The organism is Bacteroides muris (ex Afrizal et al. 2022) (assembly GCF_004793475.1).
In the GTDB taxonomy this organism is placed as follows: Bacteria; Bacteroidota; Bacteroidia; order Bacteroidales; family Bacteroidaceae; genus Bacteroides; species Bacteroides muris.
In genome coordinates this window covers 115,344-171,688 of sequence record NZ_SRYZ01000004.1, presented here as the reverse complement: position 1 = coordinate 171,688, position 56,345 = coordinate 115,344, and the positions used below count along the sequence as shown (strand labels likewise).

Here is a 56,345-nt window from a genome sequence, read left to right as displayed (position 1 = left end):
ATCTGTGTTTCTACATCATACAATGTATGTACCTTGATACCACCTTTCTTCTTTCTGAACTTCGCCCACCAGAAAACTTCCAAACACAAGTCTATCGTGGTTGAATCGAAAGCGTATACATTGCCATCAAGTTTGAAGATGTCAATGCTACATTTCTTTCGCACCTCGCTTACAAGATAGAAAGCATATTCCTCAAATATGCGGTAGTCTCTATCCTGATTTGCTCGTGCAAGCGATGATTTCGATACATTCTTGCCCATACCCAAGTGGTAACATTTGGAGTGATGAGCTTCGAGCGCAACAATCAAATCGCGCAGGCTTTCTCGGTTGGAGAGTTGTCCGAACATCATTGCAAGGAACTGATTCCAACAAGTCAAGTGTTTGACGTAACGGTCTCCATTATATTTTGCAACAATACGGTTAAATTTACTTCTATCGAGGAATGCGACTAACTGAGCAAATACAAACTTGTCTTGAAACATATGCGGTCATAGTAAAACTACCGCAAAGATAAAATTTCAAGTCCGTTCGCTCGAAAAATCCATGTAACTAACTATATTTCAATAATTTCAAAGAACTTTTTCAGATTTTAATGGGACAGTAGTGATTCAATTTATTAAATGAATCATTTATATCAATCCATACAGGATGTTTAAAGGCATTAACTTTCAATATATTAATTATTTCTTGCACATTCTTAGGATGAAAGATAAAATTCAAATTAACTTTCTTTTTTGAGATAGAATCTACTTCTTGCATAAAGATATTCCATCTGTTAAGTTGCAATTTACAACTTGTACACCCAATAGAATCAACATAACTAACTATTGTATAAGAATATTCTTCCAAAAATGCATTATCTAATGTATCAACACCTTGTATAGTAAATATAGTTGAATTCGGATACAATAGTTCCTTACCAATCCATTGTTCTATAGCAGAAACGACTTGTCTTTTCTTCTCTAAATTACTACAACTCGATAATAACATGAAAGGCACAAATAGGATAAAAAGAAATCTCATCATACATCAATATATCAATATGAAAATGTAAGAATATGATAATCTGGAGAATTACTGATACCATATATTTTCCTCATTTTCTCATTTACAGTAAAAGCAAGTACTCCCTTGTCTAATTTAAATATTTTCCGTGGAGTTCCATCCCAGCCAAAAACAAATATTTGTTCTGCCAAAATATTATACCCGTCTTCATCCTCTGATTTTCCACTAAATAATACCCAGAATTCATCTCCTACATGGACTGGAGAAAAATAAGCATCTCTTGTTTCACCTTTTACCCGTGAACTGGAATTCACTTTTCCATCATTGAACTCTTCAAAATGAGATGCAAAATATCGAGGCCCATGAATTCTATTGAGCAAATTTCCCTCTCTGTCATAAATATCAATCAGGTCAGTCCAATTATAACAAACAGCAATCCGATCCTGTTGATTTGTCGTAAATGAAAAAGAATACACATTCTTTTTTTCCACATCTGTTATTTCCCAATTTGCCTCTGGATAACGTCCTATTGAATCTACTACCTCTCCTTCGCTATTAAACTCATAAAATAGAAATGATGTATTCCGAGAGACATCGCCTATAAGCCTATCCTTTAATAACCTTACCTCACCGGAAATCGGTTTTTGTAATGAAATAAATTTCGTATACTGAAGTTCACCTGATTTGAAAAAATCTTCCATACTATATTCTAAAACTGTAGATTTTATCAAATCAGATATCAAGATTTTAGAATCATCATTGCCCACAATACGAGGAAGCAACATTTCTCCCGGCCCTTGCCCAACTGATATATGTTCTGCTACTTTCTTTTCTGTATTCACATTGAATACAAGTATTCTTTTATCACTCCTCTTATTTATCGTAATCAACATGCTATCATAAGCACACAAATGCGTAGGTGCTAAAAACAAACTATCAAATCCGGCAATCGTTTCCGCTTTTAACTCTATTATTTCTTTAAAATCATCATAGTCAACAAGGGTAGCATCTGAATATATTTTTTCATTTTGCTTACAAGACATTAGTAATAATCCTAAAGACAAAAGGCATAAAAAAAATTTTTTCATAACATTATATCTTTTCATAATGGAAAAGAGGCATAAATACATTCAAATAATAAATTCATGCCTCTTCACCTTCAACTCTTATTTTCCACGAGAATTATCACAAGTTATTCCTTGTACTTCTCCTGCATACCTAATAATACAAGTACATCGATCATCAGGCGTACAATAAGTATCACAATCCGAAGATCCACCCTCACCACTCGCCAACGCTTCCACATTAGCCAGCATCAAATCCGACATTGTATCAACTTTCTGATTCGTATAAATACCATATCCTGCAATCGCAGCAAATGCAGCAACAAAAGCTACTCTCATTATTTTTTTCATAATTCTTACTTTTTAGTTTTAAGTATTGTAATTCTTATCTGTTTCCGTATCTATCCTTTCAACGGAAAAGCAAACATGTTGCTTGTTCAATTTAAATCGTTATCTTTCTTTTCATATCATTTCGCATCCCCGCTAATCTTCAATGTCAACGGAGAATTGTCCGTATTGCAGTACAAGGTGATTGTCTTGTCGAAGTGTTCGGGGCGTTCGGCCTTATAAACCACCTCCAGGGTGGTTGCACCGCCCGGCTGCAAAGGCTCTTTGGAATAAGCCACGGTGGTGCAACCGCAAGAGGTGGTGACGTCCTGTATAACCAAAGGCTTGTCGCCCGTATTCTTCAAGGTGAAAGCTGACTTTTGCTCCTCCTGCCAGTCGAAGCTCCCCATCGAAACAGAACTACGGTCTATACTCACTTTGGTAATTATATGCATGCTTTTATCTTCTTGTTCCATTTGTTTACCTTGGATAATATTTAGATAGAGTTCCTTCACTTGGGGATTATGGATGGGATTGCCGATAGCAAGAACTTTATTATTTTCATCTAATAGAAAAGTTTGGAAAGTCATATCTGAAGGGAAATGGTTCAATTGATTCAACCTGTTTTTATCATCAATGCAAACAGGATGAAAGAAATTCTCAAATCTCAATGTCTCCAAAAACTTTTTTCTCTTTTCAGGAGAGAAGAAAAATAAAAATTTCACAGAACCCATACTTTCACCATCCACTTCCTCCATCCATATTTTCCATTTACCCAATTGCAATTTACAACTTATACAACCTATAGAATCAACGTAAGTAAGAATTTTATATTTCCCCGATATTGAAAAATCTACAGTATCTTTACCTTTTACACTAAATATCAATTCATCAGGAAACTTAATTTCTTTTTGGCTCCATACTTGCAATAATTCTTTTATATTCTCTTTTTTATTTCCACAAGAAAACAGAAAAAGAGGAAGAAACATACATACTAAACATCTAAAATTCATGTCAACAAATCAGGTATAAATTCCAAATTCAGCCTAATCTTTTCAATATGAATACTCCACAATATGATTGTCCGGAGAATTACCGACACCATAGATTTTATGCTTTTTCTTATCTACACAAAATGTAAATATTGCATCGTCAAGAATATACACATTTTTCGGATTCCCATCCCATGAGAACGAAAACAACTTTTTACAACACGAATCATGCCCCTTTTCGTCCACATATCTTCCATTATACAGTACAAACAACTGGCTTCCGGCACTTCTCGGTGCAAAATAAGAATCTCTATTTTTACCTTTTACCGGATAAGACGTTACCCCATCTGCATCATGTTCCTCCTTGAAATAAGAGAAAAAATGTTCAGGTCCATGCATACTATTCTTTAAAACCCCGACAGAATCATATATTTCAATCAAATCTGTCATATAATAGCAGATGGCTACCCTGTCTGACCCATTAGTAGCAAATCCCATATAATACGCATCTGTCCTTTCCATATCAGAATAATCTATAGTTGAACGCGGGAAATCTACCATTTCACCAATCTTCTTCCCTTCCTTATCAAAAACATACAATTGACGCTCCTTAAAATAAGGATATCCTATAAATTTATCACCAAGAATCTGTGCCCCCGAATTTATGCTTTCTGCCAACTTTATTTTAGATATCGGTTGAGAATTTGCATTTTCTATAAAATCAATCAGGTCATAATTATAAATTGTAGAAGTCGCCATATCAATTATCTGTATACTTTCCCCATCATTATCTATAAATGAAGGCATCAGCATTTCATTCGGTCCTTGCCCTTTCGTCAAACGCCCACCAATTTTCTTTTTTGTATTCAGATTATATATATTACATAAACTTTCGCCTCCATATTCCAATGTTATCAGAATTGAATCATAAACCTGCAATCCGATTGGATTCATAATCAAATCATCAAATTCTAATGTTTTACCTTTCAACTCTATTTCAGCCTCAAAATCATTAAAATTAAAAGATTGAGCATCCAAGTATCTTTCTTTTTGTGAACAAGAAAATAATATGCTAGTTCCCAATAATAACAATAAAATTCTATCCTTCATATTTTTACATTTTTAAAAACAAGTATTGGCAAATAAATTGCCAATACTTATTCTTCTATCTATCTTATTATTTATTTTTTCTATATTGAGTACAAACAGACGTTACTCCTCCAAGGATTCTTGTACATTGCCAATTTGTGCAGGGGTAGCATACTTCTTCACATGAACCACCTGAACTCTCACCACTCGCCAACGCTTCCACATTAGCCAGCATCAAATCCGACATTGTATCAACTTTCTGATTCGTATAAATACCATATCCTGCAATCGCAGCAAATGCAGCAACAAAAGCTACTCTCATTATTTTTTTCATAATTCTTACTTTTTAGTTTTAAGTATTGTAATTCTTATCTGTTTCCGTATCTATCCTTTCAACGGAAAAGCAAACATGTTGCTTGTTCAATTTAAATCGTTATCTTTGCCGAAACCTCCTTTCCAGGGTGGGTTACGGAACGGGCGGTACGCAATGGGCCAACAAAACGTTAGCCGTCCGCTCCTCTTCATCCCTTTTTATATTTTCTTTTATTCATTGTATCTGATATTCTATAAGCGGCTCATCCTTCGAATATTTTCCACAGAAAGCATCTCATCGGATGCCTTGCCATGCAAATCGAGCACCACCGCTCTGTCTTCCCTGCACCCGGATGTGGAAAGGATGTCGCATAGTCAACGATATTGAACTAAATAGACTTTCACATGATCTATGGGACAATCCACAGAACCACTTCCAATACAATTTATAAGTTCCGCTTCTTCACCCGATGCCAAAGCCTCTATATTCTCAAGCATCAGACTGTCCAACTTTTCATGTTCAGCACCTAATTGAAAGGAAGCGACTACAGCCGCCGAAAACAAAACTGTAAATAGAATTTTCTTTTTCATTTTTTCCATGTTTATTGATTGAATGATAGAGCAAAGTTAATGGAAAAGAAAAACTCCATCCAAATTTTCAACCTGACAAAAACTGACAATCAAACAAAAAGTTGAAAATGTCAGATTTTGTCAGATTTTGTCAGAACACCATTCAGGCAGGATATTCCTTGATGGAACGATGGATTTTTAAGTGATAGACGAACTTTTCACCTTCAACCGTACAAATGGAAATCTTTGACAAATAATTACGCAATCTTTTTATATTCTGATACAATTTATCCTGAGTACCACTACCATCCGGCCACAATAAATGCAGAATTTCATCATTAGACAACGTATAATTTTCCGCATCCAGGAAACCTTGCAGCAATCGGGCAAGCAATGGCGCCAACTTTACGACATCATCTCCCTTCTTCAACAACCGGGAATCGGCATCAAAGTACACACCTTCTTCCAACCGATAAGTATGTGGACGGCTCTCGCGACCAACAACCACAGGAACTTCCTTTTCTATCACGATGTGCTTTTCCTTAACAAAAAGACGATAATAAACCCTATACACATACCCCCGCATAAAGAACAAGAGAATACAAGAAACAATCAAGGCAACCATCAAAGCCATCTCCTTCCAGGAAAGAACCGTCCACCAAGGATGATAAAGGTATCCGGTCACCCCAACCTCACATCTGCATCCTATATAATAAACGGACAGACTATCCGATTTGGACAGATAAGAAGAATCGGCAGAATAAGTATAAGACTCGCGTTCCTGCCAGTCTGACACGGAAATGCGTACGACCGTTGTTCCGGAAAATCCCATTGCAGCCAACCGATTCTTCCAAAACATATTCAACGAATCGGCATTCGGAGGAGATACATGCAGAAGATAAGAGCATATTCCTCTTAATTCAAAAGCCTGTTCTATATTCCGAGAGTATTTCTCATACGGAATCCAATAGTCTCTTTTGCCGTATTCGCTTTCTAACGACACTTTTATCGGTTTCTTCTCCATGCCAACGGAATCATCCGGCAACCGCACATTCCCCGACATACTGCGATGCACATCAATCTCCTTCCACTTCTGCAACCCCTCTTGCAAAGCCACGGGAAAAACACTACGCGCCTGCATCTGCCAAAACTTCAGCCGGTGTTTGTACAGAAAACAACCGGCGACCCCTGCCGCCACAATACCTATGAATGCGTACATCAATAGCAGTTTCCAATCTTTCTTCATCGTCGATTTATGTGCAATTCATTATAACAGACCGAAAAGAAAATCAAAAAAAGCGGAATAGAAAAACTTTTCAAGCAAAAATTAAGAAATTGTTTTGAAGAAATCCTTGTTGTTTTATGATTCATAGGTATTTGTTGTTTGACCTACCACCTCCCCCTACGGGGACTCCTCCTTCCAGAAGGAGAAGAATCCAAACAAATTTATCGAGTAAAATCAAAACAGTTTCTAAACAAGCAGCCGATACTTATCGTTTATATACATGAAGTGTTTTCAAACTTCAATGCAGTTCTTGGGAACCATTCAAATCATTAAATAGATGTTAAATTCATTTCAGTCGCTCGAACTATCTTTTTTGACGAACTGTTTTTTTAGATGACATCGAGCAACAAAGTTATTTATCACTTTGTGTACAATCACAACTACACAAATGACAATATACCGCGTGTGACATATATTTTATTGTATTACCATTAATTTATTTTTAATTATGAAAAAATCTATCTTTGTTTTAGCACTCAGCATGGGAACCCTTGCCATGCACGCGCAAAATGACCGTACAGCCCTTGAAGGCACACGCCCTGGCGATAACTGGTCTATTGAACTGAAAACCGGTGCCGTAACACCTCTTACCCACAGCGCTTTCTTTAAAAATGCCCGACCGGCCTTCGGATTCGGGATAGGCAAACAACTTACTCCCATCTTCGGCCTAGGCATTCAAGGCATGGGATATGTAAACACCTCGGCCAGCAAAACCGCTTTCGACGCCTCCGAAGTAAGCTTGCTCGGAAAAGTCAATCTGATGAATCTGTTTGGAGGATACACCGGAGAACCACGCGTCTTCGAAATCGAAACAGTGTCGGGCATCGGCTGGCTGCATTACTACCAGAATGGCCCTGGTGATACGAACTCCTGGTCCACACGCCTCGGCCTGAACCTGAACTTCAATCTGGGTGAAGAGAAAGCATGGACACTGGGCATCAAACCGGCCATCGTATATGACATGCAGGGAGACTTCAGCAGAGCCAAAAGCCGTTTCAACGCCAACAACGCCAGCTTCGAACTGACCGCCGGACTGACCTACCACTTCATGAGCAGCAACGGCAGACACCATTTTACCAATGCACGCCCCTATGACGCCATGGAAGTAGCCGAACTGAATGATGCAGTCAACGGCCTGCGGTCACAATTGAATGACAAGGACATGCAGCTGGACAATGCCATGCAGCAAGCAAGCAACCTGCAAAAAGAGCTGGCCGACTGCAGAAGCCAAGCCGCCAACGTGGAAACCGTGGTGAAGAACAACCGCATTCCGGAATCCATCGTTACCTTCAGACAAGGGAAGTCGGCAGTCGACGCCTCTCAGCTGCCTAACGTAGAGCGCGTGGCCACTTACATGAAGAAACATCCTGAAGCCAAAGTCATCATCAAAGGGTATGCTTCTCCCGAAGGCAACCTTGCCTTCAACGAGAAACTGGCGAAAGCACGTGCCGAAGCCGTGAAGAACATACTTGTAAGAAAATACAAGATCGATGACACCCGCATTGCCTCCGAAGGCCAGGGAATCGGCGACATGTTCTCCGAACCGGACTGGAACCGCGTCAGCATCTGTACCATCGAAGAAGGCAAATAACCTCCTTTTGCAAACGGATGCCCGATTCCGAACGAGATAAATGACTTTTCTTAATCCCCCTCATTTTCTTTCCGCTTTTAGCGATAGAAAGAAAGTGAGGGGGAAATTAATAAAACAGATTACATTATGGACTTACACTCAGGATTACCCTATTGGATTATCAGAAATTCCTTATTAGACTATTTCCACCCTTTGGAGGAGGATTTTTCAACAGATGTGGCCGTCATAGGTTCCGGCATAACAGGAGCCTTGATGGCACACGAATTGTGTCGTGCCGGAATAGAATGCTGCGTGATTGACAAGCGCAGCATCGCAACCGGAAGCTCCGCAGCCAGTACCGCTTTGCTACAATATGAAATAGACGTTCCACTTTGCCGGATGGCAGCAATGATTGGCGAAAAAAATGCTGTAACAGCTTACCGGGCATGCCTGCAATCCATCACTGATATTAAAAAAGTATTGGAAGAAACGGGTGTCAATGCCGGCTATGAGCAACTTCCCAGCCTTTTTTACGCCAGTAGCCCGGCAGACAACAAGCTACTGAAACAAGAATATGAGATACGGGAAAAGCATAAATTACCGGTCACTCTACTCAAGCAAAAAGAGGTCAGAGAACAATATCACGTGGAAGTATCCGGCAATGCCCTTGTAAACGAATCTTCCGCACAGATGGATGCCTACAGAGCCGCAACCGGACTGCTGGCTCACAATATGAAGGAAAACGGACTGAATGTCTTCACCCATACCGATATCAAGGAATACAAGGAAACGCCTGACGGCTGCATCATGACAACAGACAAAGGACATAAAATCAGATGCGGATATATAATCGTAGCCGCCGGATTTGAAGCCGGGCAATTTCTTCCGCAGGAAATCATGGAACTGACTTCTACCTATGCACTCATATCACATCCGGTAGCTCCGGAACACCTATGGCCGACACATTGCCTGATTTGGGAAACGGCCGACCCGTATCTATATATCCGCACCACCGACGGAAACCGGATTATCATAGGTGGCGAAGATGAAAAGTTCAGTGCTCCGCAGCGCCGTGATTCGCTACTCAGAAAGAAAACCCGTATCCTGGAGAAGAAATTCGGAAAACTGTTACCTGACATACCTTTCAAAACGGAAATGGCATGGTGCGGCACATTCAGCACTACCAAAGACGGATTGCCTTTCATCGGCAACTGGCCCGGCAAAGAGCGACTGTTCTTCGACCTGGGATATGGTGGAAACGGAATCACTTTCAGCATGATCGGAGCACAAATAATCTGCAATCAGCTGCAAGGCATCAAGGATGAACGCAGCCGGGTCTTCGGTTACGAAAGAATCGGGAAATACTGGTAAGGGCACACCTTAACGCCCATTCTCCCATACAAATATCCCAAAACAAAAACGAATCGGCCACTACTGCCAACCAACGCATTTTTGTTTTGGGATATTCCAGTCAACATAAACGGCTATACAGCCATCAATACCTTTCGAAGCCAACGCCCAGCCACTGTGGCATACGGGGTTTGCCGTAAAAGTAATAGAACAGCAGTCCCACCCAACTGGTGAGAAGCACCAGGACAATGGCTATCAGCTTTCTTTCTGCCGGCGCATGAATACGCCATATTTCGAGAGCTGCTCTGATAGTCAGTACCAATCCTACAATCCATATTACAAATCCAACCATAATATACTTATATACAAAAAATTACTACCGACATAACAATACATTCCAAAGAATCAGTCAAGCTTCTTCTCAACTTCCTTTTTCACGTCATTATATCCTTCCTTTATCTCCTTCTTGGCCTTTTCAGCACCTTGTCTGACATCTTTCTTCGTATCTTTCCAAGCGTCCTTTACAGCATCGGCGCCATCCTGAACTTTATCAGACACCTTGTCAGCTGCATTATTGACATCACTTTTAACTTTTTCTACTTGATATTCCACTTTTTTCTGCTCTTTCTTGTCACGACAAGACGTGAAAGACACTACCAGTGTCAATACCAAAATTGCAAACAATAACTTTTTCATACTCATCAAAATTTAATTATTTTAAGACTGTCCGGGAATGTAGTTCCCGGACAGTCTGTACAAACTTTAAGGTTTCAAACTCTTACTTCTTCTCTGCCTTTTTGCATGAAGTTGAAGACTTACACTCTTTGGCCTGAACACTCTTCTTCGTGTTCTTTACCTCTTCCTGTTTCTTTTCATTTTTCTTGTTCATAATTAAATGGTTTATGGTTAATAATCACAGCGGTTATAAACCGATGTTTCTTTCAATTCACTGATATTTGCACCAAGATGCCTTCTCCTCCGGAGTAGCCGACAGAACCTGCCCACTACGCTCTTTAGACAAATGTGCTTCTTTCTTGGCAATATTCTTTTCCGAACGGTCCGTGCCTTCCGGTTTTCTGTCCAGCAATCCGTTGGTACTCCTCACTTCTTCAAGCGGCTTTTCTATATATTGCCACTGCTCTTTCAGTTGCGTACTCTCGCCCTCATTCCAAGGTCCGCGGGCGTCTTCTCCTTTCGACAAATCGAAATACAGGTTGCTATATCTGGGGGAGGTTTGAAATACTCCCGGTGGGAAATTGGGCTGGATTGTTGCCAAAGCCGCCTCAAACTGCTGGTAGTGCGTCACCTCACGGGCCATAAGGAATCCGAGCGTTTCCTTTACCAAAGGATCGTCTGTCAGCTGAAGAAGGTTTTCGTAACCTATCTTAGCACGAGCCTCTCCTGCCATATTGGAACGCAAATCCACTGTAAGTTCGGCTGTAGCAGATACGTAGGTAGCACACCAGGGGTTTCCGTTACTATCTGTCAAAGCCGGACTGCCGGGAGCACCTACCAGGAACTGCGGGTTGGTGAATGCTTGATGAATTAACTCTTCTTTGGCTGATTTACCACTCATCATTGTATGAAGCGGCGTATCTTCAAGAGCATCCTTCATTTCTCCGTTTACCTTTCCCAGAAGCATCTGGATAGTGGCTCCCACAATTTCCAGATGGCCGAATTCTTCAGTAGCGATATCCATCAGCATGTCATACTTATCCGGAAATGGATTATGGCAACTGAAAGCCTGCACGAAATACTGCAAAGCAGATTTCAATTCTCCGTTCGCTCCACCGAATGCCTCGAGCATTACACGTGCAAAACGTGGATCGGGTCTTGATACCCGGGCATTGAACTGCAAATCTTTTACATGATAAAACATAATCTTTTCAATTTGGAGTTAAAATTTAGGTTCATTCGGGTGTGCTTTCCGCACACCCGCCGAGCTTGTACAACTCAAACTCATACTTCCTTATGTAAGGACAATCCGCATCACATAGCTTCTTCCGCTTCAGACTGCTTCCGATAGACGGCATGCATCTGTTGCCAAACAGCCTGCTGCAACATAGCCGATATGCTTCGAGGGCTTTCTTTTTTTCCTCGCTACATCCTTTGAGGTATGCTAACCGGGATATCCGATACAGTTTTTCATAACTTCTCTTCCTACCGTCAGCGTACAACTGATATTTCAGACTTTCTTCCCATTTCATAAGCGTATGAGTAGTCTACAAGTTACTTGTTCAGGTTCATTTCTTTACCTCGGAAGCCATTGTATGCACTTTGCCTTTAAATTCATCCGCTTTCCCGGCAAATTCGGAAGCTTTGTCAGCCACCTTGTCCACTACGGCTTTTCCGGTATCCGCCACTTTTTCCCCGGCTTCATCCAGCATGTCCTCTGCCTGACCGGTTATCTTATGAAAGGCGTCACATACTTTTTCCTTCAACTTCTTGGCTTTCGAAGTGCGTGAGAAACGATAAGCAAGAGCACCGATGACCGAACCTACTCCCAGGCCGATCCATAAACTAGAATTTCTATTTTCCATAATTAAGTTGGTTTTAAATGGTTAAAACAATTAAATTTCAATTCTTTTTCTGTTATTAAACAACGAAACAATCCACAGCAATACAACAGCTCCTACAGTTGAAGTTATCAAGCTACCCAGCAGGCCCGTCGTTGCTATTCCCAGCAAACCGAACACCCACCCGCCTAAAACGCCACCAACGACGCCCACTAACAGATTGACAAGGAGACCGAAACCACCGCCTCGCATTAGTTTACCGGCAATGAATCCGGCAACAATTCCAATAATAATGTACCACAGAAAATACATAGGCTGATTTTTTTAAGTTACACATTCAATTTTGAGATTTACATGTAAATATGAATAGATATATCATTCCTTGACTTCAAATAGAAAGAAAAAACCTTCAGTCCTTCATATTGCTATCATTTTACCTGTCTGCAGTTACTTGAAAACAAACATGCTATTGCTCCAATAACAGAACTGATTATTAATCTGACGCGCAAATCAAAACTTAGACTTTTCATGACTATCGATTTTAATAACAAACAAACTTAACATCTTATATTTATTAAGCAACTATTCTTAAATCAGTTGGATGTAACCGATTTTATCCTTCGTTATGTACTGAAGAAACACAGCATTCAAAAAAATAGTTCGAGACATAAACATGAAATTAACATCATTTTCTTGCTTTATAAAAAAATGAAAAAGAAATCATACTTCATATCGACATTTTTCATATATGTAATAATATACAGCAAACAAATGCAGGCAGCATTTGTTGTTTACATAAAAAGAGAACTGTTCTCTTTAAAAGAAACATTTTATTAACTAAATGCCTTAATTATGAAAAAATTATTTTTACTGGCCATGATTGCATTGGCATCAATGGGTATGAAGGCCCAGACAGTGAAAGGTGAAAGCTCTTTGATGGGCAATGTCGGTTATCAAACCAACTACGAAAGGTTTGGTCTGGGAGTACAAGGACGCTATGCAATAGCGAATAATCTTCGGATTGCTCCGGATGTGACGTTCTACTTTCCTAAAGACAAAGTTACCGGACTGGATGTAAGCGTGAATTTCCATTATGTCTTCAACTTCAAAGAAGACGGCCAAGGATTTTCGGTCTATCCTCTTGCAGGTATCGGTATGCAGAACAACTTTTATGGCAAAAAGAGTATTGAAATAGACGGGAAGGAAATGGAAATGGACCGGAGCAATTCTACTAAATTCGCTTTCAACTTGGGAGGAGGCATCACATTACCCATCTCCGAACGCAGTTATCTGAATGCAGAAGCCAGGTTTATGTTTGCCAAAGATGACAATGTGGCAATCATGTTGGGATATGGATACAAATTCTAAAAAGCCTGCACGCTGATAATCTAATTGTTCTTCAAACAATAAACACCTTTATCAGACATTTACAGTGTCATTTTACTGTTAAGTAAAATGACACTGTATCTTAAGTAACACATCGCCCACGCTCTATATTACCTGCTCTTCTATTATACAAATTCAATGCAGAATGACAGGATCTTGATTTACCCCATAATCTTCCGGTTTATAATATCTGTCTACAGGTAAAAATCCACAAATAGTGAAGCACCATTTTCCATCAGTATTATGCTGATGTGGAAAACTTTAGCTCATACCACGTTAAAAAACAATAATTCTATTGCGCATCAAATACCTTTATATATTTTTGCAAAAAATTATAAAGAATCACTCCATACTAAACAATAGAAAGAGTCTTTATATTCTATGAAACGGGTCATTGTTGTATCTCATTTAATACTATTTTTCTGTATCAGTACCTGTTTGTCTGCGCAGGACACGAGTATACACCGGGACACATTATATGCAAATATCAAGTTCCGGCAGGGATATTCGCAGGTAGACTCTGCTTTCAGTGACAATCAAATGCACTTGGAACGTCTGATTACATTACTGGACAGCACAGCACTCCACTCATCTTCAGTCCTCAAGTCCATAACCATAAAAGGGAGTGCCTCGCCGGAAGGATATACCCCCATGAACCGCAAGCTGTCGGAAAAACGTGCCCGCAACATGCAGGCATACATCGTCAACCACACATCCCTGAAAGACCTCAATGTAAAAACCGCCCCTTCGGACGTAGATTGGGAATTGCTGAGTGAGATGATTGCCGGTACCGACCAGCCGTGGCGTGACGAAGCCATGAGGATTATCGCCAATACTCCTATCTGGGTTTTCAAAGACAAGAAAATTGTGGACGGAAGAAAAAAACAGCTTTGCATGCTGCAAGGAGGACGTGCGTGGGAATACATGTCGAAAAACTTCTTCCCCACCCTGCGCAACGCCCGGTTCCGGATTATGTGCGAATGGGAAACAGAAGAAAGATTCGCCGATACCGGCAAGGATTCGGCAACCACGTTACCTGTGCCCATAGCCGACACCGTCTTCACCGAATCCGTCGTCCCCCCGGCAAAAATAAAAATAGAGAAAGACCGGAAGTTTGTCATGCTATTGAAAACAAATATGCTGTATGACGCTATGGCTATACCTAATATAGGAATAGAGATACCCATCACTTCCAAGTGGTCGGCAAGCGCCAACTGGATGTATGCCTGGTGGAGCAACGACGCGCGCCACCGCTTTTGGCGGACATATGGCGGCGATGTGGAACTGCGGCGTTGGTTCTCGCCCCGACGCGAGAGCCGTTCACTGATGTGCGGCCACCACATAGGCGTGTACGGGCAGATACTGACCTACGATATCGAGTGGGGCGGACGCGGATACCTGGGCGACCGCTGGAGCTGGGCTGCCGGGCTCTCCTACGGATATTCGCTGCCGGCAGGAAGACACTTCAACATCGACTTCACACTGGGAATAGGGTATCTGGAAGGAGACTACAAGAAATACCATCCGGAAGACGGATGTTACTTCTGGGAATCGACCCACCGACGGAAATGGTTCGGACCCACCAAGGCCGAAGTTTCACTAATCTGGTTCATAGGCGGACGTTACCAACGGAAAGGAGGTGAACAATGATGCGTTCTGTAAGATACTTGTGGGCAATGCTCGCAACATTGGCGTTTCTCACTCAGTCGTGCGACCACAAAGACCTTTGCTATCGCAACGAGCACCATACCGAACTCGAAATCAAGTTCGACTGGAGCAACGCTCCCGACGCACAACCCCGCACCATGGTAGTACAGCTGTTCCGCATGGACGGAAGCCACTACCAGCGCCGCGAGTTCACCTCGCGCGAAGGCGGCAAAATCAGCATCGAGAGCGGCGAATACAAGATACTCTTCCACAACGGGGAGATGGAATCCGTGACCGAACGCGGAAACACTTTCGACGACTATCTGCTTGCCACCGTGCCGCAGCCGCTTCTCGCCCCCATGGGACGCGGAGACCTCAGCACGCCTCCCCTGCCCGAAGGAGCCGAAAATCAACCCGTGCGGGGCGTGCCTGCCAGCGTATGGGGCGGCAAGTGCAGCTACCTGCAAGTGCAGGAAAACGTGTCCGGACAATCGCTTATCCTGACCCCCGAAGCGGCTACTGTGGAATATACGGTAGAGGTGCGGAACGTGGAGAACCTGAGCGACCTGATTGACTTCAGCGCCGCACTGAGCGGCATGTCCGAGGGATGGAGCCCGGCAAACGGACAGCCGACCGGAGAACCGGTAGTTATGCCCCTCGAAATGCAACGGCATACTGATGAGAAGATGCTCTTGGCGCGCTTTGCCACCTTCGGCCACTGCCCCCACGGACAAGAAGGGAAGCACATGCTGACCATCTATACCTCCAATCAAAAATACTTCCACCACGATGTTACCGGGCAGCTGCACGAAGCCGCCGACCCCACCCACATCCATATCGTGATAGACGGGTTGAAGATTCCTTCGGGAGGTGGAGGCATGAGCCCCGACATTTCGGGATGGGACAACATAGTGGAAACAGACATTGATATGAATTGAAAAAATAACAATAAACTTAAGGGAAACAGATTATGAACGGAAATGTAAAATTACTGGGAATGGTTGCTACCGCCTCCATTATGCTTGCCTCTTGTTCAAACGACGAGTTGAAGGAAGTTTACAAGGGCGAAAAGATTTCATTTACCACGCAGGTAAAGACGCGTGCCACAGAGACAACTATCAATAACCTTAACGGCTTTTATGTCTATGCAGATGCTGACAACTATGAAGATATGTTCATAAACGGACGACCGGCTAAAAAAGAAGCAGGCAAAGACAATACCTTTACAATCAAAGACGAGAATGGAGGCGATTATTTATGGCCGACCGGAGTAAAAGAGGTACGTTTCTGGGCATACGGTCCCGACAATCTGGACACAAAAACGGCATTCAAGCCTACCATAACCACACATACACAGCAATTTGAAACTCTTCTGGAATCTTCCATGGAAAATGGAGGTACGAACCAACAAGACTTTATTGTAGCTTATCAGAACGTAAGACAGGAAAACGTAACGGGAGGCGCCGTTAAGTTGGACTTTTATCATGCGTTATCGCAAATTTGTATCAATGCCAAGTGTCCGGACCACAACAATAGAAAAGTGAACATCAAAGGAGCATGGCTGGTAAACATAAATCAGAAAGGCATTCTTTCATTCTCAGAGAGTGCAACAGATACATACCACATGCAATGGACACCCAGTCTACCAAGCACTTATGGCGTCAAATTCGAGAATCTGCCATTGCTTACCAGCGCAAATACCACCCTAATAGGACAAGCAGAAGGAACTACCGGAGATAAATCCAGCAGTCTGATGCTTATTCCGCAAAAACAAGATAAATGGACGACTGACAAACCTAAGGGAGCATACATTTTGTTTCTTTGCCGTATTGAGGCCATTCACAAAGGCACAGTCCATTCCGATAAAGATAGCAACGGAGCGATACACGTAGAAGGAGATTACCATTATCACCAGCTATTCCCTACTCCTCAATCCGATAAATGGAATCGCAACGAATACGGGTATACCTGTGTAGGTATTGATATCGACTGGAAGCCCAACCATAAATATGTATATAACGTCATATTCTGCGGACAAGGCAGCGGCGCGGGTGTTTATCCTCCTATTGAATTGCCTGATTTGCCCAAAATAGAGGGTATAGAGATTGTACCCAACAAAGATAAAGATAAAGTAGGAGAAACAGTACTTGATAGCCCGCTATCTTTCGACGTAACAGTAGAGGCTTGGGAACAAGGAAACACCGGAAACAATGATGGTAATACAAACATGGACTAATCGACTAACATCAAAAGAAACGTGATTATGCGACATTTTCGTATATTTCGACCATCCTTCGGGCTGATGCTCCGTATGCTTGCAGGTGTTGCGGTCTGTGCCGTGTCGTCCTCTTGCACGGACGACACTTTCGACAAGCACGGACATCAGGGTGCTTCGGGCATGCTTGCGTTCGATGTGGCGGCACCGGGCAGCTGGGCTGATGGTTCGGCGGCCACGCGCGTTGCCGACAAAGACATAAGCATCCGGAAGCTGACACAGTCCGAAGGGGGGAAACCCTTATATTTAGTTACTGAAATTGCGGAAGCTGCTGTGGATACAGCGGCTTCCAATGCTATAACCCGCGGCACCACGACAACCGAAGAAACATTTAAGAACCATAGCTTCGGACTCTCGGCGACATGCTACACCGGAGATTGGCCCGGAGAAGAGGAGACAAACAAGTGGACCACCAACTTTGCCCACAACATAAAGGTGAGTTATACCGAAAGCGATAGCAAATGGAAATCCGAAAAATCCCTGTACTGGGTAGGTTCGGAGAATATCAAATTCTTTGCCTACTCCCCCTACTCTGCTGCCGCACCTGCATCTTCCGAAGAAGGCGCGGCTGATGCCGACGATGCCACTCCCTCCGTCATCCACTCGGCAGCGGATGCCACCGGTATTCCCACGCTGACTTATACAGTTCCTACAGACGTGACCAAGCAGATTGACCTGATGTATGCCACCGCAGACTGTGGCGGAAACGGCACGGGAGACGTCCGGAATGGAGCAGTGCAATTGAACTTCAAGCACGCACTGACTGCCGTCACCATAAAAACCGGCGAAAAGATGCTTGCCGGAAAAGTGACCAAAATAAAGATTTCCGGAGTGCATGGTAGCGGCAGTTACCCGATAGGAGCAACTAGCTGGACCATTACAGACGAAACCGCCGGACGCACGTTCAGTATAGACAATGAAACTGCATTGGACGGGAATAAAGACAAGAATGAAATCATGACCAAACCCGGCACCATACTGAACGGTGACGATAAGGGATACACGTTCATGATGATTCCCCAAGAACTCACGGATGATGCAAAGTTAACAATCTCGTTCACAGACAAGCTTACAAATACGGAACGTACTCTTACAGCCAAACTAAAGGAGTTTACGAAAAACGGGATATGGGAAATAGGAAAGCAGTATACCTACTCCATCAACTCCACCGGAATCGTTATTACACCGGTGATTGAATTGAAAGTCAACCGGGATAATACACTGTATCCTAATGGAGGCTATAAAGGAACTTGGAGCGCAGGTAATCCGCATCCTAGTTCTCCATCTCTATACATAGAAATGACAGATAAAGAAAAACAAGCATATCTTCCGGTCAGCGGTATTCTGAATGATGTAAGTATTGCCGCATACATGAAGGTGGCACAAGCTAATGCAGAATCAGCAGCCGCGAAAAAGCAAATAAGGAAACTTGATTTCACGATTGAGTGGTCTATTGATGGCGGCACAACGTGGAATTCATCGAAAGAGAGCCCTGAACTGGGCTGGAAACCGGCCACCGGTTCCCAAAGCAGGGCGGACGATACCGACCCGACGCAACCCGTAAGCGGAAGCATAATCCTGCCTGCCCAATCCCAATTTACATACATGCGGAATTTCTTGTACGGGAAAGGAACCACTATAGAAGGCCAAACACCGGGCAAGACTATTACCGATGCAGGAAATGGCTCGAAAGACGCCCCATACGATTTGGTTGACCGCAATGTGGTAGCACAAGAAAGTGCCAACTGCTATATTGTGAATGATCATGGCTATTATAAGTTTCCGGCTTACTATGGCAATACTTATAATAAAGAAAGCGATACTTCGTCTTACAAGTATAAAGGTGACATAAATGCTATTTCGGACAAAACTCGTAATTTTGTACTAGGCGAGTTCGTGAAACATGATAATACCCCCATTACAGGTGGTGAAATTTCAGGAATAGAAGATGCAATACTACTATGGCAAGACAGTCCGGACCTTGTAACAGAGGTGAAATACGATAATGGCTGGGTATCTTTCCGTGTGCCCGAAGAAAGCATCAACCAAGGCAATGCCGTGATTGCCGTACGCGGTTCTGAGGGTATTTTATGGAACTGGCATATATGGGTTACCCATCGCGAATGGGACGAATCATCTTGTCATACAATGTCGGATGATAACCTGAATCAATATGACAAGCCATTTATCATAGCCCCTTGCAACCTTGGTTATTGCGAGCCACATGTCGAAGACGTTGAAAGAAATATACTCATACGTTTTGTAGCCAATGGCGAACAAGTAGGTGATAATGAAATTGCACTAACCGTCAGCGGAGCATCGCAACCCGGGAAAGATGAAAAGAAGGGCATCATTACATTTACCCAACCCGAGATTGCAGCATCCGCAGCAGGCGACAACACTTATTACCAATGGGGACGTAAGGACCCGATGCTCCCGGGCATTCACAATGATGACACTTACAATACTGACAAAGAATTAGACATGGTAAACAAAATGTTCTATTCTACTGAGCAGTATCGTTTCACTTCATCAGAAAGTGCCAGAAGTATCGGAGAAAGCATACAATTTCCATATCAGTTTTTTATGCACCAGCGGCCACCATCTGATAATGTTACTGAGCAGAATAAGATTGATAACTATAAGCGACGCCACTGGCATGATGGAAGAAATGCTTCATATGGAAATAGAACCATCATGAACTATTGGAATACACAGTTGACAACAAGTGGATACGCTAACTTTATCTATGGCAAAGAAGTCCAATATTACAAGCAATCCCCTAATAACCTATATGTCATCAAAACAATATACGACCCCTCACCGGCAGGATTTAAAATTCCGCCTATTAAGGCTTTTGCTGATTTTTTTGATATGGTAAATTTGAAGGAAGTGACTGATGCAACTAAACCCAGCGGAAAAAAAACCGTAAGTGCTGGCCCACCAAATACAGTGGAAACCACGGAATTCAAAGGATGGACAGTTACTGTTGAAAGCCAGCCCTTTTATTTTCCCGCTACCGGAGTACGTGATATGGGAGTAAAGGAACAAGAGGTAGGTTATGGCACATTTCCAGGCTTCTCTTCAATAACATATATAGCAACATCCGGATTTCATGGTGAATATACGGGAGATAATAATGCCAACTCCAGTTGCTTGATATTATCTATTGATAGAAGAGATGGAGATTTTAAAAACTGTACCAAGCCTATTGAAGGAACCAACAACGCATACGGCTTTACCGTCCGCCCCATCCGCGACGGTCAGAAGAAGTAAAGCCGCCACCTAAAGCCCCTCCGAAAGGGAGGGGCACAACTTTCATTCATCCTGCCATACCGGGCCAGCCGGCCGGCAATCTTCTCCATCCTGAGAGAGGCGCCTCCCGCAAGCCGGGTATGGCAGATTTTCTGTCTACCCAAAAATCTCCATCCCCCTCTTTTACCATTTGTTTTTTTTGCCTACTTTTGCAGAAAATACAAGGAAAACAACAAACATCAAACATCATCCATACTATGTTTAGCAAGAAGAAGAACAACAACGAAGAGTATCTCAGCCCCACAGCCCAACCCTTGAAACTGACCACCATAGCCGTAGGCACCATCCTGAAAGGAACGGTGGACGTGGAAGGAAGCCTGCGCATAGACGGAACCATCGAAGGAGACATCACATGCCACAAAACGGTGGTGGTGGGCCCCCAAGGAAAGGTGACGGGAAAGGTGACTTCCGCCTCGGCCATACTGGAAGGCACGCTGAAAGGAGACATACATATATCGGACAAACTCATCCTGAAATCGGGATGCCTGATGGAAGGAGACATCTACACCTGCAAACTGGAAGTGGAACCCACCGCCTGCTTCAACGGCAACTGCAACACCATCAAAGAGACCAAGCAACCTGCCGCCCCCACACCCGAACCTCCTGCAAAGAAGAAATAAACCGGTTTACCGGATAATACCCTCTGCCGGTATGCCCTTACCGGTAGAGGCCACCACAGAACCAGAATGAAGAAAATACTCAATCTCGCAGGAAGCTTCATAGTCGGAGCGTGTATCGGCGCGGGAGGAATGATAGGCGTAAGAACGCTGGTCATAGGAGACTCGCTCGACAGTGTATGCAGCAGGTTTTCCGAATTCGGCGCCCTGCAGATGGCAGGAGTCTTTCTGGCCGCCATACTGCTTCTGCTGCTCTCCATCTTCCTGCAAGTGATTCTGCACGAAGGCGGGCATCTTGTCTGCGGACTGGCCACCGGCTACCGCTTCGTCTCCTTCCGCATCTTCAGCCTTACCTTCATCCGCAAAGACGGGAAATTGTGCATCAGGCGCTTCAGCATTGCCGGAACGGGAGGGCAATGCCTGCTTGCCCCGCCCGAAAAGCCTCTGGCATACATCCCCACCGCCTTGTACAACCTGGGCGGAGTGCTTGCCAATCTGTCGGCCGCCATCCTTGCCTTCCTCCCGCTGCTCACCGCAGACGGACTGCCCTATCTGCTGAAATTCTTTCTCCTGACGTTCTCCCTGACGGGCCTCTTCCTTGCACTGATGAACGGAATCCCCATGAAGATAGGAGGCATCGGCAACGATGCCGACAACATGCGCCTGCTTCTCAAGGACAGCAAAAGCAAGCAGGCACTGGTCACCCAGCTACGCGTCAATGCACTGGTGCAGGAGGGCATGCGCCCCAAAGACATGCCTGCCGAATGGTTCGGCCAAGCGGAAGGCATCGACTACAAGAATGCCCTGCAAGCCACCATAGCCTTGATGCACGCCTCGCGCCTGCTCGACCTCGAAGAATGGGAAGCCGCCCACCACGCGTTCGGCAGAGTGATGGACCACCGGCACGAAGTCATCGGGCTCCTGATAAAGGAAACCGCTTGCGAACTGCTCTTCACCGCCCTGGTGACAAACAGGACCGCGCAGGCAGAAGAATTATATACCGACGAACTGAATGCCTACATCCGGCAATACAAGGATGTGACGTCTTCCAAGCAGCGCTTGCTCTGCGCCCTGGCACTCTGCCGGGACAAGGACGCGGCAAAGGCAAAGGAGATTTACGAAGCCACCTGCCGACGGAAAGACAAATACCTGATGCAGGGAGAAGTCCGTTCGGACATAGCGCTGATGAAATCAATCCTTACCGCCGCGAATGTCTTGTAGCGGAAATGCCCCTTGTAACAGGAATATGTCTTGCAAAATGAAACAACTCCTCTTCTGCCTGCTACTGCTGCCGTCGGCCTGCGCGCTGCAAGGCTGCGGCGGGAAGCAACCACCGCAAAGGCAAATACAACGTGCAGACACAATGGAAAGGGATGCCGCATGTTCCGACTCCATAGAAGAAGCCCCCGCCCCTCCTGCCCCAGTCAAAAGCCGTACGGCCCGCTATCTGGACTCCCTCGGTTTCGTCAACATTGCCGAAGCGGACAGCAGCATTGCCATCGACCTGATGTACACCCGTGCCGACAACTTCACCGGAACCATACTGTACGAAGACCTGAAAGAAGCCTACCTGCACCCCGATGCCATGAAAAGCCTGAAGCGGGCACAACGCCTACTGAAAGAACAGTACCCCGGCTACAGCCTCATCGTCTACGACGCAGCGCGCCCCTTGTCCGTACAGCAGAAGATGTGGGACGTAGTGAAAGGAACCTCCAAATACATCTATGTCTCCAACCCCTCACGCGGCGGCGGCCTGCACAACTACGGATTGGCGGTGGACATCAGCATACTCGACGATAAAGGAACTCCTCTGCCCATGGGCACCCCGGTAGACCATCTGGGCAGGGAAGCCCACATCACAGAAGAAGCCGCACTCGTGGCACAAGGCAAGCTGACGGAACAAGAACGCGCCAACCGCCTGCTGCTGCGGCAGGTGATGAAAGAAGCCGGATTCCACCCGCTACCCAGTGAATGGTGGCACTTCAACCGCGTCAGCAGGCAGACGGCAAAGGAGCGATACCGGGTCATCCCTTAACTCTCACCCCCAGCTTGTCCGGAAACTTAAATTTGCTATCGCTTTGACGCGGATGACGCAGATGACGCGGATTTTTAATATTCTTAATCTGTATTATCAGCGTCATCTGTGTCTAAAAAATAATCAGACAGAAAGCTGCGAGTTTATGCCCCACTTTGTCCTTTTTGAGATAACTTTGCATCAGAATAAATAAGCCAAACCATGCCTCTATCCCCAGACACCCTCCGCTTCATCCGCGAGCATCGCCGCGACGACGTGCGCAGCCTTGCCTTGCAGGCACGCCGCTACCCTTCGGTAGACATGCCCGCCGCCATCACACAGATTTCAGGCCGGCAGATTGCCAAAGAGAAGATACCCGCATGGGCCGAGAACGAGAACATACTCTACCCCGCCCACCTTTCTCTGGAGCAATGCTCCTCCCAGGTGACGGCACAATATAAAGCGGAAATCATAGGCAACCTGCCAAGAACAGGACAAGAACATCCCGCGAAAGCCGGCACTCACGCGAAAAACAGCACTCCCGCATCAACCGGCACCCTTACCGACCTCACCGGAGGTTTCGGCATCGACTGCGCCTTCCTCTCCTCCTGCTTCGGACACGCCACTTACGTAGAGCGCCAGGAAACACTCTGCCGGATAGCCGCGCACAACTTTCCCGCCCTCGGCCTGAACCACATCTCCGTGTGCCACGCAGACAGCGTCCGCCATCTGCAAGAGATGGAACCCGTGGACTGCATCTTCATAGACCCTGCCCGCCGCGACGGACACGGCGGAAAGACCGTAGCCATCGGCGACTGCGAACCCGATGTGTCCGCCCTCGAAGAACTGCTGCTGCGCAAGGCACGGCACGTGCTGATAAAGCTCTCCCCCATGCTCGACCTCACCCTCGCCATGAACGATTTGAAGCATGTACGAGAGGCACACATCGTCTCCGTGGGCAACGAATGCAAGGAGCTGCTGCTCTTGCTGGGGCAAGGCGAAACGCTGCCTACAGACGACATTCCCATACATTGCGTCAACTTCACCTCCGCCCCGGCTCCCCAAGCCCTCGTCTTCACCCGCGGACAAGAGAAAGAGTGCGCATGCCCCTACACCCCCCTTCTGAAGCCATACCTCTACGAACCGAATGCCTCCGTGCTGAAAGCCGGAGCGTTCCGTAGCCTTTCCTCATTATATAAGATTGAAAAGCTGCATCCCAACAGCCACCTCTATACTTCGGACAGCCTCCTTCCCGACTTCCCCGGCCGCAAGTTCCGGATTACCTCCTCCTGCGGCTTCGGCAAGAAAGAAGTGAAAGAGATGCTGGCCGCCGAGAAAAAGGCGAACCTCACCGTACGCAACTTCCCCGCCACCGTGGCCGAACTGCGCAAACGGCTTAAACTGGCCGAAGGGGGAGACACTTATCTATTTGCCACTACCCTGGCAGACGGAAAGAAGGTACTTATCCGCTGCCAGGCTACCGGATAAGACACCAAACCCTATACCTTCCCCTGCACGAGATGTACATCTCATGTTGCTCGAGATGTACATCTCATACAGTCCGAGATGCACATCTCGTGCATCTTTAGCGTCAGTCTGCCAGATGACGGCAAAGGGAGATACCGCCGAAAGGGTACTACCTCCAAGAATTTATGTAACCTCATTGTAACTGAATCGTTATCTGTTCTTCAACGCTCCGCAATCTCCACGTAACGGCAACCCTCTACTTTTGCGGCAGATTATTAACAGATAATAACAAGTATGAAACAGATTTTGAGAGCATTCTTATTCTTACTCCTATTCACCGCCACCGTCAATACGGCCATTGCCGACGAAAAAGCAAATGTCACGAAACAAGGAACTGTACGCGGACGCATCATCGACGCCACTAAACAAACTCTCCCGGGCGCATCCATCTACATCGAGAAACTACACACTGGCGTGACGAGCGACGTCAACGGCTTCTACACTTTCTCTAACCTTGACCCGGGAACCTATACAGTAAAGGTGAGCTATGTGGGCTACTCTCCCGTAGAACTGAAAATCACCATCCCCGCAGGCCGTACACTGGAAAAAGACGTCGTGCTGAACGAAGGTGTGGAGTTGCAGGAAGTGGTGGTAGGCGGCGCCTTCCAGGGACAGCGCCGTGCCATCAACTCACAGAAAAACAACATGGGGATTACGAATGTAGTCTCTGCCGACCAGGTAGGCAAGTTCCCCGACTCCAACATCGGTGACGCCCTTAAACGCATCTCCGGCATCAACGTGCAGTACGACCAAGGCGAGGCACGCTTCGGGCAAGTGCGGGGCACGAGTGCCGACCTCAGCTCCGTCACCATCAACGGCAACCGCGTTCCCTCTGCCGAAGGCGATACGCGCAACGTACAGCTCGACCTCATTCCGGCAGACATGATTCAGACCATCGAAGTGAACAAGGTAGTAACCGCCGATATGGACGGCGACGCCATCGGCGGCAGCATCAACCTCGTCACCAAGAACTCCCCCTACAAGCGTACCATTGCCGCCACCGCCGGAACCGGCTACAACTGGGTGAGCGAAAAGGCGCAACTGAACCTTGGCTTCACCTACGGCGACCGCTTCTTCAACGACAAACTCGGCTTGATTGTATCGGCCTCCTATCAGAACTCACCTTCCGGTTCCTACGACACCGAATTTGTATGGGAGCAGGATGACAACGGCAAGACGTACGTCAACGACTACCAAATCCGCCAATACTACGTCACCCGCGAACGCCAAAGCTACTCTGCCGCACTGGACTGGGACATCAATGCCAACCACAAACTGACCTTCAAAGGCATCTTCAACAACCGCAACGACTGGGAGAACCGCTACCGTACCACGCTGAAAGACCTTGACCCCGACGGCAACGCCACCGTACGCATACAGACCAAAGCCGGTACGCCGGACAACCGTAACGCCCGCCTGGAACGCCAGCGCACCATGGACTTTGCCCTCGGCGGCGAACACCTCTTCGGCGCCCTCTCCATGGACTGGCACGCCAGCTATGCCAAAGCCAGCGAAGAACGTCCCAACGAACGCTACATCGACTTCCAACTGAAGAAACAGAAGTTCGACATGGACCTGAGCGACGAACGCCAACCCTTTGCCAGCCCCAAAACAGGCTCTACCATGACATTGAACGATGAATTCAGCCTGAAAGAGCTGACGGAACAGCAGGAAGACATCAAGGAGCAGGACCTGAAGTTCTCCGCCAACTTCAAACTTCCCTTCAAGAACGGCAACAAGCTGAAGTTCGGCGCAAAGGTAGTACGCAAGACCAAGGATAAAGAAGTGGACTTCTACGAATACTCTCCTCTGGACGAGGACGCCTTCATGACGAACAGCCTGGCAAATACAGTGGACCAGACCAACAAGAACTTCATGCCCAACAACAAATACCAGGCAGGCATCTACGCCAGCAAGGAATACACCGGCTCTTTAGACTTGAACAACGCTTCCCTCTTTGAGAAAGAGCAGGTGCAGGAAGAACTTGCCGGAAACTTCAACGCCCGCGAAACCGTGACTTCCGGCTACCTCCGCTTCGACCAAAAACTGACAAAAGACGTGGAACTGATGACCGGACTCCGCATAGAGAACACCAACCTTGCCTATACGGGACGCACCTACGATGCCGACGAAGACCTCACCAGCAAGACCGACCGTCAGCGCAACAGCTACATCAACTTCCTGCCGTCGCTGCTCGTAAAGTGGAATGTAAACGATGACTTCAAAGTGCGCGGTTCGTTTACCCAAACCTTGTCACGCCCCAAATACTCGGCCCTCGTGCCCAGTGTGAACATCAAACGTTCCGACAACGAAATCACCATCGGAAACCCGGAGCTGAAACCTACCGTCTCCTACAACTTCGACTTGAGTGCCGACTACTACTTCCGCAGCATCGGTCTGATAAGCGCCGGCATCTTCTACAAGAAGATAGACGACTTCATCGTAGACCAGGTGAGCACCAACTACGAATACCAGGGTAACACCTACACCCGCTTCACCCAACCCAAGAATGCGGGCAACGCCAACCTGGTAGGGGTAGAGTTATCCTACCAGCGCGACTTCAGCTTCATTGCTCCCGCTCTGAAATGTGTAGGTTTCTACGGAACGTACACCTACACCCACTCCCGTGTGGAAGACTTCAACTTCGAAGGCCGCGAGAATGAGAAAGACTTGAGCATGCCAGGCTCTCCGGAGCATACCGCAAATGCTTCCCTATACTTTGAGAAAGGCGGTCTGAATCTGCGCCTGAGCTATAACTTCGCTTCCGACTTCATCGACGAAATGGGAGAAAGCACCTTCTATGACCGCTACTACGACAAGGTGAACTATATGGACGTAAACGCCAGCTATACCTTCGGAAAGAAGTTCAAGACTACCTTCTACGCCGAAGCCAACAACCTGCTGAGCCAGCCGCTACGCTACTACCAGGGCACAAAAGACCGTACCATGCAGGCAGAATACTACGGCGTGAAAGTGAATGCGGGAGTGAAGATTAATTTTTAAACAGCGAATTCTATCTCAACAAGTTATCAACATTAACTACTCAACAATTTAATAATGACAATGAAGAAAATATTCCTTTTACTGTTTATTGCCCTACTTGGCAACGCAGCCATTGCCCAAATCACCGATTACTCCATCTTCGACAAGAAGTTCAACTTCTACGTAGCCAACGACCTCGGCCGTAACGGCTACTACGACCAAAAGCCCATCGCCGAACTGATGGGACAAATGGCAGAAGAAGTAGGCCCCGAGTTCGTTCTTGCCACCGGCGATGTACACCACTTTGAAGGCGTACGTAGCGTGAACGACCCGCTTTGGATGACCAACTACGAACTTATTTACAGCCACCCGGAGCTGATGATAGACTGGTTCCCCCTGCTGGGCAACCACGAATACCGCGGCAATACGCAGGCTGTGCTCGACTACAGTAATATCAGCCGCCGCTGGACCATGCCCGCCCGTTATTATACCAAGACGTTCGAGGACAACGGCGCTACCATCCGCATCCTTTGGGTAGACACCGCCCCGATGATTGACAAATACCGCAACGAAAGCGAGACCTATCCCGATGCCTGCAAGCAGGATTACCAGCAACAACTTTCCTGGATAGATTCCGTACTGACTGCCGCCAAAGAGGACTGGGTTATCGTTGCCGGACACCATCCCATCTATGCCGAAACCCCGAAGGACGAGAGCGAACGCGCGGATATGCAGGCACGTCTCGATCCCATCCTGCGCAAGCACAAGGTGGATATGTACATCTGCGGGCACATCCACAACTTCCAGCACGTACGCGTGGCAGGCAACGACATCGACTATATCACCAATTCTGCCGGTTCGCTCGCCCGCAAGGTGAAGCCCATCGAAGAGACCGTATTCTGCAGCCCCGAACCGGGTTTCTCCATTGTATCGGCCAGCAAAAAGACACTGGAACTGCGCATGATTGACAAGAAAGGGAATGTATTGCACACGGTGACGCGCAGCAAATAATCCAAGCCGGCACGCAAGCAGGCGCATTCCCCCGAAGCCCTGCCGAACAACCACTTTCCTCCCACGAAGCAGAAGACCATGTTTCGTAGGAGGATTTTTCCAGAAGAAGATACACTTCCTGCTACTAATCAGCCTGCTACTTGCCGCTTGCAGTGATGACGACAAAGAGAAACAACCCGCTTTTGTGACCAATATCACCATATCCGATGCCGGAAAGACCTTCAATCCCGGTGATGCCGTGACCGTCAAAGCCGACGGCTTGCAGAGCGACGACCAAATCATATTGGACATCTACTGGCCGATAGCCGACAATCCTCTCTTTCCCGAAGGGTATTCACGCTACACACGCGCCGTTACCACGGAGCAAACCACCAACAGCATTACTTTCCTTGCCCCCGGACACTGGCCCGCCTCACGGGTAGAAATGTTCCTGGAACGGGCAGGACAGCTTCAGCCTCTCGGCCAGATTTCGGTAGCCGACGGACAATCCCCCGAAGAACCATATCTCTACGGTATCACCAACTCCCACGCCATTTACACACCGACCGTTCCCCGCGGCATCACCCGTATCGACCTGGTAACACAAGAAATATCGGAAGTAATCCAGTTCCATGACGGCGAAGATTTCTGCCTTGCCGCCAACATCCCCGGCACCAACATCCTCTGCGGGATACGGGAGAAAATATGCCACCGATACATACTCCCGAAATACCATTACCGGATGGACTGAAGCCCGAATCCCTCTCACGCTATCCGGGCGTGATAGCCGACGCCCACATGCTGCTCTCGGCCAACAACGGCGACGGCACCTTCTCGCCTGTCGTGATAGACATCGCCAAAGAAAAGATGCACTGCTACGACCCCATCAAGGCCGAAGCCTTGATACCTTTCCGGATTATGGAACCATCCCCCGAAAACCCAAACAGCCTGCAATGCAAAGGAGGCTATATCGTTTCCCGTGCCAATGGTGGAGATACGCAATTCTGCTTATGGGATACTACTGCCGGAAACTTGAAAGAGCCTTTCGCCACCTACCCCAACGCCGTACGCTCCGCTGCCATGTACTACTCCAAGGACGGGCAGACAAGGAAACTCTACGTGCAGTTTGCAGGCTATCGTGAAGGCGACTTCATCGAAACTTATGATTTCCAGACAAAGGAATGGAGGATGTTTATGTTCTACGTACCGTTTGCAGAGATTTTACTGGCACGATAACCGGCTCCCTTACTGCTTTTTCTCCCGTAAGTCATCCTTGGGTATGGTCGTCTCACTGCCGTCACGCGTAGCTATGTAGTGAGGAGACATGATTTCGATGCCTGCTTCGTTGAAGGCATCCTGGATATTCTGATGCAAATCAGAGTAAATCTGGCTAAGGCTGTTGGCATCCCTGATATAGGCATTCACTTGATAAACCGGATAATAATCCTGAAGGGAAGTCTCCAATACAAACGGACGGGGATCATCTATCACTCCAGGAGTATTCAATGCAGCCTCTATCAACAGCTGATGTGTCTTCCGCCACGGAACATCGTAGCCAATACTGACCTCCGAATGGATAATCAATCCATATTCACGGGCAGACTGGCTGTAATTGACCGTATGGGAAGACATGATGAAAGAGTTCGGAATGGTCACCACCTCATTCTTCGGAGTACGGATGCGGGTGACGAGCGGTGTTTTCTCAATGATGTTGCCAGTAGTGTCATTCAGCTTGATGCGGTCACCCAGCTTGAAAGGCCGCATGTAGGTTATGACCAGTCCTGCAATGATATTGCCGATAACCGTACTGGAACCGAGCGAAACAATCAAGCCGACAAACACGGAGATTCCCTGGAAGACTCCCGACTTGGAACCCGGCAGATAAGGGTAAATCATGGCAATCATAAACGCATAAAGCAAGAAGCGCACAATATGATAGGTAGGAATGGCCCAATCCGGATAGAAGCCGTTTATCTTCAGCCGTTCAGCCTGCACCTCATTGGCAAGATAACGCACCAGTCTGACCAGGTACTTCACCGCATAGCATATCACAAAGATAGTGAACAGATTGGGTATATAGTCGGCTATTCCATTCAAGATGACCTTTATAGGATTCCAGATGTAGGAGAATAATGTATAAGCCAGGCTCTTGGTCTGAGGGAAAATGGAGAATAATAACGGAACCGTCAGCAGCAGCTGCAACAGCATGACTACATAACGCACCAGGTTGGCAACAAACACCAGCAGGTTGACCTGCTTCTGCGTATCCAGCAATTCATAATCCTGAATAGAGATCGGTTTCAGCTTGGTATCCTTCAGCTTCTGAATGCGTAGTTTGAGTTTTCTGAAAGGAAATGATGACCTTTTCGCCATACATCAAGTCTGTAACAATATCCGTACTCTCTAAATAAACAGAGTCCGGACGCAGATTGAAACGCGTACCCAATGCTTCGATGACGTTACTTACATCTTTGGCCCGCTGTTGAGGCGTATGCCCTCCACGCTTGGCATACAGATAGAACAAAGTGTCCTTCTCCACCACCGGAATACCAGGCGTCACCGTCCGCAACGAATCAATGCGTTGTTTCTGCAATGCCAACTTCACCGAATCGGCCGCATAGCCCGCCAGCTTCATCTGTTCCATTTCCATCCGCAGATCCGCTTCGTTCAGCCGGGCTGCTTCCAATTCCTGCCTGATGAGCGACAATTGAATCGAATCGGAGTCGGCCTTTACTACTGTAACAGTATTCACACTGTCTTCATCCAAAACACTGAGCACTTTATCTACCAGCTGAGCTGACACTCCTCCTGCCAGCATCAACAGCCAACAGAGACAGAAAGCACGGATTACTTTCATATATAAACTTCTTTATTTGATTCTTTAATTATGCAAACATACTCAATAAATGCTTCAAACATACGGAATGTTTTTAACTTCCTACCCTAATCGACATAACTTTTCTTTGCAAACATGGCAGTTCTGCATTCAGTTTGCACTATCTTTGCACCCAAAATCAACACACCTATGGATATATTGCTTCTTGTCGGAGGACTGCTCCTCATTCTTCTGGGCGCCAATGGGCTGACAGACGGCGCCGCATCCGTTGCCAAACGTTTCCGCATACCGTCCATCGTCATCGGGCTTACCATTGTCGCCTTCGGCACTTCCGCACCGGAACTCACCGTCAGCATATCCTCCGCCCTGAAAGGCAGCGCAGACATCGCCATCGGCAATGTGGTGGGAAGCAACATATTCAATACCTTGATGATTGTGGGCTGTACGGCCCTTTTCGCTCCGATAGTCATCACCCGTAATACGCTGAAACGCGAAATCCCCCTTTGTATACTTTCGTCCGTCGCCCTGCTGATTTGCGCCAACGACGTCTTTCTGGACGGCAGTGAGGAAAACATGCTCGGCATTGCCGACGGACTGCTGCTGCTGTGCTTCTTTGCCATTTTCTTGAGTTACACCTTTGCCATCGCAAAAAGGGACGGAGACACAACGAACCCCGAAAAGGAGCCCCTGCAGGAAGAGGATGAAATCAGGCTGCTGCCGGTGTGGAAGTCTGCCCTATACATTCTCGGCGGACTTGCCGGACTCATCATCGGGGGCAATTTCTTTGTAGACGGCGCCGGCGGCATAGCCCGCGGATTGGGCGTCAGCGAATCCGTCATAGGCCTTACGCTCGTGGCAGGCGGCACATCACTGCCCGAACTTGCCACCTCCATCGTAGCCGCCCTGAAGAAAAACCCCGAAATAGCCATCGGGAACGCCATCGGAAGCAATCTCTTCAACATATTCTTCGTGCTGGGCTGTTCGGCTTCCATCACCCCAATGCGTCTGACGGGCATCACCAATCTCGATTTGTGGGTACTCGTGGGGGCGGGCATCCTGCTCTGGCTGTTCGGCTTGTTCTTCGGGAAACGCACCATTACCCGAATCGAAGGAAGCATTCTGATGCTCTGCTACGCGGCCTACATGGCTGTACTGATATGCAACCTCTGACACAGGGCATAAAAAATAAGCAAGCTTATTTTGTTCTGCTCTCAGTTTGCATTACCTTTGCGAACCCAATATTGAACAATTATGGCAATTACAATCAAGAAAGTAACCACACGACGGGAACTGGAGCGCTTTATCCGCTTCAACTACCTGCTATACAAAAACAACCCTTATTCCGTCCCCGACCTTTTCGACGACATGCTCAATACCTTCAACAAGAAGAAAAACGCTGCATTCGAATTCTGTGAAGCCGACTATTTTCTGGCCTATCGGGAAGGTAAAATCGTAGGACGTGTAGCTGCCATCATCAACCACAAGGCAAACCAAACCTGGAACAAGAAGGAAGTACGCTTCGGGTGGATAGACTTCATCGACGATGCGGAAGTATCCGATGCCCTGATACGCACCGTGGAAGAATGGGGAAAAGAACGGGGAATGACGTATATACAAGGCCCGCTGGGATTCACCGACTTCGATGCCGAAGGCATGCTTGTCGAGGGATTCGACCAACTGGGCACCATGGCCACCATTTATAACTATCCCTACTACCCGCAGCACCTGGAACGCATGGGCTTCGAGAAGGACGCCGATTGGGTGGAGTACAAAATCTACATTCCCGACGCCATACCCGACAAGCACAAGCGCATCTCCGACCTCATCCAGCACAAGTATAACCTCAAGGTAAAGAAATACACATCTGCCAAGAAGATTGCCCAAGACTACGGCCAGGCCATCTTCGAACTGATGAACGAAGCCTATCAGCCACTCTATGGCTATTCTGCACTGAGCCAACGGCAGATTGACCAATACGTCAAGATGTACCTGCCCATCCTCGACCTACGCATGGTGACATTGATTACCGATGCCGATGACCAGCTGCTTGCCGTAGGCATTTCCATGCCGTCACTCGCCGAAGCGTTGCAAAAAGCCCACGGGCGCCTGCTTCCTATGGGTTGGTATCACCTGGCCAAGACCATCTTCTTGAAGAAATATCCCAAAATGCTCGACCTGCTGCTGGTTGCCGTAAAACCGGAATACCAGAACAAGGGCGTCAATGCACTGCTGTTCTCCGACCTTATCCCCGTCTATCAGCAACTTGGATTCGAGTATGCCGAAAGCAACCCGGAGCTGGAGCTGAACGGCAAGGTACAGGCACAATGGGAGTACTTCAGGACGGAACAGCACAAGAGGAGAAGATGCTTCGTGAAGGAGATAGGATAACCGCAGATGGCATAGTCCTTTGGAGTATGTGAACTTTCAATAAACACAAGACCTTCCTTTTGTATATATCATATATAAATTATATATTTGCGAAGAAACAAAAAGAAGAGATATGGAAGCCACAATAATGCCCAAGAAAAGAAAAGTGATTGATATACCCGAGAATGTATTCAAATATCTTTCCATAAAAGCAGCTGCCAATGGAATGAATCTGAAGAAATATATCGAAAACCTGATAGCCAAAGATGTGGAAGACATTGACGACTCCGCCACCTATCAGCAATTGATAAAAACCGATCCGGAGGGACTCTCTCCGGCAAGCGAAGAAGAACAGGAGCAGTTCCGTAAATGGCTTGGAATATGAAAGCCTCCTTCTCCAAATCATTTATAAAATCAGCCGAAAAGCTGTTACCATATCCGCATAGGCAGTTATCGGGCGTTCTTTATATTTCATGTCCAAATAGTAGATGACACCGTTCTATTTGAATATCTTTTGCCCAAAGGCGAGGCATATACCAAGAAAACGGAAAAGAACTTAAGGCAGAAAGACAAATGACCAAGTATCCCTAACAATCAAAATTCCATGGAAGAAGAACTGAATATCAATGGTAGTCTGCAATTCAGCGAACCAACAGTATCATATACCGACGACAACATCCGCCACCTGGACGACATGGAGCATATCCGTGTCCGTTCCGGTATGTACATCGGTCGCCTGGGCGACGGCTCACAGAACGATGACGGCATCTATGTGTTGCTGAAAGAAGTGATGGACAACAGCATCGACGAGTTCAAGATGGGTGCCGGAAAACGCATAGAAGTGACTATAGAAGACAATCTGCGCGTCAGCGTGCGCGACTACGGCCGAGGCATTCCGCAAGGCAAGCTGATAGAGGCGGTCAGCAAGCTGAACACCGGAGGAAAGTACGACAGCAAGGCTTTCAAGAAAAGCGTCGGGCTGAACGGTGTGGGTATCAAGGCGGTCAATGCGCTGAGCAACCGTTTCGAGGTACGCAGCTACCGCGACGGCAAGGTACGCACCGCCATCTTTGAAAGAGGAACGCTGTTGAGCGACGCAACCGAGGATTCGACGGAAGAAAACGGAACTTATATCTTCTTTGAGCCGGACAACACGCTCTTCTACAACTATTCCTTCCAGAACCAGTTTGTAGAAACGCTGCTGCGCAACTACACCTACCTGAATACGGGGCTTACCTTTATTTACAACGGACAGCGCATCGTTTCCCGCCACGGACTGGAGGACTTGCTGAAAGACAACATGACCAGCGAAGGCCTTTACGACATCATACACCTGAAAGGAGAAGACATCGAGATAGCCTTCACGCACACCAGCCAATACGGCGAAGAGTACTACTCCTTTGTCAACGGACAGCACACCACCCAAGGCGGTACACACCAGACTGCCCTGAAAGAGCACATTGCCCGTACCATCAAGGAGTTCTACAACAAGAACCAGGAGTATGCCGACATACGCAACGGCCTGGTAGCCGCCATCGCCATCGACGTGGAGGAACCCATGTTCGAGAGCCAGACCAAAACGAAACTGGGAAGCAACAACATGTGGCCCGCCGTGCCGCAGGAAGGCAAACCCGCCGGCCCCACAGTAAACAAATACGTGGGAGACTTCATCAAGACGGAAGTGGACAACTACCTTCACAAGAACCCGCTCGTCTCCGAAGTGATGCTGCAAAAGATACAAGACTCCGAGAAAGAGCGCAAAGCCATTGCCGGTGTCACCAAGCTGGCACGTGAACGTGCCAAGAAAGCCAACCTGCACAACCGCAAGCTGCGCGACTGCCGCTACCACCTGAGTGACGGCAAAGGCAAAGACCAGGAGGCCGAATCGTGTATCTTCATCACCGAGGGAGACTCGGCCAGCGGCTCCATCACCAAGAGCCGCGACGTGAATACACAGGCGGTATTCAGCCTGCGCGGCAAGCCGCTAAACTCCTACGGACTTACCAAGAAAGTGGTTTATGAAAACGAAGAATTCAACCTGCTCCAGGCGGCCTTGAATATAGAAGACGGCATAGAGACGCTGCGCTACAATAAAGTCATCGTAGCCACCGATGCCGATGTGGACGGCATGCACATCCGCCTGCTGATTATCACCTTCTTCCTGCAGTTCTTCCCCGACCTGATAAAGAAGGGACATGTATACATCCTGCAAACCCCGCTCTTCCGCGTGCGCAACAAGAAGAAGACAAGCTATTGCTACACCGAGGAGGAACGTGTGAAAGCCATTGACGAGCTGGGACCCAATCCCGAAATCACACGGTTCAAAGGTCTGGGAGAAATCTCGCCCGACGAGTTCCGCCACTTCATCGGCAAGGACATGCGTCTGGAGCAAGTGTCGCTGCGCAAGACCGACCTCGTAAAAGAGCTGCTGGAGTTCTACATGGGCAAGAATACCATGGAACGGCAAAACTTTATTATCAACAACTTGGTTATAGAAGAAGATTTGGCATCATGAGAAGAGCTATCTTTCCGGGAACATTCGACCCGTTTACTATCGGACACTCTTCGGTAGTGAGCCGTGCGCTGACCTTCATCGACGAAATCGTCATAGGCATAGGCATCAACGAAAACAAGAACACGTATTTCCCCCTGGAAAAGCGCGAGCAGATGATACGGGACTACTACCGGAACGAGCCGCGCATCATCGTGCAGTCATACGATTGCCTGACCATCGACTTTGCCCGGCAGGTAGACGCCGGCCTGATCATACGCGGCATACGCACCGTGAAGGATTTTGAATACGAGGAAACCATTGCCGACATCAACCGCAAGCTGACCGGCATAGAAACCATCCTGCTCTTCACCGAGCCGGAACTTACCTGTGTCAGTTCCACCATCGTGCGCGAACTGCTGCAATACGGAAAGGACATCAGTATGTTCATACCCGAAGGAATGGAAATCAAGGATTAGGGATTAAGAACCAAAATGGAAATGATGAAGAAACTATTTACAATTATAATATGTATATGCGCAGTGACGGTGCAAGCGCAAAAGCCGAACAATAATGAAGCCCTGCGCAAACTGCAAATGGCAGAGTTTGCCATCACCAACCTTTATGTGGACAAGGTGGATGAAGACAAGCTGGTGGAAGAAGCCATCATCAAGATGCTGGCGCAGCTCGACCCGCACTCCACCTACAACAATGCCGAAGAAGTGAAAAAGATGAACGAACCGTTGCAAGGCAATTTCGAGGGTATCGGCGTACAATTCCAGATGATGGAAGATACGCTGCTCGTGATACAACCCGTCAGCAACGGCCCCTCCGAGAAGGTGGGTATCCTTGCCGGCGACCGTATCGTAGCCGTCAATGACAGCGCCATTGCCGGAGTAAAAATGAGCACGGAAGACATCATGAGCCGCCTGCGCGGACCGAAAGACTCGGAGGTGAAACTGACCGTCGTGCGCCGTGGCGTGGACGATGCATTATACTTCACCGTGAAGCGTGACAAAATTCCCATTCTCAGTCTGGACGCCTCTTACATGATACAGCCCCAAACCGGCTATATACGCATCAACCGCTTTGGAGCCACCACCGCCGAAGAGTTTGCAAAGGCCTTGAAAATACTGCAGAAGAAGGGAATGAAAGACCTTATCCTCGACCTGCAAGGAAACGGAGGAGGATATCTGAATGCCGCCATCGACCTTGCCAACGAGTTTCTGAAACAAAAGGAACTCATCGTCTACACCGAAGGAAGAGCCGCACGCCGCAGCGACTTCTTTGCCAAGGGTACGGGCAACTTCAGGAACGGCCGCCTCATCGTATTGGTGGACGAGTACTCCGCTTCTGCCAGCGAAATCGTGACCGGAGCCATCCAGGACTGGGACAGAGGTGTGGTAGTAGGACGCCGTACATTCGGCAAGGGACTTGTGCAGCGTCCCATCGACCTGCCGGACGGTTCCATGATTCGCCTGACCATAGCCCGCTACTATACTCCCTCGGGCCGCTGCATTCAGAAGCCTTACGACAGCACCGCCAACCTCGACAGCCGTCCGACCGGCGAAAACAGCCAGAAGAAATACAACCAGGAACTGATAGACCGCTTCAACCACGGAGAAATGATTCATGCGGACAGCATCCACTTTGCCGACTCCCTGAAGGCGCAGACCAAGCGTATGGGACGTACCGTCTACGGAGGCGGAGGCATCATGCCCGACTTCTTCGTGCCCATCGACACCACCCAGTACACAGACTATCACCGCAATCTTGTGGCCAAAGGGGTGGTTATCAAAGCCACTACGAGCTACATAGAGAAGCACCGGAAAGAGTTGCAGGGAAAATACAAGAAGTTCGAAACCTTCGACGGAAAGTTCGAGATAGACGACAACTTCCTGACGGAGATACGCACCCTGGCAGAAAAGGAAAAAATCAAGTTCGACGAGAAGCAGTACAGCCAATCCCTGCCGCTTATCAAGACACAGCTCAAAGCCCTAATAGCCCGCGACCTATGGGACATGAACGAATACTTCCGGGTGATGAACACCACGAACAACAGCGTGCAGCAAGCCTTAAAGGTGTTGAACGAAGACATCTACAGCACCATCATACGATAGCAATATACCCGTTTGACAGGCACAAGTGTCTGTCAAACCCTCCCGTATCAGTCTGCAAACAGCCATTTATTCAGCCAGCGGTTAACGTAGACGTTGACTACGGCGCATCCCGCGCCAATCGCCGCCCCCGCCAGCACGTCCGACGGATAGTGCACCCCTTCATTCATGCGGGAAACTCCCACGGAACACGCCCACAAGGCAGACGGAGCTATCACGTACCATTTAGGGTACTTTACACTGAGAGAAGTGGCAAGGGCGAAAGCCGTCGCCGTATGTCCGGAAGGGAAAGACGGGCTGCCTTCACGGCTATATGCATGCACTCTGTCGGGATATTTGTCGTACGGGCGCTCACGACCCACCAGATGCTTCATTCCGTATGTCACAACAAAAGCTCCGGCCACGCTTGTGCCCACATAAACCGCATCCTTCAGCAAGCCTTTGTCATGTTTTATCCAGGCGGCAACGGCCATCGCCACCGGAACACCGACAGCGATGTATGGCTCCGAACGCGAAATCAGCTTATTATAGTTACGGACAAACTTACCATCCCAACTGTTAACCCGATGCAAGGTGTTGATATCCCAATTCTGTGCCGAAAGACCGGATACAACAAGGCACATAAAAAATACAAAAAAAACAGCCTTCTTCATAAGTCCTTCATATTAGTTTGACGCAAAGATAGGATAAATAGATAAAACTTCCGGTATTTCGTCATGCAGAACTACGACAAGATGAAGAATGTGGAAAAGTTTGCCCACTTCTGCAAAGACCCTTTCGGAGACACACCCCGCGCGCTGAGAACAAACTTCGCATTCTGCCGGATTACGGAATTATTTCTTTAATCGCTTGCTTTATCGCTGGATTTCTCCTATTTTTGCGAGACATTTACAGAAGTATCCTGATAGAACAAATTTTCAAACTATTAAATAACTTAAATTCAATCATTTATGTGGTTAAGTAATTCATCTGTAGGAAGGAAAGTGGTGATGAGCGTTACCGGTATCGCCCTTGTCCTGTTTCTGACATTTCACATGGCGATGAACCTGGTAGCATTAGTCTCGGCTAATGGCTACAACATGGTTTGTGAGTTCCTGGGAGCAAATTGGTACGCGCTGGTGGCCACGGCAGGTCTGGCGGCCTTATTCATCATCCACATCATCTACGCTTTCTGGCTGACTATGCAGAACCGTAAGGCACGTGGTAGCGAACGCTATGCCGTTACAGAAAAGCCCAAGACTGTGGAATGGGCTTCTCAGAACATGCTCGTACTGGGTATCATCGTAATCGTAGGTTTGGGTCTGCACCTGGTAAACTTCTGGGCTAAAATGCAGCTTCCCGAGTTGATGCACAACATGGGCATGCATGCCGACACCCTCACGCTGGCATATGCAGCCAATGGTGTCCATCACATTCAAAACACATTCAGCAATCCGGTATTCGTAGTGCTTTACCTCGTTTGGCTGGGCGCATTGTGGTTCCACCTCACTCACGGTTTCTGGAGCTCCATGCAGTCTTTGGGCTGGAACAACAAAGTATGGATTAACCGTTGGAAATGTATCTCCAACATCTATTCTACTATCGTTGTCCTCTGCTTCGCTCTGGTAGTTGTCGTATTCTTTGCAAAATCATTGTGCGGCGCTTGCTAAATTCAAATTGTAAATGACTAAATTGTAAATTGCATTATGACTAAGATAGATTCTAAAATACCGGAAGGACCGGTGGCTGAGAAATGGACCAATTATAAGGCTCACCAAAAATTAGTAAACCCTGCCAACAAACGTCGTCTGGACATCATTGTAGTAGGAACCGGACTTGCCGGTGCCAGTGCTGCCGCTTCTCTGGGCGAAATGGGGTTCAGAGTATTCAACTTCTGCATTCAGGACTCTCCGCGCCGTGCTCACTCCATCGCTGCGCAGGGCGGTATCAATGCTGCCAAGAATTACCAAAACGACGGTGACTCTGTGTACCGTCTGTTCTACGATACAGTAAAGGGTGGCGACTACCGCGCCCGCGAAGCCAACGTTTACCGTCTGGCCGAAGTATCCAACAATATTATCGACCAATGCGTTGCACAAGGTGTTCCCTTCGCCCGCGAATACGGCGGTACGCTGGACAACCGTTCTTTCGGTGGTGCCCAGGTATCACGTACTTTCTACGCTAAAGGCCAGACCGGACAGCAGCTGCTGCTGGGTGCATACTCTGCATTGAGCCGCCAAGTGAACGTAGGTACCGTAAAACTGTACACACGCTACGAAATGGAAGACGTTGTCCTCATTGACGGACGCGCCCGCGGTATCATCGCCAAGAACCTCGTTACCGGTAAATTGGAACGTTTTGCCGCCCACGCCGTGGTAATCGCTACCGGTGGTTACGGCAATGCCTACTTCCTTTCTACCAATGCAATGGCATGTAACTGCTCTGCTGCAATGGCTTGCTACCGTAAAGGTGCCTGGTTTGCCAACCCCGCTTACGTACAGATTCACCCCACTTGTATCCCGGTTCACGGTGACAAGCAGTCCAAGCTGACTCTGATGTCCGAATCTCTGCGTAACGACGGTCGTATCTGGGTTCCGAAGAAGCTGGAAGACGCCAAGAAACTGCAGGAAGGCACACTGCAAGGAAAAGATATTCCTGAAGAAGACCGCGACTACTATCTGGAACGCCGTTATCCGGCATTCGGCAACCTCGTTCCGCGTGACGTTGCCAGCCGCGCTGCCAAAGAACGTTGCGACAAGGGTTATGGCGTAAACAATACCGGTCTTGCCGTATTCCTCGACTTCGGCGATGCCATCAACCGTCTGGGCGTTGACGTGGTTCGCCAACGTTACGGCAACCTCTTCGACATGTACGAAGAAATCACCGACGTGAACCCCGAACACAATCCGATGATGATTTATCCGGCTATCCACTACACTATGGGTGGTATCTGGGTTGACTATGAACTGATGACCTCCATCAAGGGTCTGTTTGCCATCGGTGAATGCAACTTCTCCGACCACGGTGCAAACCGACTCGGTGCTTCTGCGCTGATGCAAGGTCTGGCCGACGGTTACTTCGTATTGCCTTACACTATCCAGAACTACCTGGCCGACCAAATTACAGTTCCCCGTTTCTCTACCGACCTGCCCGAATTTGCAGCCGCAGAAAAGGCCGTTCAGGACAAGATTGACTGGATGATGAACATCAAGGGTAAGAAGTCTGTAGACTCTATCCACAAGGAACTGGGCCACATCATGTGGGAATATGTAGGTATGGGACGTACGGCTGAAGGCCTGAAGGAAGGTCTGAAGAAACTGAAAGAAGTACGCAAGGAATTTGAGAAAGAACTGTTCATCCCCGGCGACAAGGAAGGCATGAATGTAGAGCTCGACAAGGCCATCCGTCTGTACGACTTCATCACTATGGGCGAACTGGTCGCTTACGATGCGCTGAACCGTAACGAAAGCTGTGGCGGTCACTTCCGTGAAGAATACCAGACTGAAGAAGGCGAAGCCAAGCGTGACGATGAAAACTTCTTCTACGTGGCTTGCTGGGAATACCAGGGTTCTGACGAAAAGGAACCGGTATTGCTGAAAGAGCCGCTGGTCTACGAAGCAATCAAGGTACAGACTCGTAACTACAAGAGCTAATCGGGAAGTTGAACATTTAAAGAACTAAAGAAAATGGATAAAAATATATCATTTACGCTCAAGGTATGGCGCCAGAAGGGTCCGAAAGCAAAAGGCGCTTTTGAAACATACCAAATGAAAGATATTCCGGGCGATACTTCATTCCTCGAAATGCTGGATATCCTGAACGAACAGCTGATTTCTGAAGGTAAAGAACCGGTGGTATTTGACCACGACTGCCGCGAAGGTATCTGCGGTATGTGTTCGCTCTACATCAACGGACACCCCCACGGTCCTGCAACCGGCGCTACGACTTGCCAGATTTATATGCGCCGCTTCAACGATGGTGATACCATCACTGTTGAACCGTGGCGTTCTGCCGGTTTCCCGGTTATCAAGGACTTGATGGTAGACCGTACGGCTTACGACAAGATTATGCAGGCAGGCGGCTATGTCAGTGTACGTACCGGCGCTCCCCAGGATGCCAACGCCATCCTTATTCCGAAGCCCATCGCTGACGAGGCAATGGATGCTGCCAGCTGTATCGGTTGCGGCGCATGTGTAGCTGCTTGCAAGAACGGTTCTGCCATGTTGTTCGTTTCTGCCAAGGTAAGCCAGTTGAACCTGCTGCCTCAGGGCAAACCGGAAGCATTGCGCCGTGCCAAGGCTATGTTGAGCAAGATGGACGAACTTGGTTTCGGTAACTGTACGAATACCCGTGCATGCGAGGCCGAATGTCCGAAGAATGTTTCCATCAGCAACATCGCCCGCTTGAACCGCGACTTCATCATTGCGAAGCTGAAAGACTAATACGGCCTTTCTGCAAATAATATAGGATGTGCTTCGGATAAACCCTTGAACAAACTCAGATTTATCACCCAGCTTTCACTATATTTGATTAATATCACAAGAGACTCCTCCGCCGGGAAACCGTCGGAGGAGTTTTTTTAACCATTTTCTTCCCAGACATATACACAGGCTTCATTTAAGGGAGCTAGAAGGAGTTATTGCCCTTAAATGAAAAGAGCCGTATAGACATATATCATATAGACATACGTAAGTCTTCATATTCTCTCAAAAAGTCAATCCGTGTGCGGAAACAGTGAAATTCAGTGAAAGAAATACAAAAGAAGTAGCAGGAGAATACAGAAATTTGGAGGACTACAAAAAGAGTCCTATATTTGTGACGTGATTTTTTTCATAGTATTAGATTTAAGGTTAACAAAGGTTGGAGTACAGCGGTACTCCTTTTTTTATGCCCATACGTTTCTCCGAGCCCATGATGAAAAAAACGGTACTCGCATTTCTTTCCATAATCCTATTTGCCGCAGGCTGTTTCCAACGGCCTGCCGCCACCACCAAGATGCCCATATGAGATACGGGAAACCGTCCATATAAGGCAAAAGAGCTGCGCACTCAAGCCAGCAAGTGATAGACCCCGCCCACCATTGCCTTGACCACTCCCTTCATCTCCAGTTCAAAAAGCAAGGCACTCATCCGGTTGACGGGGATATCCGCTTCCACCACCAACGCATTGATATGGAGGTCTCCCTGTCGCATAAGGATACGCACAACAAGCTCCTCCTCTTCCGTCAGTTCCGGAAAGAGATTACGCTGAATGCCTTCTATCCGGACAGGCTGCTCCGCTACAGCCCAGCCCATAATCCGCACAAATTCTTCCGCATCCTGGATAAGGGCGGCCTTGTTGTCGCGTATCAACCGGTTGCAACCGATGGAGGATTCATCCGTGATACGGCCCGGAACGGCAAAGCAGTCGCGATGATACCCTTCCGCCAGTTCGGCAGTGATAAGGGAACCTCCCTTTGCGGCAGACTCCACAACAATGGTAGCATCACTCATACCTGCCACAATACGGTTGCGGCTGACGAAATTATGCTTGTCCGGATTCGTCCCGGTAAGGAATTCGGTCAGCAGACCGCCTTGCGGCAGCATGTCGATGGCTGTTTTCCGGTGGACATACGGATAGATGCGGTCCAGTCCGTGAGCAAGAACGGCAACGGTGGAAAGATGATTTGCCAAGGCAGCGCGATGGGCATGGATATCTATGCCATAGGCCAGCCCGCTTACTACCAGCGCATCGGGACAAAGAACGGCCAAATCGCGCAGGAAGTCGGCACAGAATTGCTTGCCGTAGTCGGTAGCGCGTCGTGTACCTACCATATTGATGACATGCAGGCGATTGAAATCGGTGTTCCCTTTAAAGAAAAGTACAATCGGTGCATCTTCACATTCGCGCAAGCGGGAAGGATAAGCCCCGTCCTTCAACGTCAGGCAGGAAAGGCGGTTCTTCTCCACGAACTCCATCTCCCGTTCGGCACGCAGAAAGGCAGCAGGACAGTCAAGGGCCGCTACTATTCCTGGATTCACACCGGGCATGATTTCGGGAAGTTCCTCCCGCTGGAAGAACACTTCGACAGCGCTCCCCACCCCGTCTATCAAACGTTTCGCCCCAATATGTCCGATACCGGGACAAAGCGTGAGGGCTATACTGCAAATGCGTTCGTCACTGTTCATCTCACCACGGATTACACAGACCCACACGGATTGAGATAAGGAGCAAAGAGGCGGTCGAACAGTTCGCTGTCGCTCAAGCGGCCATTGACCACACACACGGTTTCGACTATCCCCTTGAGGCATACCTTACCGTCGGAAGCACGGAAAATGTCCTGATAAAAGACATACTTGATGCCTTCCTTCTTCATATAAAGCTTGGAAACAAACTCGTCACCGCTTTTCAGAGGTGTCTTGAAAGCCATACTGATGCGTGCCACCACCGGGTCTACCCCCTGCTTGTGCAAAGCAGCAAAGCTGGCACCCGCAGACAGAAGAAACTCGTGACGCGTATGTTCCAGATAATGCTGGTAATTGGCGTTATTGACGATGCCTTGCAGGTCGCATTCATAGTCGCGCACCTTCATCGCCAATTCATAAATATACTTCTCCATAATGTTCTTCATGCTGTATCATTTTAACCCGAAAATGTCTCATCAGCGTAAAATGATACACTTTCGCCTTAAAATGATACACCTTTTATACATGGTTTTCCGATTATTTCCTTATAGGTCAACCGCGTTGCTTCTCCACATCCAATCCTTTGAACTTCTTCAGTTCTTCTACGGTAACCAGCTTGTAGAGTTTGTCACTGGGACGTATTTTCACCGATTTCATCGAGAAATGCTCTCCTTTCTTCACGGTCTGCACGGGTTTCAAATCAACGCGCGCCTCGTCCAGAGTGACGAATTCGGCACCCGTCGTGGGACCCGTAATCAGCAGTTTGTCGCCTACGTTCACTTCGGCCGCCTCTACCAGAAACTCCGCCACACCGATGTTGGAGAAGTATCGGATGCCCTTGCCCACATAGATTTTACGCTCCGTAGCGGCAGAACCGTAGTTCTTGGTCCATTCGCCCAAGCGTTGTCCCAAGTAGTAGCCATCCCAGAAACCGCGGTTGAAGACCGTCTTCAGGCGTTCGTCCCATCGGGCAATTTTCTCATCGGTAAACGTATCGTCCAGATAAGCCCCGATGGCCTCTTTATAACATTCCACCACCGTACGCACATACTCGGGACCGCGGGCACGTCCTTCAATCTTGAATACACGAACACCCGCATCCAGCATCTTGTTCATGAAGTGGATAGTTTTTAAGTCTTTGGGCGACATGATGTATTGGTTGTCCACTTCCAATTCCACATCCGTCTCCTTGTCGCGCACCGTATAGCTGCGGCGGCATACCTGCATGCAGGCCCCCCGGTTGGCCGAGTGGTTCATTTCGTGCAGCGATAGGTAGCACTTTCCGCTGACCGCCATGCAAAGCGCACCGTGGCAGAACATCTCTATGCGTATCTGCTTCCCGCCAGGGCCGCAGATATTCTCCTCACGGATATGGCGGTAGATTTCCGCTACCTGCTCCAGATTCAGTTCGCGTGCCAGCACCACCACATCGGCAAACTGCGCATAGAAGCGGAGAGCTTCCACATTGCTGATGTTGAGCTGTGTGCTGAGGTGTACCTCCTGCCCTATCCGGCGAGCATAGCTCATCACCGCCACATCGGCGGCAATGACTGCCGAGATGCCTGCCGCCTTTGCCGCATCTACGATAGTATGCATCAGCGGGATGTCATGGTCGTATATGATGGTATTGACGGTGAGGTAGCTTTTCATGCCATGCTCGTCGCACGTCCGGGCTATTTCCCGCAGATCGTCGATAGTGAAGGTATTGGCCGAACGGGCACGCATGTTCAGGTTCTCGATACCGAAATAGATGGAGTCGGCACCCGCTTGTATGGCTGCTGCGAGAGATTCGCGTGAGCCTACCGGTGCCATGATTTCGAAATCTTTCAAATCCATAAATCATATATTTTGAGCTACGGGCTACAAGTGGCCGGGCTCTGTTCCGAAAGGCACTCGTAGCTGCTGGTAGCTAGTAACTTATTTTCCCTGTGCCTGCAATTCCTGTTGAAGTTCAGCGGCAATCTCCATTCCCAGCTTTTGCCCTATTTGCATACCCTCAGTCATCATGGCAGGAGTAGAAGCACCCAGTTTCTTTCCGACAGGCGATTCATAGAAAGCAACGATTTTCTTCAAATCATCCAGTGTGAGGTATTTCTGATAAACGGGAGCATAAAGTTCTGCCAGCCTGCTGCCAAACTTTCCTTCCCATTTCTTCTGAAAACCGTCCCAGAAAGAAGCCGATGCCGACGACTGTTGCTTCAACATAGAAACCATCTGCGGCACCATAGTCTTTGCCGACGCCATAGCGCCGGACAGTTCCAGCATTTTTTCCAATGTAGCCTTATACTCATCACTCGGCACTTGTGCCAAAGCCGAAGGCGCGGCAGCAAACAACATTGCTACACATATCAGAATTAAAACCAAACCTTTTTTCATAATTCCATATTAGTTAAATAAATGAATGATACAAAGGTAGGCTTTTTTCCGTATTTTTGCAGTGAAATAATCATTTAGTTCAATCGATTCATGAAAATAGGCCACATAGACCTGGGCGAACGTCCCATATTTTTAGCTCCGATGGAGGATGTCACCGATCCTGCTTTCCGCCTGATGTGCAAGCACTTCGGAGCAGACATGGTATATACCGAGTTCGTTTCTGCCGATGCCTTGATACGCTCCGTAGGCAAGACCCGGCAGAAGCTGAACATCAGCGATGAAGAACGGCCCGTGGCCATACAAATATACGGACGGGACACCGCCACCATGGTAGAGGCCGCCCGCATCGTGGAGCAGGCACGTCCGGACACGCTGGACATCAACTTCGGCTGCCCCGTGAAACGCGTGGCAGGCAAGGGTGCCGGTGCCGGCATGCTGCAGAACATTCCGCTGATGCTGGAAATCACCCGTGCCGTGGTAGATGCCGTGAAGATTCCCGTCACCGTAAAGACCCGCCTGGGCTGGGATGCCAACAGTAAAATCATCGTCGGCCTTGCCGAGCAGTTGCAAGACTGTGGCATTGCCGCCCTCACCATTCACGGCCGTACCCGCGCCCAGATGTATACCGGTGAGGCAGACTGGACTCTTATCGGCGAGGTGAAAAAGAACCCACGCATGCACATTCCCATCATCGGCAACGGTGATATCACCACTCCCCAACGGGCCAAAGAGTGCTTCGACCTCTACGGTGTGGACGCCATCATGATAGGCCGTGCCAGCTTCGGCCGCCCGTGGTTCTTTAAGGAAGTGAAGCATTATCTGGAGACGGGCGAAGAACTCCCTCCGCTGAGTTCCGAATGGAGGCTGAACGTACTCCGCCAGGAAGTGGAAGACAGCGTCAACCTGCTGGACGAGCGACGGGGCATACTGCACGTACGCCGCCACCTGGCAGCAAGCCCACTCTTCAAAGGGATTCCCAACTTCCGCGATACCCGAATAGCCATGCTGCGGGCAGAGACGAAGGAGGAACTGTACCGCATCTTCAAGGAAATAGAGCCATTGCTACCTTAAACGGTTGTCTCACATTTTTACCACCATCCTACTTGCTGACCGTTTTTGCTCCTACCCCTCCCAGAACACCTTACATAAGGGGGTAGAATGAGTCACTGACTGAAAGGCATTCAGTCAGTGAGTGAAAGGCATTCAGTCAGTGACTGAATCAGCTTCATTCAGCGGATGAAATGAAAACGCTGCGCAAGCATGACGCCACCAAGATATATTTGTATAAAAAACGGTCATTTAAACATCGGCTGCGCAAACCATCGCTTGAACATCCACGTAGCCAAGATATAAATGCCGAAAGCCGATACGAAACCCACGATAGAGTCTATCAGGTAATGTGCCTGGATATAGACCGTAGCCCCGCACAGCAGCAGATAGAAAGGAAACAGGCAGGCAAACAGACGCTTGCTGCCACGCCATGCCATAATCATCAGTACCGTAGACATTCCGACGTGCGAACTGGGAAAAGCTGCCGTGGGACGCTCACCCACCTGCTGGGAACTCTCCACCAGATTGTAGAAGAAGCCATGCTCATAGCCCGGACCGGGAAGAAGTTCCTGATGGTGATGGAAATAGTCACCGATGGACGGGAAGATACCTTGCGCCACATGGTCGCTTCCAATGGCGGGGAAGTAGAACTGCGGCCCGGCAACGGGGACGAAGATATAAATAAGGTAATAGATGAAGAAAGCGGTGACGATGACGAACGAAACCTTCTCGAAAAGGTCGAAACGATAAAGGAAATACCACACCACCACCAGCAGAATCATCGGATAATAGAAGAAGTATCCCATATTGAACGGCTCGCTCACCCACATCTGCGGAAACCTTTCACAGAACCATACAGCAGGCTGTCCACCAAACATCCACTGCTCCACCGACGCGAACACGTGGTCGAGATTGGAAAATATCCGGTTGAACTCAAAGGTGTCGGGATACCAATAAGAAAGCAGCGACATCTGGATGGCTATGCGCACAAAGGCGGAGAACTTGCAGGGCGCCAGCCGATAAAGATACATCAGCAGGAAGGTCATGCCTGCAATGACGGCACGGTCTGCAAGCATCTGCACCGGATGGTCCATTTCCTGAAAGAGAAACAGAATGAGAATGGAAGTCAGCAGATTGTATATCAGCGTAACCTTCTCTACCGCAAAAAGCCCCTTACGGGTTTCTACCCTTCTAAATAAATCTAAAGCCATCCCTTATCCTTATACCAGGCAATGGTTTCATTTACACCCCGTTCCAGATCGTACTCAGGACTGAAGCCCAGTTCCTCGACAGCCGGTGTGATGTCGCACTGCCAGTTGCGTTGTTTCATTATTCTATACTTGTCCGAATTGAGCGTACTGGTCTTGTTCTGCCGCTTCGCCCAGAATTCAGCGAGCAAAGATACGACTTTCAATACAATTAACGGACATCTCAGGCGAATAACAAACGGATTGCCCAGTTCTTTCCTTATCAAGTCGGAAAAAGCACGGCTGCTGTACACCTTCCCGTCAGCCAGGAAATAGGCGCGGCGTGACACCCGCTTCTCTATCCCGAGGAAGACGGCCTGCACGATGTCCTTTACATATACAAACGTCAAGTCCTGGCGGCGGAAGCCCACGGAAAAGTCCGTATGTTGCCGGATGGACTTTGCCATGAGGTAATAATCCTTCTCACGCGGCCCGTATACACCCGTCGGCCGGTAGATGACGTAGGGGAAACCCGGAACGCTCTGCAAATAAAGTTCTGTTTTCAGTTTACTGAGTCCGTAGGCGGTATTGGGCGAAGGGGTGTCGCTCTCCATAATCGGGTCGTAGGTCTTCTCGCGCACCGGGCCGAACACACTCAGCGTACTGATGAAGACAAACTGCTTGGGAATCATGTCCAGCTCCCTCAGCGTATCGATGAAGCATTTGGTCTGCAGGTAATTCACCAGCTCGAATTCGTTCTTGTCCACACACTTCGTTACACCGGCACAATGGACAATATAATCAAACTTATTGTAGGTTCCTTTATGTTCCGAAAGCTGCGCCCTCAGTTCATTGGGGTGCGCAAAATCCAATTCGAGGAAATGCAGTCTGCGGTCACCCAGATACTCGCGGCTGCTGGACGAGCGTACACCCGCCCACACGCCGAACTTGCGCCTCAACGCCTCCTCCACGATGAAACTTCCGATAAATCCGCTTGCTCCTGTAATTAAAATCGATTCCACTTCTTCAGTTACAAATTACTAATTACTTTTCATCCGGTCTGTCACCTTGACGCTCCTTGTGTTACTCTGTCGCCCGGTTGCTCTTCTTCACCGGCTCCACATGGATGCTGACCAGTGTTCCTTTGCCGAACTGCCTTTTCAACTTGTTCTCCACCGCCGTTGCCATCTCGTGAGCTTCCTCCAGCGAGATGCTGCCATCCATACGCACATGCACCTCGATGGCACAATAACTGCCGATGCGGCGCGTACGAAGGTGATGCGGCGAGCTGATACCGGGAAAAGAGAGAATTATCCTTACTATCTCATCCTCTACCTCGGCAGGCAATGATTTCTCCAACAGTTCATCCACACAGGGTATCAACAACTGCACGGCCACCTTCATAATGAAGAAGCTGACAACAATCGCCGCCACCGGGTCCAGCACCCGCCAATGGTCACCCAGAAGAATGGCGCCAGCTATACCCGCCGCCGTGCCTATGGACGAAAACGCATCACTCCGGTGATGCCAGGCATTGGCAACAACCGCCTGCGAATTCAACTTCCTGCCCTTGAATACGGTATATTGATAAAGCACTTCCTTGAAAATGATGGATACCAATGCAGCCACCAGCGCCAGCATGGCGGGCTCCTGCAAAGAACCGCCTTGCAGGAAACGGTAAATGGAGGAAGCCCCGTTCCAGAAAATGCCAAATCCCACAAACAACAGTAAAATACCGATAATGGCAGTTGCCAGCGTCTCGTACTTGCCATGACCGTAATCGTGCCCTTCATCTTCGGGCTTCGCCGAAATGCGTACAAAAACAATGACAACAATATCTGTTATGAAATCCGACAAAGAATGCACCGCATCTGCCAGCATGGCGGCACTGTGACCCATAATACCTGCAAAGAACTTGAAGACAAGCAAGAGAAAGTTTACCACACTTCCCACAACCGTCACCCGGTAAATGGCCTTTTCCCGCGTGGCATCCGCTTTTTTATTCAGAGTCTGCATTTCCATCTGCTTTTCGTTCAAGATACAGCCTATCTTCGCTTTTTGTGCAAATATAGTACATAAATCCATTACAATCTGTCGTTCCTTCATTATTTTCAATAGGATGGTAATATTTTAAAGTCTGAGTGAACGAAAGGACGTATTTATTTGTTTACTTTGCAAGAAAGAATAATGTGCACATTAATTTATCATCATTATGGCCAAAAAGAAAGAAAAGAAAGCCGGCAAACGCATGAAGAAGAAAGAACTCGTCAAAGTGTTACTTGAATTCTTCCACACAAAGCAAGACGAAGTATTATCCCTGAAATACATCTTTGAACAACTTCATCTCACCACACATCCGCTGAAAATGCTGTGTATGGACATCTTGTCCGAACTGTTGATGGACGACTACATTACAGAGGTGGACAAACACAAGTACAAGCTGAACAACCACGGCGTGGAAATGACCGGAACCTTCCAGCGCAAAAGCAATGGCAAGAACTCCTTCATCCCCGAAGATGGAGGCGAACCGATATTCATAGCCGAACGCAACTCGGCACACGCCATGAACAATGACAAAGTGCGTATCGCCTTCTGTGCCAAACGTCGCGGACGCGAAGCCGAAGGAGAAGTCATCGAGATACTGGAACGTGCCAACGACACCTTCGTGGGTACTCTGGAAGTTGCCAAGTCATACGCTTTCCTTGTAACGGAAAACCGTACGCTTGCCAACGACATCTTCATCCCCAAAGAGAAACTGAAAGGCGGCAAGACGGGCGACAAGGCTATCGTCAAGATAGTGGAATGGCCCGACAAAGCCAAAAATCCCATCGGCCAGGTAATAGACATCCTGGGACGCGCCGGAGACAACACCACCGAGATGCATGCCATCCTCGCGGAATTCGGCCTGCCATACGTCTACCCCGCCGCCGTAGAAAAAGCAGCCGACAAGATACCCGCCGAAATCTCCGCCGAGGAAATAGCCCGACGCGAGGACTTCCGGAGTGTAACCACCTTCACCATCGACCCCAAGGATGCCAAGGACTTCGATGACGCCCTCTCCATCCGCAAACTGAAAGAGGGAGTTTGGGAAGTGGGCGTACATATCGCCGACGTGACCCATTACGTGAAAGAGGGCGGCATCATAGACAAGGAAGCCGAGAAGCGTGCCACATCCGTCTACCTCGTGGACCGTACCATCCCGATGCTTCCCGAACGGTTGTGCAACTTCATCTGCTCCCTCCGCCCCGACGAAGAGAAGTTGGCCTATTCCGTCATCTTCGAAATGACGGAAAAGGGAGAAGTGAAGAACTCTCGCGTAGTGCACACCGTCATCAAGAGCAACCGCCGCTTCACCTACGAAGAAGCCCAGCAAGTCATCGAAACAGGGAAAGGCGATTACAAAGAAGAAATACTCGAGCTGGACAAGCTTGCCAAGTTTCTGCGTGAGAACCGCTTCAAGGCCGGTGCCATCAACTTCGACCGCTACGAGGTGAAGTTCGAAATCGACGAGAAGGGCAAACCCGTCAGTGTCTACTTCAAGGAGTCGAAAGACGCCAACAAGCTGATAGAGGAGTTCATGCTGCTTGCCAACCGCACCGTAGCCGAAAAGATAGGCCGTGTGCCCAAAGGCAAGAAAGCCAAAGTGCTGCCTTACCGTATCCACGACCTCCCCGACCCGGAGAAACTGGACAATCTGGCACAGTTCATCGCCCGTTTCGGCTACAAACTGCGCACCGGCGGAACAAAAACGGATGTGTCCAAGTCCATCAATCACCTGTTGGACGACATCCAAGGCAAAAAGGAAGAGAATCTGATTGAAACCGTATCCATCCGTGCCATGCAGAAAGCGCGTTACTCCACGCATAACATCGGCCATTACGGACTGGCTTTTGATTATTACACGCATTTCACCTCGCCCATCCGCCGTTTTCCGGACATGATGGTACACCGCCTGCTTACCAAGTATCTGGACGAAGGAGGCCGCAGCGTGACCGAACAAAAGTACGAAGCCCTCTGCGAACACAGCAGCAGCATGGAGCAGATAGCCGCCAATGCGGAACGCGCCTCCATCAAGTACAAGCAAGTGGAATTCATGACCGAACGCCTGGGACAGACCTTCGACGGTGTCATCTCCGGCGTAACGGAATGGGGACTCTACGTGGAGCTGAACGAGAACAAGTGCGAAGGCATGATTCCCATCCGCGACCTCGACGATGACTATTACGAATTCGACGAAAAGAACTACTGCCTGCGCGGACGCCGCAAAAACCGGATATACAGCCTGGGAGACGCCATCACCGTCAAGGTGGCACGCGCCAACTTGGAAAAGAAGCAGTTGGACTTTGCACTGGTGTAACCTCACCCCCGGCCCCTCTCCGAAAGAGAGGGGAGAGCAATGAATTGAAAACTTGCGAAACTTGAGTGAAGTGAAATAAAGAATAACCCTATAATATTAAATATCCCCACTTCCCCACTCCCCTCTCTTTCGGAGAGGGGCCGGGGGTGAGGCTTTGCACATGAAGACAATTACTATTACAGACCCTACACAGATTGAGGAAATTATCCGTAAATGCCCATACTGCATAGTGGGCATCACAGACCTTGAAGGAAACCCATATGCGATTCCCATGAACTTTGCCTATCAAGACGGGGTAATATACTTGCATTCCGGCCCGGAAGGCAGTAAAGTGGAGATGGTAACAAAGCACCCGCAAGTTTGCATCACCTTCTGCGAAGGACACGAGCTGGTCTATATGCACCAGCAAGTGGCATGCAGCTACAGCATGAAGTCGCGCAGTGTCATCTGCCGCGGGAAAGTACACTTCGTGGAAGACATGGAAGAGAAGCGACGCGTACTCGACATTCTGATGAAGCAATATACGGAGAATGAATGCAAATATGCCGAACCCGCCGTACGCAATGTCAAGATATGGGAAGTGAAAGTAGAGAAAATGAGCTGCCGGTCGTTCGGATTAAGACCGAGCGAACTGTAAATACCATCTGCCGATTACCTGCTCCGCATTGATGAAGCGGATAACCGGCAGAAATGCTTACTTCTACAACGGGTATTCCTCAAACGCATACAACAGCGTCGAAAGATACCGTTCTCCCGTATCGGGCAGCAGCGCTACAATCGTCTTTCCTTCATTTTCGGGCAGTCTGGCCAGGCGGGCAGCCGCAGCAACGGCAGCTCCCGAAGAGATGCCGACCAGCAATCCCTCATACTTCGCCAGTTCGCGGCCCGTACGGATGGCATCATCATTGGATACCTGCAGCACTTCGTCTACCACGGCACTGTTATAGTTCTTGGGCACAAATCCGGCACCGATACCTTGTATTTTATGGGGAGCGGGCTTCCCACCGGAAAGTACGGGAGAATCTTCGGGCTCCACAGCCACAATCCTTATCTTTGGGTTGTTGGCCTTCAGGGCTGCACCCACACCGCTCACCGTGCCTCCCGTACCTACACCGGCCACAAAAATATCCACCCGGCCGTCTGTATCACGCCAGATTTCCTGTCCCGTAGTACGCTCGTGCATTGCCGGATTGGCAGGATTATCGAATTGCTGCAAAATCAGCGAGCCGGGGCTGGCAGCTTTCAGTTCTTCGGCACGAGCTATGGCGCCTTTCATACCGTCGGCACCCGGAGTCAGCACCAGTTCCGCACCGAGAGCTTTCAAGAGGTTGCGGCGCTCCAGGCTCATCGTGTCGGGCATCGTCAGTATCAGCCTGTAGCCTTTGGCAGCGCTCACGAAGGCCAGTCCCACGCCCGTATTCCCACTGGTAGGTTCGATGAGGGTGGCACCGGGCTTCAACAGCCCTTTTGCCTCGGCATCTTCTATCATGGCAAGCGCCACGCGGTCTTTCACACTGCCGGCAGGGTTAAAATATTCCAATTTGGCGATGACACGGGCTTTCAGCCCCTTATTCTTGTTATAATTATTCAACTCCAGCAAGGGAGTGTTGCCTACCAGATCGGTGAGGCGGTCTGCTATCTTCTTCATACCCATATATGTTAAATTACTCATTCGCCCACGGCTCTTTCAGTTAAGGGAGTTGCCGGGAAGTTATCGGGAGTAACCTGATTGTTTTGCCGAAGTTACTCCTTGATAATTACTATAGACAACTTCCCGGCAACTCCCTTAAAGGAAAAAGCCGGGTCATTTCTTATGAGACAAAAGTAGCGCGGAATTGGTTCGCGGGAAATACCACAAATATGGTAAATACATACTATAAATGAGGGATATGTAGGATATTTGACGAGGATTTCCTATCTTTGTTGCCACTTTTAAACTTAAGGATATCATAATGAGTCCACTCAACTTTACCCACATTTTGACACAAGCAGTCGATGAGCTATCGGAAAGCGAGTCATACAAGGGACTGTTTCACCAGCATACGGACGGCAACCCGCTGCCTTCGGCAAAAGTGCTGCGCGACATCATCGAACTGGCGCGAGCCATCATCTTCCCCGGATATTTCGGAAATTCCACGGTCAACAGCCGAACGGTGACTTACCATATCGGTGTCAATGTAGAACGCCTGTTCGACCTGCTGACCGAACAAATCCTTGCCGGCCTCTGCTTCGCAGGCGACGGCGAATGCAACTGCTGCACCGAGCTGCAACGGGAAGAAGCCGCCCTGCTGGCTGCCAAGTTCATCAGCAACCTGCCGGCAATGAGACGGGTGCTTGCCACAGATGTGGAGGCTGCCTACAACGGTGACCCCGCCGCACAGTCGTTCGGCGAAGTCATCAGCTGCTACCCGGCCATCCGCGCCATCAGCAACTACCGCATCGCACACGAGCTGCTCAAGTTGGGTGTTCCCCTCATTCCCCGCATCATCACCGAAATGGCGCACAGTGAAACGGGAATCGACATCCATCCGGGAGCAGAAATCGGCGGTTATTTCACCATCGACCACGGTACGGGCGTGGTAATCGGC

52 protein-coding genes and 1 pseudogene (1 of these 53 only partly in view) are annotated in these 56,345 nt (G+C 48.2%); 28 read left to right on the top strand and 25 right to left on the bottom strand.

Going from position 1 to position 56,345, the window contains the following annotated elements:
- The 9 genes from E5355_RS03650 to E5355_RS03610 all read right to left on the bottom strand — a co-directional run.
- A partial coding sequence (locus tag E5355_RS03650; RefSeq protein WP_136009214.1) for a DUF4372 domain-containing protein occupies window positions 1–482 on the bottom strand: 482 nt, incomplete at its 3' end.
- A 100-nt stretch (window positions 483–582) separates the two neighbouring features.
- Complete coding sequence (locus tag E5355_RS03645) at window positions 583–1,026, bottom strand: hypothetical protein (RefSeq protein ID WP_246866883.1); 444 nt, start codon at window positions 1,024–1,026, stop codon at window positions 583–585.
- An 11-nt stretch (window positions 1,027–1,037) separates the two neighbouring features.
- Window positions 1,038–2,093 carry a BF3164 family lipoprotein gene (locus E5355_RS03640; protein ID WP_016272325.1) on the bottom strand — a complete coding sequence of 352 codons (1,056 nt, stop codon included), beginning with the start codon at window positions 2,091–2,093 and terminating at the stop codon, window positions 1,038–1,040.
- Window positions 2,094–2,171: 78 nt separating this feature from the next.
- Window positions 2,172–2,420, bottom strand: a complete 249-nt coding sequence (locus E5355_RS03635) for an NVEALA domain-containing protein (protein WP_035457540.1) — start codon at window positions 2,418–2,420, stop codon at window positions 2,172–2,174.
- A 116-nt stretch (window positions 2,421–2,536) separates the two neighbouring features.
- A complete protein-coding gene (locus E5355_RS03630; protein WP_136009213.1) occupies window positions 2,537–3,409 on the bottom strand; it encodes a DUF1573 domain-containing protein in 873 nt (290 codons plus the stop codon).
- Window positions 3,410–3,451: 42 nt separating this feature from the next.
- Window positions 3,452–4,498, bottom strand: coding sequence for a BF3164 family lipoprotein (locus tag E5355_RS03625; protein ID WP_136009212.1), 1,047 nt, complete (start codon window positions 4,496–4,498; stop codon window positions 3,452–3,454).
- Window positions 4,499–4,565: 67 nt separating this feature from the next.
- Complete coding sequence (locus E5355_RS03620) at window positions 4,566–4,811, bottom strand: NVEALA domain-containing protein (protein ID WP_136009211.1); 246 nt, start codon at window positions 4,809–4,811, stop codon at window positions 4,566–4,568.
- Between the two features lie 353 nt (window positions 4,812–5,164).
- On the bottom strand, window positions 5,165–5,380 hold the full coding sequence (locus E5355_RS03615) for an NVEALA domain-containing protein (RefSeq protein ID WP_016272323.1): 216 nt from the start codon (window positions 5,378–5,380) through the stop codon (window positions 5,165–5,167).
- A gap of 142 nt (window positions 5,381–5,522) precedes the next feature.
- Window positions 5,523–6,605 carry a winged helix-turn-helix domain-containing protein gene (locus E5355_RS03610; protein ID WP_016272322.1) on the bottom strand — a complete coding sequence of 361 codons (1,083 nt, stop codon included), beginning with the start codon at window positions 6,603–6,605 and terminating at the stop codon, window positions 5,523–5,525.
- A gap of 487 nt (window positions 6,606–7,092) precedes the next feature.
- On the opposite strand from E5355_RS03610, the gene E5355_RS03605 reads away from it, so the two are divergent.
- Together E5355_RS03605 and E5355_RS03600 are read left to right on the top strand one after the other, a co-directional pair.
- Complete coding sequence (locus tag E5355_RS03605; RefSeq protein WP_016272321.1) at window positions 7,093–8,235, top strand: OmpA family protein; 1,143 nt, start codon at window positions 7,093–7,095, stop codon at window positions 8,233–8,235.
- 126 nt (window positions 8,236–8,361) lie between these two features.
- Window positions 8,362–9,585: an NAD(P)/FAD-dependent oxidoreductase gene (locus tag E5355_RS03600; protein ID WP_136009209.1), complete on the top strand. Its 1,224-nt coding sequence runs from the start codon at window positions 8,362–8,364 to the stop codon at window positions 9,583–9,585.
- 124 nt (window positions 9,586–9,709) lie between these two features.
- On the opposite strand, the gene E5355_RS03595 is transcribed toward E5355_RS03600, so the two are convergent.
- From E5355_RS03595 to E5355_RS03570, 6 genes are all read right to left on the bottom strand, one after another.
- Window positions 9,710–9,916 carry a hypothetical protein gene (locus E5355_RS03595; protein ID WP_016272319.1) on the bottom strand — a complete coding sequence of 69 codons (207 nt, stop codon included), beginning with the start codon at window positions 9,914–9,916 and terminating at the stop codon, window positions 9,710–9,712.
- Window positions 9,917–9,969: 53 nt separating this feature from the next.
- Window positions 9,970–10,260, bottom strand: a complete 291-nt coding sequence (locus tag E5355_RS03590; RefSeq protein WP_016272318.1) for a hypothetical protein — start codon at window positions 10,258–10,260, stop codon at window positions 9,970–9,972.
- A 250-nt stretch (window positions 10,261–10,510) separates the two neighbouring features.
- Window positions 10,511–11,443, bottom strand: coding sequence for a manganese catalase family protein (locus E5355_RS03585; protein ID WP_136009208.1), 933 nt, complete (start codon window positions 11,441–11,443; stop codon window positions 10,511–10,513).
- A gap of 31 nt (window positions 11,444–11,474) precedes the next feature.
- A complete protein-coding gene (locus tag E5355_RS03580; protein ID WP_035457538.1) occupies window positions 11,475–11,771 on the bottom strand; it encodes a hypothetical protein in 297 nt (98 codons plus the stop codon).
- 36 nt (window positions 11,772–11,807) lie between these two features.
- The gene (locus tag E5355_RS03575; protein WP_016272315.1) at window positions 11,808–12,104 is read right to left on the bottom strand and encodes a YtxH domain-containing protein; all 297 of its coding nucleotides are present in this window, start codon (window positions 12,102–12,104) and stop codon (window positions 11,808–11,810) included.
- Window positions 12,105–12,134: 30 nt separating this feature from the next.
- Entirely contained in the window at window positions 12,135–12,392 is a 258-nt protein-coding gene (locus tag E5355_RS03570) for a GlsB/YeaQ/YmgE family stress response membrane protein (protein ID WP_136009207.1), read from the bottom strand.
- Window positions 12,393–12,932: 540 nt separating this feature from the next.
- Here E5355_RS03570 and E5355_RS03565 point away from each other — a divergent pair.
- The 13 genes from E5355_RS03565 (at window position 12,933) to E5355_RS19785 (ending at window position 30,069) form a co-directional block, all read left to right on the top strand.
- On the top strand, window positions 12,933–13,448 hold the full coding sequence (locus E5355_RS03565) for an outer membrane protein (protein WP_136009206.1): 516 nt from the start codon (window positions 12,933–12,935) through the stop codon (window positions 13,446–13,448).
- A gap of 558 nt (window positions 13,449–14,006) precedes the next feature.
- On the top strand, window positions 14,007–15,116 hold the full coding sequence (locus E5355_RS03560) for a DUF3575 domain-containing protein (protein ID WP_246866882.1): 1,110 nt from the start codon (window positions 14,007–14,009) through the stop codon (window positions 15,114–15,116).
- Window positions 15,113–16,051, top strand: a complete 939-nt coding sequence (locus E5355_RS03555; protein ID WP_246866881.1) for a DUF5119 domain-containing protein — start codon at window positions 15,113–15,115, stop codon at window positions 16,049–16,051. Before E5355_RS03560 ends, E5355_RS03555 begins: the two co-directional genes overlap by 4 nt.
- A 32-nt stretch (window positions 16,052–16,083) precedes the next feature.
- Window positions 16,084–17,349 (top strand): fimbrillin family protein, encoded by a 1,266-nt coding sequence (locus tag E5355_RS03550; RefSeq protein ID WP_136009204.1) that lies wholly within the window; start codon window positions 16,084–16,086, stop codon window positions 17,347–17,349.
- 27 nt (window positions 17,350–17,376) lie between these two features.
- Window positions 17,377–20,664: a fimbrillin family protein gene (locus tag E5355_RS03545; RefSeq protein ID WP_136009203.1), complete on the top strand. Its 3,288-nt coding sequence runs from the start codon at window positions 17,377–17,379 to the stop codon at window positions 20,662–20,664.
- 236 nt (window positions 20,665–20,900) lie between these two features.
- On the top strand, window positions 20,901–21,323 hold the full coding sequence (locus E5355_RS03540; RefSeq protein ID WP_016272305.1) for a bactofilin family protein: 423 nt from the start codon (window positions 20,901–20,903) through the stop codon (window positions 21,321–21,323).
- A gap of 66 nt (window positions 21,324–21,389) precedes the next feature.
- Complete coding sequence (locus tag E5355_RS03535; RefSeq protein WP_176468094.1) at window positions 21,390–22,541, top strand: hypothetical protein; 1,152 nt, start codon at window positions 21,390–21,392, stop codon at window positions 22,539–22,541.
- A gap of 37 nt (window positions 22,542–22,578) precedes the next feature.
- On the top strand, window positions 22,579–23,355 hold the full coding sequence (locus E5355_RS03530; RefSeq protein ID WP_136009202.1) for a M15 family metallopeptidase: 777 nt from the start codon (window positions 22,579–22,581) through the stop codon (window positions 23,353–23,355).
- 201 nt (window positions 23,356–23,556) lie between these two features.
- A complete protein-coding gene (locus tag E5355_RS03520) occupies window positions 23,557–24,822 on the top strand; it encodes a class I SAM-dependent methyltransferase (RefSeq protein ID WP_136009201.1) in 1,266 nt (421 codons plus the stop codon).
- Window positions 24,823–25,095: 273 nt separating this feature from the next.
- Window positions 25,096–27,864 (top strand): TonB-dependent receptor, encoded by a 2,769-nt coding sequence (locus E5355_RS03515; protein ID WP_136009200.1) that lies wholly within the window; start codon window positions 25,096–25,098, stop codon window positions 27,862–27,864.
- Between the two features lie 60 nt (window positions 27,865–27,924).
- Window positions 27,925–28,854 (top strand): metallophosphoesterase, encoded by a 930-nt coding sequence (locus tag E5355_RS03510; RefSeq protein ID WP_168354268.1) that lies wholly within the window; start codon window positions 27,925–27,927, stop codon window positions 28,852–28,854.
- 184 nt (window positions 28,855–29,038) lie between these two features.
- Complete coding sequence (locus E5355_RS19790; protein WP_016272299.1) at window positions 29,039–29,584, top strand: DUF4784 family protein; 546 nt, start codon at window positions 29,039–29,041, stop codon at window positions 29,582–29,584.
- The gene (locus tag E5355_RS19785) at window positions 29,539–30,069 is read left to right on the top strand and encodes a WD40-like domain containing protein (RefSeq protein ID WP_016272298.1); all 531 of its coding nucleotides are present in this window, start codon (window positions 29,539–29,541) and stop codon (window positions 30,067–30,069) included. The genes E5355_RS19790 and E5355_RS19785 overlap by 46 nt, the downstream gene beginning before the upstream one ends.
- Window positions 30,070–30,078: 9 nt before the next feature.
- Here E5355_RS19785 and E5355_RS03500 read toward each other — a convergent pair.
- Window positions 30,079–31,690 (bottom strand): annotated as a pseudogene (locus tag E5355_RS03500) (mechanosensitive ion channel family protein).
- 168 nt (window positions 31,691–31,858) lie between these two features.
- On the opposite strand from E5355_RS03500, the gene E5355_RS03495 reads away from it, so the two are divergent.
- From E5355_RS03495 to E5355_RS03470, 6 genes are all read left to right on the top strand, one after another.
- Window positions 31,859–32,839: a calcium/sodium antiporter gene (locus E5355_RS03495; protein ID WP_016272294.1), complete on the top strand. Its 981-nt coding sequence runs from the start codon at window positions 31,859–31,861 to the stop codon at window positions 32,837–32,839.
- A gap of 81 nt (window positions 32,840–32,920) precedes the next feature.
- The gene (locus tag E5355_RS03490) at window positions 32,921–34,057 is read left to right on the top strand and encodes an N-acetyltransferase (protein ID WP_136009198.1); all 1,137 of its coding nucleotides are present in this window, start codon (window positions 32,921–32,923) and stop codon (window positions 34,055–34,057) included.
- 112 nt (window positions 34,058–34,169) lie between these two features.
- Window positions 34,170–34,421 carry a hypothetical protein gene (locus tag E5355_RS03485; protein ID WP_136009197.1) on the top strand — a complete coding sequence of 84 codons (252 nt, stop codon included), beginning with the start codon at window positions 34,170–34,172 and terminating at the stop codon, window positions 34,419–34,421.
- A 219-nt stretch (window positions 34,422–34,640) separates the two neighbouring features.
- Window positions 34,641–36,551, top strand: coding sequence for a DNA topoisomerase IV subunit B (locus E5355_RS03480; protein ID WP_136009196.1), 1,911 nt, complete (start codon window positions 34,641–34,643; stop codon window positions 36,549–36,551).
- Entirely contained in the window at window positions 36,548–37,006 is a 459-nt protein-coding gene (gene coaD / locus E5355_RS03475) for a pantetheine-phosphate adenylyltransferase (RefSeq protein WP_136009195.1), read from the top strand. The genes E5355_RS03480 and coaD overlap by 4 nt, the downstream gene beginning before the upstream one ends.
- Window positions 37,007–37,030: 24 nt before the next feature.
- On the top strand, window positions 37,031–38,647 hold the full coding sequence (locus tag E5355_RS03470) for a S41 family peptidase (RefSeq protein WP_136009222.1): 1,617 nt from the start codon (window positions 37,031–37,033) through the stop codon (window positions 38,645–38,647).
- A 47-nt stretch (window positions 38,648–38,694) separates the two neighbouring features.
- Here the strand turns inward: E5355_RS03470 and E5355_RS03465 are convergent, their stop codons facing one another.
- Window positions 38,695–39,297: a phosphatase PAP2 family protein gene (locus tag E5355_RS03465; RefSeq protein WP_136009194.1), complete on the bottom strand. Its 603-nt coding sequence runs from the start codon at window positions 39,295–39,297 to the stop codon at window positions 38,695–38,697.
- A 297-nt stretch (window positions 39,298–39,594) separates the two neighbouring features.
- Between E5355_RS03465 and E5355_RS03460 the strand changes: the two genes are divergently transcribed.
- The 3 genes from E5355_RS03460 to E5355_RS03450 are packed head-to-tail and all read left to right on the top strand — an operon-like array spanning window position 39,595 to window position 43,065.
- Window positions 39,595–40,293, top strand: a complete 699-nt coding sequence (locus E5355_RS03460) for a succinate dehydrogenase/fumarate reductase cytochrome b subunit (protein WP_136009193.1) — start codon at window positions 39,595–39,597, stop codon at window positions 40,291–40,293.
- 36 nt (window positions 40,294–40,329) lie between these two features.
- Window positions 40,330–42,276, top strand: coding sequence for a fumarate reductase/succinate dehydrogenase flavoprotein subunit (locus E5355_RS03455; RefSeq protein ID WP_136009192.1), 1,947 nt, complete (start codon window positions 40,330–40,332; stop codon window positions 42,274–42,276).
- Window positions 42,277–42,309: 33 nt separating this feature from the next.
- Window positions 42,310–43,065 (top strand): succinate dehydrogenase/fumarate reductase iron-sulfur subunit, encoded by a 756-nt coding sequence (locus tag E5355_RS03450; protein ID WP_005830925.1) that lies wholly within the window; start codon window positions 42,310–42,312, stop codon window positions 43,063–43,065.
- A gap of 606 nt (window positions 43,066–43,671) precedes the next feature.
- Here E5355_RS03450 and dprA read toward each other — a convergent pair.
- From dprA to E5355_RS03425, 4 genes are all read right to left on the bottom strand, one after another.
- Window positions 43,672–44,790, bottom strand: coding sequence for a DNA-processing protein DprA (gene dprA / locus E5355_RS03440; protein ID WP_136009191.1), 1,119 nt, complete (start codon window positions 44,788–44,790; stop codon window positions 43,672–43,674).
- Window positions 44,791–44,801: 11 nt separating this feature from the next.
- Window positions 44,802–45,221, bottom strand: a complete 420-nt coding sequence (locus E5355_RS03435) for an acyl-CoA thioesterase (protein WP_136009221.1) — start codon at window positions 45,219–45,221, stop codon at window positions 44,802–44,804.
- A 118-nt stretch (window positions 45,222–45,339) separates the two neighbouring features.
- Entirely contained in the window at window positions 45,340–46,623 is a 1,284-nt protein-coding gene (locus E5355_RS03430; protein WP_136009190.1) for a peptidase U32 family protein, read from the bottom strand.
- A gap of 81 nt (window positions 46,624–46,704) precedes the next feature.
- Window positions 46,705–47,163: a DUF2059 domain-containing protein gene (locus E5355_RS03425; protein ID WP_136009189.1), complete on the bottom strand. Its 459-nt coding sequence runs from the start codon at window positions 47,161–47,163 to the stop codon at window positions 46,705–46,707.
- 90 nt (window positions 47,164–47,253) lie between these two features.
- Between E5355_RS03425 and dusB the strand changes: the two genes are divergently transcribed.
- On the top strand, window positions 47,254–48,234 hold the full coding sequence (dusB, locus tag E5355_RS03420; RefSeq protein ID WP_136009188.1) for a tRNA dihydrouridine synthase DusB: 981 nt from the start codon (window positions 47,254–47,256) through the stop codon (window positions 48,232–48,234).
- Between the two features lie 224 nt (window positions 48,235–48,458).
- Here the strand turns inward: dusB and E5355_RS03415 are convergent, their stop codons facing one another.
- From E5355_RS03415 to E5355_RS03405, 3 genes are all read right to left on the bottom strand, one after another.
- Window positions 48,459–49,424 carry a phosphatase PAP2 family protein gene (locus E5355_RS03415; RefSeq protein WP_136009187.1) on the bottom strand — a complete coding sequence of 322 codons (966 nt, stop codon included), beginning with the start codon at window positions 49,422–49,424 and terminating at the stop codon, window positions 48,459–48,461.
- Entirely contained in the window at window positions 49,415–50,422 is a 1,008-nt protein-coding gene (locus tag E5355_RS03410) for an NAD-dependent epimerase/dehydratase family protein (protein WP_136009186.1), read from the bottom strand. Before E5355_RS03410 ends, E5355_RS03415 begins: the two co-directional genes overlap by 10 nt.
- 61 nt (window positions 50,423–50,483) lie before the next feature.
- A complete protein-coding gene (locus E5355_RS03405) occupies window positions 50,484–51,422 on the bottom strand; it encodes a cation diffusion facilitator family transporter (protein ID WP_136009220.1) in 939 nt (312 codons plus the stop codon).
- A 190-nt stretch (window positions 51,423–51,612) separates the two neighbouring features.
- Between E5355_RS03405 and rnr the strand changes: the two genes are divergently transcribed.
- Both rnr and E5355_RS03395 read left to right on the top strand, forming a co-directional pair.
- Window positions 51,613–53,757: a ribonuclease R gene (rnr, locus tag E5355_RS03400; RefSeq protein WP_136009185.1), complete on the top strand. Its 2,145-nt coding sequence runs from the start codon at window positions 51,613–51,615 to the stop codon at window positions 53,755–53,757.
- A gap of 160 nt (window positions 53,758–53,917) precedes the next feature.
- Window positions 53,918–54,394, top strand: coding sequence for a pyridoxamine 5'-phosphate oxidase family protein (locus E5355_RS03395; RefSeq protein ID WP_136009184.1), 477 nt, complete (start codon window positions 53,918–53,920; stop codon window positions 54,392–54,394).
- Window positions 54,395–54,457: 63 nt separating this feature from the next.
- Here the strand turns inward: E5355_RS03395 and cysK are convergent, their stop codons facing one another.
- Window positions 54,458–55,405 (bottom strand): cysteine synthase A, encoded by a 948-nt coding sequence (cysK, locus tag E5355_RS03390; protein ID WP_136009183.1) that lies wholly within the window; start codon window positions 55,403–55,405, stop codon window positions 54,458–54,460.
- 304 nt (window positions 55,406–55,709) lie between these two features.
- Here cysK and epsC point away from each other — a divergent pair, with 304 nt between their 5' ends.
- Window positions 55,710–56,345: the 5' portion of a serine O-acetyltransferase EpsC gene (epsC, locus tag E5355_RS03385; protein WP_136009182.1), read on the top strand. Its footprint extends 264 nt past the window's final position; only the first 636 of its 900 coding nucleotides appear in the window; its start codon is at window positions 55,710–55,712; its stop codon lies off the right edge, out of view.

Coding starts and splice junctions, on each gene's coding strand:
- E5355_RS03645 (WP_246866883.1), bottom strand. CDS start 1,026: ATGATGAGATTTCTTTTTATCCTATTTGTGCCTTTCATGTTATTATCG.
- E5355_RS03640 (WP_016272325.1), bottom strand. CDS start 2,093: ATGAAAAAATTTTTTTTATGCCTTTTGTCTTTAGGATTATTACTAATG.
- E5355_RS03635 (WP_035457540.1), bottom strand. CDS start 2,420: ATGAAAAAAATAATGAGAGTAGCTTTTGTTGCTGCATTTGCTGCGATT.
- E5355_RS03630 (WP_136009213.1), bottom strand. CDS start 3,409: ATGAATTTTAGATGTTTAGTATGTATGTTTCTTCCTCTTTTTCTGTTT.
- E5355_RS03625 (WP_136009212.1), bottom strand. CDS start 4,498: ATGAAGGATAGAATTTTATTGTTATTATTGGGAACTAGCATATTATTT.
- E5355_RS03620 (WP_136009211.1), bottom strand. CDS start 4,811: ATGAAAAAAATAATGAGAGTAGCTTTTGTTGCTGCATTTGCTGCGATT.
- E5355_RS03615 (WP_016272323.1), bottom strand. CDS start 5,380: ATGAAAAAGAAAATTCTATTTACAGTTTTGTTTTCGGCGGCTGTAGTC.
- E5355_RS03610 (WP_016272322.1), bottom strand. CDS start 6,605: ATGAAGAAAGATTGGAAACTGCTATTGATGTACGCATTCATAGGTATT.
- E5355_RS03605 (WP_016272321.1), top strand. CDS start 7,093: ATGAAAAAATCTATCTTTGTTTTAGCACTCAGCATGGGAACCCTTGCC.
- E5355_RS03600 (WP_136009209.1), top strand. CDS start 8,362: ATGGACTTACACTCAGGATTACCCTATTGGATTATCAGAAATTCCTTA.
- E5355_RS03595 (WP_016272319.1), bottom strand. CDS start 9,916: ATGGTTGGATTTGTAATATGGATTGTAGGATTGGTACTGACTATCAGA.
- E5355_RS03590 (WP_016272318.1), bottom strand. CDS start 10,260: ATGAAAAAGTTATTGTTTGCAATTTTGGTATTGACACTGGTAGTGTCT.
- E5355_RS03585 (WP_136009208.1), bottom strand. CDS start 11,443: ATGTTTTATCATGTAAAAGATTTGCAGTTCAATGCCCGGGTATCAAGA.
- E5355_RS03580 (WP_035457538.1), bottom strand. CDS start 11,771: ATGAAATGGGAAGAAAGTCTGAAATATCAGTTGTACGCTGACGGTAGG.
- E5355_RS03575 (WP_016272315.1), bottom strand. CDS start 12,104: ATGGAAAATAGAAATTCTAGTTTATGGATCGGCCTGGGAGTAGGTTCG.
- E5355_RS03570 (WP_136009207.1), bottom strand. CDS start 12,392: ATGTATTTTCTGTGGTACATTATTATTGGAATTGTTGCCGGATTCATT.
- E5355_RS03565 (WP_136009206.1), top strand. CDS start 12,933: ATGAAAAAATTATTTTTACTGGCCATGATTGCATTGGCATCAATGGGT.
- E5355_RS03560 (WP_246866882.1), top strand. CDS start 14,007: ATGCACTTGGAACGTCTGATTACATTACTGGACAGCACAGCACTCCAC.
- E5355_RS03555 (WP_246866881.1), top strand. CDS start 15,113: ATGATGCGTTCTGTAAGATACTTGTGGGCAATGCTCGCAACATTGGCG.
- E5355_RS03550 (WP_136009204.1), top strand. CDS start 16,084: ATGAACGGAAATGTAAAATTACTGGGAATGGTTGCTACCGCCTCCATT.
- E5355_RS03545 (WP_136009203.1), top strand. CDS start 17,377: ATGCGACATTTTCGTATATTTCGACCATCCTTCGGGCTGATGCTCCGT.
- E5355_RS03540 (WP_016272305.1), top strand. CDS start 20,901: ATGTTTAGCAAGAAGAAGAACAACAACGAAGAGTATCTCAGCCCCACA.
- E5355_RS03535 (WP_176468094.1), top strand. CDS start 21,390: ATGAAGAAAATACTCAATCTCGCAGGAAGCTTCATAGTCGGAGCGTGT.
- E5355_RS03530 (WP_136009202.1), top strand. CDS start 22,579: ATGAAACAACTCCTCTTCTGCCTGCTACTGCTGCCGTCGGCCTGCGCG.
- E5355_RS03520 (WP_136009201.1), top strand. CDS start 23,557: ATGCCTCTATCCCCAGACACCCTCCGCTTCATCCGCGAGCATCGCCGC.
- E5355_RS03515 (WP_136009200.1), top strand. CDS start 25,096: ATGAAACAGATTTTGAGAGCATTCTTATTCTTACTCCTATTCACCGCC.
- E5355_RS03510 (WP_168354268.1), top strand. CDS start 27,925: ATGAAGAAAATATTCCTTTTACTGTTTATTGCCCTACTTGGCAACGCA.
- E5355_RS19785 (WP_016272298.1), top strand. CDS start 29,539: ATGCCACCGATACATACTCCCGAAATACCATTACCGGATGGACTGAAG.
- E5355_RS03495 (WP_016272294.1), top strand. CDS start 31,859: ATGGATATATTGCTTCTTGTCGGAGGACTGCTCCTCATTCTTCTGGGC.
- E5355_RS03490 (WP_136009198.1), top strand. CDS start 32,921: ATGGCAATTACAATCAAGAAAGTAACCACACGACGGGAACTGGAGCGC.
- E5355_RS03485 (WP_136009197.1), top strand. CDS start 34,170: ATGGAAGCCACAATAATGCCCAAGAAAAGAAAAGTGATTGATATACCC.
- E5355_RS03480 (WP_136009196.1), top strand. CDS start 34,641: ATGGAAGAAGAACTGAATATCAATGGTAGTCTGCAATTCAGCGAACCA.
- coaD (WP_136009195.1), top strand. CDS start 36,548: ATGAGAAGAGCTATCTTTCCGGGAACATTCGACCCGTTTACTATCGGA.
- E5355_RS03470 (WP_136009222.1), top strand. CDS start 37,031: ATGAAGAAACTATTTACAATTATAATATGTATATGCGCAGTGACGGTG.
- E5355_RS03465 (WP_136009194.1), bottom strand. CDS start 39,297: ATGAAGAAGGCTGTTTTTTTTGTATTTTTTATGTGCCTTGTTGTATCC.
- E5355_RS03460 (WP_136009193.1), top strand. CDS start 39,595: ATGTGGTTAAGTAATTCATCTGTAGGAAGGAAAGTGGTGATGAGCGTT.
- E5355_RS03455 (WP_136009192.1), top strand. CDS start 40,330: ATGACTAAGATAGATTCTAAAATACCGGAAGGACCGGTGGCTGAGAAA.
- E5355_RS03450 (WP_005830925.1), top strand. CDS start 42,310: ATGGATAAAAATATATCATTTACGCTCAAGGTATGGCGCCAGAAGGGT.
- dprA (WP_136009191.1), bottom strand. CDS start 44,790: ATGAACAGTGACGAACGCATTTGCAGTATAGCCCTCACGCTTTGTCCC.
- E5355_RS03435 (WP_136009221.1), bottom strand. CDS start 45,221: ATGGAGAAGTATATTTATGAATTGGCGATGAAGGTGCGCGACTATGAA.
- E5355_RS03430 (WP_136009190.1), bottom strand. CDS start 46,623: ATGGATTTGAAAGATTTCGAAATCATGGCACCGGTAGGCTCACGCGAA.
- E5355_RS03425 (WP_136009189.1), bottom strand. CDS start 47,163: ATGAAAAAAGGTTTGGTTTTAATTCTGATATGTGTAGCAATGTTGTTT.
- dusB (WP_136009188.1), top strand. CDS start 47,254: ATGAAAATAGGCCACATAGACCTGGGCGAACGTCCCATATTTTTAGCT.
- E5355_RS03415 (WP_136009187.1), bottom strand. CDS start 49,424: ATGGCTTTAGATTTATTTAGAAGGGTAGAAACCCGTAAGGGGCTTTTT.
- E5355_RS03405 (WP_136009220.1), bottom strand. CDS start 51,422: ATGGAAATGCAGACTCTGAATAAAAAAGCGGATGCCACGCGGGAAAAG.
- rnr (WP_136009185.1), top strand. CDS start 51,613: ATGGCCAAAAAGAAAGAAAAGAAAGCCGGCAAACGCATGAAGAAGAAA.
- E5355_RS03395 (WP_136009184.1), top strand. CDS start 53,918: ATGAAGACAATTACTATTACAGACCCTACACAGATTGAGGAAATTATC.
- cysK (WP_136009183.1), bottom strand. CDS start 55,405: ATGAAGAAGATAGCAGACCGCCTCACCGATCTGGTAGGCAACACTCCC.